The organism is Halogranum rubrum, from assembly GCF_900114455.1.
Classification (GTDB): Archaea; Halobacteriota; Halobacteria; order Halobacteriales; family Haloferacaceae; genus Halogranum; species Halogranum rubrum.
In genome coordinates, this window is sequence record NZ_FOTC01000001.1 from 111,508 (window position 1) to 167,923 (window position 56,416).

The following is a 56,416-nucleotide window of genomic DNA, read 5'->3' on the forward strand; positions in this document are numbered from 1 at the left end:
GCCGTTCACTCCTACTACGACGCGCTCGACGAGGGTGATTACGACGCTCTTCTGGTCGTTCTCGCGCCGTCGTTCGAACAGACGCGTCCGGACCGGTCGTTCACCACTCGGCAGTCGTTCATCGACTTCATGCAGGAAGACCGCCCCCACGAAGACACGTCTCACGAGATAGACGTCGTCTACCGTAACGAAACAGGCGAACACGACGAACTCGCCGTCCGCGGACGAGTCTGCACTAACGGCGGTGCGGAACTGGTCGGGTTCCTCGACGTCTTCCAGTTCGAAGACGGCCGCATCTCGCAGGTACAGACGTACACTGACTGACCGCGCTCACACCTCACTCATCGGTCGTCGGATCCGGCCGCTACCGACTCTCCTCGCGCATCTCGCACATCTCGCTCACGGTAGAGGAAGTACGCTCCTCCGAGAACGAGCGCACCCAGTGTCGTCCACCCGACGACGCTCACGACGGGAACACCGAAGCCGAGTTCGAACCCGGGAGCGTCGAACACGTGATACTCCGTCGCACCCGTCCCGTGCATCGTCCCCCAGAACGTCACGCGCAACACTGCGCCGAGTACAGCCGTCAGAACGGTGACGAGGAGCACGCTCGCAGCGACGACGGCCGCCGTCTCACTCAGTGTGTCGACTCTCGTGCTCATCGTCTCTTGTATGGGCTGTGGTAACATATCTCTTCGCACAGGTTCACCGTCGAAGATATTCGACGGCTCTCATAGAGTAGCGACGAAACAGAAGTAGAGACGGAAGCTGTCGACGAAGCGAAGAGACAGTCGAACGACCTGTTACTCTTTCTTGCCTGCGCCGACTGCCGCTTCGCCGACGGGTTCGTGACCCTCGATGACCTCGCGGCCGCCCATGTAGGGTTGGAGTACGTCGGGCACGTCGACGGTGCCGTCCTCGTTCTGGTAGTATTCGAGGAGCGCGACCATCACGCGGCCGACGGCCGTTCCCGACGCGTTGAGCGTGTGGAGATACTCCGTCGACTCGTGGCGCTCTGGCCGGTAGCGGAGACCAGCGCGACGCGCTTGGAAGTCCTCGAAGTTCGACGCCGACGAGACTTCGAGCCAGCGGCCGCCCTGTTCCGGCCCCTCGTCCGACTCGGTGCCGGGTGCCCACACTTCGATGTCGTAGGTCTTCGCCGACGAGAACGTCAGGTCACCGGTACAGAGGTTGAGCACGCGGTACGGTAGCCCGAGTTGTTCGAGTACCTCGATGGCCTCGCCGAGCAGTCCTTCGAGGCGGTCGTAGCTCTCCTCCGGTTCGACGAAGTTGACGAGTTCGACCTTGTTGAACTGGTGGACGCGGACGATTCCTCTGGTCTCGGTTCCGTGTTCTCCCGCCTCGCGTCGGAAGTTCGGCGTGTACGCCTGATGCTTCAGGGGTAGGTCGTCCTTCAGCAGGATGTCGTCGGCGTACATGTTCGTCACCGGAACTTCGGCCGTCGGGCAGAGCCACAGGTCGTCGTCCTCGTACCCCTCGGTCTCGCTGCCGCCGATTCGGTAGGCGTCCTCGGCGAACTTCGGTAACTGGCCGGTGCCGGTCATCGACGTCGTGTTCACCGGAATCGGTGGGAAGAGGTCGACGTACTCCTGTTCGCGGTGGACGTTCAACATGAACTGGATGAGCGCGTGCTCCAGCATCGCGCCCTCTCCTTTCAGGAAGTAGAATCCCGACCCTGTCGTCTTCGCACCGCGGGCCTCGTCGATGATGTCGAGGTCCTCGCCGATGTCGTAGTGCGGCGTGACCTCGTCGGGGAGTTCACGCAAGTCGTCGAAGCCGACGCGACGAATCTCCTCGTTGTCGCTCTCGTCGGCACCGACGGGGACACTCTCGTGCGGGACGTTCGGAATCTCCAAGAGCGCCTCTTCCAACTCGGCTTCGAGTTCGTCGGCGCGTTCTTCGAGCGCTTGCAGGTCCTCTTTCAACTCCTGCGAGCGAGCGATGGCCTCGTCGGCCTCGTCGTCCTTGCCTTCGGCCTTCAGTTGGCCGATCTGACTGCTCACCTGGTTGCGCTCGTGGCGCAGGTCGTCGCCCGTCGCTTTCAGTTCGCGCCACTCCTCGTCGACAGCGATGACGTGGTCGATGTCGACGTCGTCGTAGCCGCGGTTCGCGAGGCTCTCGCGGACCTCCTCGGGATGTTCGCGGAGGTATCGTCGGTGAAGCATTTGCTCGAAATTCAGTCGGGATTGGGAAAACCGTATCGCATCTGTGTGTCTCTCTCTCAGGCGATGGGTGGGGTTTGGTGGGTCGGGGTGGGGGGTAAACTGCTGGCAGAGTCGCTGTTACGACTTTTCTAGACGAGCGGAACGATTTATCTCTCTCGTGACCTACGGTGCACCATGAGTACCACGACGAGTGAACGGCGTGTGAGTGGCGAAGCGAACTACGAGTACAAAGTCGTCAACGCACCGACCAGCCTCCTGTGGTTCCGAATCAAACGCGACGAGACCGAACAGCTGTTGAACGACCTCGCGGCAGACGGCTGGGAACTCGACGACGTCGTCGTCAACTGGTGGGGCGGTGCCGAACTGTTCCTCCGACGTGCCCGATGAGCACAGATACCGTAGGCACGGCCTCTTCTCGTCAACTCTCCGCCAGGATTATGCTCACCGCTACCGAACGGCGACTATGTCCTCCAAGAACGCCGTCGGTATCGCACCGCTAGTCACTGGATTTCTTCTCGCGAGTCAGTCGTTCGAGCAGTCCGTTCTGAGTGACCCGTCTCTGTCGTCGGTTGCTGGATTGATTGGAGGGTGCGCCGCAGTCCTCGTCGGCGTCGGCATTTTGACTGGGTGGCGGGAGTTCGACACGGAGACGGAGTCGTCGGGACAGACGGCCGCCGTCGCGCTGGCCGTGATTGCACTGGTCGCGTTTACCGCTGGTGTCGCCTTCACTACGCTCTGAACCCGCTGCATCGAGTATCGAGACGATTCGGGTGAACCAGTGACGACTCTCCAGAAGTATTTAGCCACCAGCTACTCGACATGTATCTGACTCACCTATCCGTGCTCCAACCATGACCGGTCCTCCACTCCCTTTCAGCCGACAGACGCTCGTCGGACTCCTCCTCATCGGCGTCGTACTCCCCGCAGTCATCTGGGCGTCGGTGGGTGCGATAGACGATGGGAGTCCGTCAGTCGACGCGAACGTGACCGAGCGGTACGACTCTCTCGACGCCATCAGTGGCACGCAGACCGTCGAGATACGGACCAACGGGACCGTCACGTCTCGGAGTGTCGCCACTGTCACACTCGTCCCCGACACCGACCGGAAGCGTGTCCGGTTCCACGACGGCGCGAACCGTCAACATCAACTCCAGGTCTCGAACGGGTCGACGCTGTGGCTCCACGACACCGACCAGAACACCGTGACGGTCTACCAGTTGACCGGACCACCGACAGAGTCGTCTACAGCCCCCCGCATCCAAGGACTCGTCACTGCCGCGGGGCTGACCGACGACGCAGGTCGACCGCAGTCCATCGGCGTCTCACCGTTGCCCGTCTTACCGCGACACACCGGCGTCGCTCCGCAGGTGGACGCCAACTGGAGCTACGGCGTCGAGTTCGTCGAGACTGACACCGTCGGCGGGCAAGACGCGTACGTACTCGAGATTGCCCCCACGAGCAACCAGAGCGAGGCGCAGTACCGACAGCGACTGTGGTTCGACACCGAGCGGTTCTACCCGCTCCGTAAGCAGACGTCGTGGACCGACGACGGGACCCAGCGGTCGGTGACGACGACGTACACGAACGTGACGTTCGATGCGGAGGTGTCCGAAGACACGTTCCGTCCCGACATCGGAGACGATACGACGGTCCGGCGGCCCGAGTTCCCCGACAGAGAGTGGTACCAAAGTCGCGCCGACCTGCGAGCGCAGAGTTCGATGTCGGTGCCGAACCCGACGGTACCACCCGCGTTCGAACTGGTCTACGCCACGCAAACGACGGGACGCATCGACGGCGTCGGACTCAGCTACGTCGCCGACGGCCGCGAACTGACGGTGGCGAAGTTCAACTACACCCTCGGCATCGACCCCGACGAGCGTGACCTGACACTCGACGGTCGACCGGCGTCGCTCGACCCCGGACCGACCATCTCGCTCTCGTGGGACTGCAACGGGTACGGGTACACCGTTCGCGGAACCGGTGTCGAGACCGACCAACTGGTCGAAGTCGGCCGGTCGGTGGGCTGTCCCGTCTGATTTCTGCCGAATTTCTGGCCCAGAAACTCGTCCTCTGTTTATATGCTCCGACGGTCCGTCGGTCGAAGTACGATGGGACAGGACGTCTCGACACGTCTACGCTCACCGGTCGTCCGGTGATGTGCCTGATGTGCCTCTGACAGCACGACACGTCCCATCGTCGTCACCGCTGACGCATCAGCCCCTCCACAGTATCGCCGTACTGTTCCGACGGCCCCGCTGTACACTCGGAACCGGTCGACGTGACCGTCCGTGTCCGAAACCCGTGGGCCTATTAATACGACAGGCAGTTATCCGATAGAAAAGTGAGTGAGGATCCGGCGTTGGGCGAACTTCTCGACGTCCTTAGCGACGAGTACGCCCGGGACATCCTCGCAGCGACGAGTATCAAACCAATGTCCGCACAAGAGCTCGCAGACGAGTGTGAGATGTCCAAGCCGACGGTCTACCGGCGGGTAGAGCGGTTACAAGCCCACGGACTCCTCGACGAACAGACGAAGGTGCAGACCAGCAGTAACCACTACAGCGTCTACACGGCGACGCTCTCGAAAGTCTCGCTCGAACTGGACGCCGGGTCCTTCGAAGCAGCCGTGACGCGCACCGACGACGAATCGTTCCCCGGCGAGCGAGAGAGCGACACCGCCGACCGCTTCACGAAGATGTGGGAGGACCTTTGAGATGGTGTCCGTGACCGCCGTCGTCGACGTGCTCATCGTCGTTCTCGCGCTCGGGTCGACGCTCGTCGGCGGCTACGTGGGCTATCAGGCCTACCGTGGGTATCGTCGCCACGACAGCCGAACGATGCAAGCGCTCTCGCTGGGACTCTTCTTCCTCACGGCCGTCGCGTTCAGCATCGCCTTCGTCGGGTCGTTGCTCCTCCGCGAAGGTATCCTCGGGTTGCAGTACCAGCAGGCGCTCACGCTCGTCACGCGACTGTTCCAGTTCCTCGGCGTCCTGCTCATCGCCTACTCGCTTCACTCGCGAGGGTAGTTCGTCCGAGCCTCACGAGTCCCTGTACCGAGGTGTACTCACCAGATCCCGTAGAAGACGACGAGGAGCACGTTTCCAACGACAACCCCCACTACGAGGGCGAGAAGCAATCCGACGTCCGCCAGCGTGCTCCGTGCACGATGGTCGCTCATTACTCGTGTCTCGGTGTTCACACGAGAGAAGGTTCGTGTCGACGTCCAGTCGGCCGGGGGAAATCGTATCGCCTCTGTGTGTCTGTCTCTCGAACCACGGGTGGCTATTTGTCCCGTCCGGGTGAACTCCGGACTCGACCATGCCAACGCTGTCCCTCTCCGACGGTCGACGACTCGGGTACGAGACGTTCGGCGCGCCCGACGGCGACCCGGTGTTCTTCTTCCACGGCCTCCCCGGTTCACGACTGGACGGTGAACTCCTCGCAGACGCCGCGACGTCACGGGACGTCACCCTCGTCGCGCCCGACCGCCCCGGATTCGGTCTCTCGACGTTTCAACCGACTCGTCGACTCCTCGACTGGCCGACGGACGTGACTGCCGTGGCCGACGAACTCGGATTCGAGCGGTTCGGTGTCGTCGGCTTGTCTGGCGGCGGTCCGCACGCGGCGGCCTGCGCGCACGCCGTCACCGGCGACCGTCTGACCGGTGTCGCGCTCGTCGACTCTGCGCTCCCGACGTCGTTCGCCGACAGAAACGTTCTCGGCCGCACCGTGTTCGGTGTCCTCGCCCGATTCCCGACGCTCGTGCGCCCGGGGTTCGCGCTCGTCGCGTTGCAAGCGAAGCACCGTCCGGAGTCCTTGCGGAACGGGATGCGACGGCAGATGGCCACGGGCGACGAGTCCGTCCTCGCTGACGACGCAGTGTGGGCCTCTCTCCTCGCCTCGACGCGAGAGGCGTTCCGACAGGGGACGCGCGGTCCCGCACACGATGGGGCGGTGTTGAGTCGTCCGTGGGGGTTCGGCCCGGCGACGCTCGACGGGTCGGTGTCGCTGTGGCACGGGGCCGAAGACGGGTCGGTCCCCGTTGCAGACGTCGAACGATTCGCCGCTGCGATTCCGGACGCCGACCTCACCGTCTTCGACGGCGAATGCCACCTCTCACCGCTCGTGAGACACGGAGAGACGATTCTCGACGCCGTCGTCTGAGAGAACGAACGGAGAAGTCGCTCGTCGGCCGACTACCACAGGAACATCGGCCAGACGAACTGGAACAGCACCCAGATGAGACCGGTTAGGATGACCGTCATGATGAGGTTCAGCGCGACGCCGACTTTCATCATGTGTTCTTGCTTCAGGTGGCCGCTCCCGAAGACGATGGCGTTCGGCGGCGTCGCCACCGGCAGCGCGAAGGCGAAACTCGCCGCGATAGCACCGCTGACCGAGAGAAACACCGCAGACCCGACTTCCGAGATGCCGAGCGTTGCCGCGAAGACGCTCCCGATACCGATGAGCACCGGGACGACGATGGTCGCCGTCGCGGTGTTGGAGGTCATCTCGGTCAGGAAGATGACGAGCAACACGACGGCGGCGACGACCAGCACGATAGGTGCGCCCGTGAGCGACCCGAAGATACCCTTCGCAATCCACTCGGTCGCACCGGTCGTCGCGAACGCGTCGGCCAGCGAGATACCGCCGCCGAAGAGGAGGATAGTCCCCCAGTCGATGTCGACGAGGTCCTCCCACTCCATCGTGTCGGCGAGGACGAGTGCCGGAATGGCGTAGAGGCCGACCATCACGTAGTAGAGCAGTCCTTGATGGCCTTCGACGCCGGTGACGGTCTGTCCCTCGCCGCCGAAGATGGTGACGAAGACGTCCGAGGGAAGGTACGGCTGGATGAACGTCCCGAGACCGCCGAGCACCCACAGACTCGCCGTCGCGGCGAAGATGTACGCGGCTCGCTTGCCCCGCGGACTGAGGTCACCCTCTTCGCGGAGGTAGCGACGCGCTTCTTCGCGTGCACCCTGCACGTTGTCGACTTCGGGCGGGAAGAAGACGAACGTGAGGACGTACCAGACGATGGGTAGCGTGATGAAGACGATTGGAAGCCCCACGAGAAGCCACTCGGCGAAGCCGATTTCGTAGTCGAGCATCGCCGAGAGTTGCGTGGCGACGACGGCGTTCGGAGGCGTTCCGATGAGTGTCCCCACGCCGCCGACGCTGGCTGCGTACGCCGTCCCGAGGAGCGTCGCAATCTGCATGTTGGAGAAGGCCTCCTTCTCTGCGCCCTGTTCTTTCACCTCCTCGCGGCCGAGCACCTGTGCGAGCACACCGAGGGCGATGGGTGTCATCATCGCCGTCGTCGCGGTGTTCGACACCCACATCGAGAGGAACGCCGTCGCGAGCATAATAGAGAGGATGAGCAGTCGCGGCGACGCCCCCATCGTGCTCATTATCCAGAGTGCGATGCGACGGTCGATGTCGTACTTCTGCAGCGCGTTCGCGAGCATGAACCCCGCGACGAACAGGAAGATGAGGTGGTCTGCGAACCCCGCCAGCGCCGGGTCGATGTCGTTGTAGACGCCGAACGCCGTCAGGAGTACCGGTATCGAGAGTGCCGTCACGGCGAGGGGGACGACACCCGTCACCCACAGCACCGCCGCGAAGAACATCGTCGCGAGCGCGTACTGTCCTTTCAACGAGAGGCTGCCGCCCAGCGACGGTCCGAATCCGATGGCCATCGCACCGACGAGTGCGATTGCGAACACGAGCAGTCGACCCTGAGCCGTCTGTTTCAGCCGCTGTATCATTGATACACGAGTGGTGTGGACGATTGTCTTACTTAATCATTTTCACATCGGTTGGATTTATCATTACAATGAATACGTCGGGTCGAAGTCACCTCTGTGGTGAGTCCGAAGTCAGAACACGTCGACGAGTGCTCGAACCTGCTCGTCGGTGAGCTCGGACGCGTAGAGGTCGAAGAGTGCGTCTCTACGTGACTGTGACAGACCGCGGCGGTCGTTCTCCAGCATCGAGACGTGCGCTTGGATGACATCGTCGAGTTCGCGTTCGACACCCCGCTGTTCGTATCCGGCGGCCGTCCGAAGCAGTCGCCACGCCATCGGAGAGATTTCGCTGACGTCGATGGAGGGCGACCGGGCCATACTGTCGGATTGACGGACCCGAATACAAATAACGTCTGGTCTGACGGGTGCTCGAGACGGCGTCAGCCCCCACGACCGAAAACGACCAGTACGAGTGGAACCCTCAGTCTGCGAGCGTCTTAGTCTCTGCTCGGCTGGACTGGACGAGGACGTCGCGAGGGAGAACCGGCCCGGCCTCGCCTGTCAATCGCCCCTTCGTGACGAACAGGAGAACGGTAGCGACGCTGACGGCGGCGGCGATGCCCGCTCCGAAGTTGAGCGCGACAGAGGTGTCTGCGGCGAACGGATACAACAGCCCTGTGGTGTTGTACAACCCGTGCAGCAGGATGGCCGGAAGGACGCGCCCGCCGGCCACGTTGTAGAGCCAGGTGAACACGAAACTCAACACGACAGCGGCGGCGGTGAACAGCCAGAACGGCTGGTCAGCGTTCTGTGCGCCCGGGAGGACGAACAGCGGCAGGTGCCAGAGCGCCCAGCCGAAGCCGACGACCAGTGTCGCGACGACCGGAGACCACCGTTGCTGGAGACGGGGAAGCGCGTACCCGCGCCATCCGAGTTCTTCGAGTCCACCGCCCAGGGTCAGGGTGAGGACGAAGGCGACTACCAAGGCCGACACCGTCACTGTCGGCGCGGTGAACACCCCACCGGCGAGGAGATACGCACCGGTCGTGACGGCGAGCAGTGCAGCGGCGAGAACGACGGCAGCGAGAGACCACCGCACGCTTCCAGCGACCGGTCCGAGTGAGCGAACCCACGCCCTGAGCGACCGGCCACTCAGCTTCAGTGTGAGCAGTGCCCCGACGGCCGGCCCGAAGACGGGAACCATGCTCGCGGCCATCGCCACTGGCGAGTCGCCGGCGTACACCATGAGACTCCACGCGGCCCACGAGAACGCACAGGCGAGGACGTAGAAGACGACCAGTTCGTGCGCTCTGATGGCTCTCTGTACTTGAGGAATCGTATTCGAAATCATCAGCAGTACAACAGCTTTTGACGAGATAAAGCCGCTGTGACTGTCCGCCTCACGCGTCGCGACGTGGTAGCTCCCTCGCTCCGCGAGACCGGTGAGTAGCCGACCGCTGTTCGTCGCTCTGTGCGTGAGAGTTACGAGCGCCGAGCAGGCGCTCGGAAGTGACCACGTTGCCGCGCCTGCCGAAGAACAACCATCGTCGCGAGCAGAACGACACCGACGACGACCGCAGAGCCTTCGAGACCGTAGTCACCGCCGCTCAGCCAGGTGGGGCCCGAGGTAGTGCCGACGAACAGCCCTAACCCAGCCTCGTCGCCGGAGACGGCGATACCGAAGACTCCGCCTTGCACGAAGTTCCAAGCGGCGTGGAGCGCGATAGGGAACCAGAGTCGGCGGGTGTAGACGTACGCCCCGCCGAGCAAGAGACCGGCGAGGAACACCGACAGTCCCGTCCAGAGCGTGACGTTCGGTGTCGCGACGACGTGGAAAGCCGCGAAGGCGAGCGCCGAGACGGCGAGTCCGGCCCAGGTTCCGAAGGGAAGCTCAACGAGACGGAGGACGACACCGCGGTAGACGAGTTCTTCGAGCGTCGCGAAGAACAACGCGCCGGTAATCAGGGGGACGACGAGTTGCCACGAGTTCGTCTCCGTGATGGTGTAGCCACCGGCCGCCCAGACGATGGCAATCGCCGTGCTGAACAGCGCAGCGCCGAGGACAGTTCCGAGGGCGAACTCGCGGACTGCACCGCGGCGACCAAACTCGGACACTCCACGGGATTCGACCCAGTGGACGTACGCGACGTATCCAGCGACGGCGACGACCGTCGCGACGAGACCTGCGACGAACTGCAGCGCTACGGGTGGCGTCGGGCCGACACCGAGGAATCCGAAGACTGCGACGCCGACGGCTTGATAGACGACGACGGCAGTCAGTATCATCGCTATCGCAGCCACGATACGTCCGAGAGTAAGTACGAGTTCACCGATTCGAGTGCGTTCGAGTGCGTCGATTCGTGTTCGCGAGTTCCGAGCGAACGTCGTGAGAGGGGTTGTGTTCATACCTGTGGACACTCCTCGGCAGTGACACCACCGCTGAGTGAGTCGAATCGTCGGTCGCCGCGCTCTCCGAGAGGGACGCCGCGAGAAAACCGGTGTCGGTGTTGGCCGCCTATTCGCTCGCTCAGCTATTTGTCGTGTAGCGAGATAAACACGTACTGTGGCGTGTCATCACCTCGCCGGTCGCTCGACGAGACGTGTCCGGGTGTCAGTCGGCGAGGTGACCGTCGAGCGACGACGCCGTCGTCTCTCGCGTCTCCTCGTCGCTGTATCTGGTGATCGCGACCGTCACTCGCCCAGTGCCGATGTCGACGGCGAGTTCGATTGGTCTGTACATCGTCCACTCGACGGCTTCACGCCCGACTGGGTCGACTTCGAGGTGGAACTGCTTGTCGCCCCGGCCGCCACTCCCGAACTCCAACTCTCTCGACTCGCCGACATCGAGGGCCAGCGTCCACTGTTTGCCGTAGTTGTCGAACAGTTCGTCCTCGGCGAACGAGAGGGTCGTCGAGAGTTCGCTCTCGGTGCTGTTCGTTACGGTGATGGGGATGGCGTACGCGGGACCGGTACAGCCGGCGAGCGCGATGGCCGACGCGGTCACCCCTTTCAACACCGTTCGTCGCGAGTGGAGGGACATACTGGTCACTCACGTGTCGACTACGAGAACCTTTCCCCGAGTCCATCGCGACCGCTCGTCCGAACCCTTTTGAACGCTGCCGACGCTCTCCTGCGCATGGCTATCGGCGACCTCGAACGCGTCCCGAACTGTACCGACCTCTACTATCTCGACACCGGGATGTACGACACCGAGGCGTACGGGTCCGTCTACATCGTCGACGCCGACCGACCTGCCGTCGTCGACACCGGCATCGGCACGAACCGCGAGTTCCTCTTCGACGCTCTCGACGCGGTCGGCATCGGCGAGGAAGACCTCGAATACATCCTGCCGACGCACATCCACCTCGACCACGCGGGCGGCGCGGGCTTTTTGGCAGACAGGTACCCGAACGCGACGGTGATGACTCACGACATCGGCGTCCCGCATCTCGTCGACCCCTCGCGTCTCGTCGCCGGGACGAAGGCCGCCGTCGACGACCAGTGGCAGTTCTACGTCGACCCCAAACCGGTCCCCGAAGACCGTATCGAGGGACTCGAAGGCGGCGAGACCATCGACCTCGGCGACCGGGAGTTAGCGGTCGTCCACGCTCCCGGCCACGCCCCGCATCAGGTGATGTTCCACGACACCGGCGACGACGTGCTGTTCACCGGCGACGCCGCAGGTATCTGGATTCCGAGCGAGCGGACGGTTCGACAGACGACGCCGCCCTCGCAGTTCGACCTCGAACAGTGTCTCGACGACGCCTCGACCATCGTCGACCGAGACCCGGACGTACTCTGTTTCGGTCACTTCGGACCGCTCGACTTCGGCGAGGAACTGATGGACGGCTACAAGCGCACGCTCGTCGAGTGGGTCGAAGCGGTCCGACAGAAGCGCGACGAACTGGAAGACGACGACGCGGTCATCGAGTACTTCCAGAACCACACCGACATGGTGGAGACGTGGGGCGAGCAGAAGGCCCGCGACGAGGAGCGACTGAACGTGAAAGGTGTCCTCGGCTATCTGGACTACCGGGAAGAGGAGTGAGTGAAGTAGACAATCAACTCGTGGCAACGAGTCTCGAATTCTGACCGGTTTTTTATAATCAACTCCCGTAACGCCGGGATATGGACTGGCGGGATGCGGAAGCGGAGTACGAGAGCGAGGTGCTCGGGGAGACGACGCTCGCTCGACTGTTCGAGGCGAGTGCCGACCGAAACGCCGACCGAGTCGCCCAGCAGTACAAAGGTGGCATCTACGACCGGTCGCTCGTCGCGGACGACGTCGTCCCTGCCGCGCCGGCGGGTGACTACGCCGACCTGACCTACGCCGAGATGCGCACGCTCGTCCGCCACCTCGCGGCGGGCTTTCGCGAACTCGGCGTCGCCGGCGGCGAGCGAGTCGGCCTCTTCGCCCACACCCGGATGGAGTGGGCACAGTGTGACTTTGCGCTCCTCGCCGCCGGTGGTGTCGTCACCACCGTCTACACCTCCTCCTCGGAGCGACAGGTGAAGTACCTCCTCGGCGACCCCGAGGCCACGGGTGTCGTCGTCGAGAACGCCGACTGCCTTCGGCGTGTACTGGCCGTCGAAGACGACCTCGACCTGGAGTTCGTCGTCGTGCTAGACGAGATTCCCGACGGCAGCGGGATGTCCGGCGCGATACGCGACAGAGACGACATCTACTCGCTGGCCGACGTCCACGAGATGGGCGTCGACGCCTACGACGCCGACACCTACGAGACGTGGGTCGACGAACCGGCGATGGACGACTTGGCGAGTCTCATCTACACGTCGGGGACGACTGGCCAACCGAAGGGCGTGCAACTCACACACCGAAACTTCCGCGCCAACGTGAACCAGTGTTTCCGTCGGTTCGGACCGCGTCCGGACGACCCCGACCGACTCGCCATCACCCCGGACTCGACGACGCTCTCGTTTCTTCCGCTCGCGCACGTCTTCGAGCGTCTCGCCGGCCACTATCTGATGTTCGCAGCAGGGGCCACCGTCGCCTACGCGGAGAGTCCCGACACGCTCCGCGAGGACTTCCAACTCGTCCGCCCGACGACGGGGACGAGCGTCCCCCGCGTGTACGAGAAACTGTACGACGCGATTCGTACGCAGGCCAGCGAGTCGCCCGTCAAAGAACGCATCTTCGAGTGGGCGGTCGGCGTCGGACAGGCGTACCACGAGGTAGACAACCCGGGCACGGCACTCACGCTCAAACACCGCATCGCCGACCGTCTCGTCTTCTCGCAGGTGCGCGAGGCAATCGGCGGCCGCCTAGAGTTCTTTATCAGTGGCGGCGGAAGCCTCTCGGCGGACCTCTGTGCGCTCTACCACGGGATGGGTCTCCCGATTCTGGAGGGCTACGGGTTGACGGAGACGTCACCCGTTATCTCGGTGAACCCGCCGAACGGCCCGAAAATCGGGACCATCGGTACCCCCGTCGTCGACGTGGAGATAGAGATAGACGAGAGCGTCGTCGGCGAGGTACAGCGCCGTGAGACCGAGGGGCAGATCGGCGAACTCCTCGTGAGAGGGCCGAACGTCACCTCGGGGTACTGGAACCGTCCCGAGGAGACCGAACAGTCGTTCACCGACGGCTGGTTCCGTACCGGCGACATCGTCCACCTCCGCCCCGACGGCTACATCGAGTTCCGCGAACGTGCCAAACAACTGCTCGTCCTCTCGACGGGGAAGAACGTCGCGCCCGGTCCCATCGAAGACGCGTTCGCCTCGAACCAACTCGTCGAGCAGTGTCTGGTGCTCGGCGACGGCAAGAAGTTCGTCAGCGCGTTGCTCGTCCCCAACGTCGAGGCAGTCCACGAGTGGGCCGACCGCGAGGGTATCGACCTGCCCGAAGACCGCCGGAAACTGGCCCGAGACGAGCGTCTCCGCGCTCGACTGCAACGAGAGGTCGACCAGGTCAACGAACGCCTCGAATCGTACGAACAGATCAAGCAGTTCCGAATCGTCACCGAGGAGTTCACCGAGGAGAACGGGATGTTGACGCCGACGATGAAGAAGAAGCGGCGACACATCCTCGACCGGTACGCCGACGACGTCGAGATGCTCTATCGAGACTCGACGAGCCGGCCGTAGCCGCCACTTCCGGGCGAATTTGTCGAATTAGCTGGCGTCGTAAACGTTTATTTGCTTTCTCCTGCGGAGAACCCGACCGAGATGGGGGAACTTATCAAAGCTCACGTCAACCACCAAACCACATGGTGGATTGCTAATGGCCGCCGAAGCAGCGGGGAACTTGATTCCACTCGTCGCCGCAATCATCGCCATCGGCGTCATCTCACAGGTGCTCGCCGACCGGCTACAGGTGCCGAGTATCATCTTCCTCATCACTGCGGGTATCCTCCTCGGACCGGAGGTTCTCGGCATCGTCACTCGCGATTCGTTCGGGAACGCACTGCCCGCAATCGTCGGTCTCTCGGTGGCGATTATCGTCTTCGAGGGGGCGTTCCACGTCCGTATCGAGAAACTCAGAGAGGCGCCGGCGGCGACGCTCCGACTCGTCACCGTCGGTGCGCTCATCTCGCTCGTGGGAACGGCCATCGCGGTGCACTTCCTCCTCGGCGTCGACTGGCTGGTGTCGTTCCTCATCGGCGCGCTCCTCGTCGCGACCGGTCCGACGGTCATCGCACCGATCCTCGAAGTCGTCCCGGCGCGTGACCGCGTCGAGACGGCACTGGAGACGGAAGGTATCGTCAACGACGTCACCGCCGCCATCCTCGCTATCGTCATCTTCGAGGCCATCACCATCGGCATGGAGAACCCGATGGAGTTCCTCGTGCAGTTCACGCAGCGACTCGGCGTCGGCGTCGTCATCGGCGGCCTCGTGGCGGGTATCGTCTTCTTCGCCCTGCGCTACGTCGACCTCTCGCCGGGGAACGCTCCGCAGAACGCTCGGTTGCTCGTGCTGGCGGGGGCGCTCGTCTCGTACGGTGGTGCGGAGTTCATCGCCACCGAGTCGGGTATCGCCGCCGTCGCCACGGCGGGTATCCTGCTCGGAAACGTCCACGTCCCCTACGAGGAGGATATCTCGGCGTTCAAAGGTGACATCACCCTGTTGGTGCTCTCGTTCGTCTTCATCGCCCTCGCGGCGCTCTTGGACTTCGGGAACCTCCAACAACTCGGCCTCGGCGGCATCGGCGTCGTCCTCGTCGTCGCTCTCGTCCTCCGGCCACTCCTCGTCTTCGTCTCGACGATAGGCGACCGGTTCACTCGCGGCGAGAAACTGTTCATGAGCTTCGTCGGCCCGCGCGGTATCATCCCCGCGTCGGTCGCGACGCTGTTCGCCATCGAACTGCAGGCACAGGGGCTTCAGGCGGCGGCCGACGTTCTCGTCGGCACCGTCTTCCTCGTCATCCTGATGACCGTCGTGTTCGAGGCCGGACTCGCCCGTCGGATTGCAGAATTCTTAGATGTGATACCAATGCGTGTACTCGTTATCGGAGGCGGTAAGGTGGGCCGTGCGCTCGCCGAACGCCTCGAAGACCGTGGAGAGAACGTCGTCATCATCGAAGACGACATAGACATCGTCGAGACTGCCCGGGGCAGGGGATTCACTGTCCATCACGGTGACGGCACCGACACGGACGTGCTGCGGTCTGCTGGCGGTGAGAACGCCAAAATCGTGGTCGCCGCCACCGGCGACGACGACGTGAACCTGCTGGTCTCGCAACTCGCGGCGTCGAAGTTCGACCCCGAGACCATCATCGCTCGCGCCAACAACCCCGACAACGTCGAAGCGTTCGAAGAACTCGGTGTCCGCACCATCTCGACGACGTTGGCGACGGCACAGGCAATCGACAACATCATCGAACGGCCGGCGCTCGCCAACTGGATGGGCGAAATCGGCCGCTCCGGCGACGTCCAGGAGATAGAGGTGACCTCCGAGGAACTCGTCGGCCGAACGATTCGAGAGATCGGTCCCGAACTCCCCGGTGGCTGTCTCGTCGCCCTCGTCGCTCGGAACGGGACGATAGAAGTCCCGGACGCCGACTACACGCTGCAGATGGGTGACCGACTCACACTGCTCGGACGTCGCGACGCCGTCCGCGACGCGATGCAGTTCTGCCACCCCGAGAAACAGGGATAGCTGGACCGTCTCGGTCGTCGAAGGGTTTGGCGTTGCCGAGTACTGTCGAAACCAGTATTCTTTGCGCGTCTCGACGAACTCGGCACTATGTACGACCTCACCCACCCCCTCACGAACGAGACACCGGTCTACCCCGGCGACCCGCCCGTCTCTCTCGACCCGGCGGCGACGCACGAAGCCGACGGGTACCGCGTCACCGACCTCCAGTTGAACAGCCACGCCGGAACGCATATCGACGCTCCAGCCCACCTTCTCGCCGACGGCCGGACGCTCGACGACTACCCAGTCGACCGGTTCGTCTTCGACGCGCACGTCGTCGACTGCACCGGATTCGACGCCGATGCGGCGATTCGGGCGAGTGACCTCCCCGACCCGGACTGCGAACTGCTCCTCGTCCACACCGGGTGGGACGCCCACTGGGGGACTAGTCGGTACGACGACCATCCACATCTCGCACCCGACGCCGCCCAGTGGTGTGCTGACCGTGGTTACGACCTCGGATTCGACACCGCTGGGCCGGACCCGACTGGAGCCGAGACGTTTCCCGCACACCGTCGCCTCTTCCGCGCCGACTGCCTCCTCGTGGAGAACCTGACCGGCCTCGGCGCACTCCCCGAACGCGTCCGTCTCTTCGCGTTCCCACTCGCTCTCACTGACGCTGACGGCGCGCCGGTCCGGGCCGTCGCAGAACCGCGGGAGTGAGACGGGTCTCGACGGTTCTCGGTGTCATTCGCCCAGCGACTCGTCTGCGACACGTGACGAGCACATTACTCTCTCGGCGTCAGTTCGCAGGTGGAAACGAGAACGGGTTCCAGCGGGTACGGACATCGCGTCTACAGACGACCCATTCCCGCTAGTCGTCCTCTCTTCCCCGTTTCAGTGCCGCCAGTCCCGCTGCACCGACACCGAGGACACCCGTGAGCGCCGAAAACCCTGGACTCGATGCGTCGGTGGTCGACTCGGGTTCGTCCGTCACCGGGCCGCTCTCGGTCGTCTCCGTCGTGCCCGTCGTCTGGGTCGACTCGTTGGCCGCTTCCGTCTCGATGGAACTCTCTCCGACCTGTTCGAGTTGCACCGAGGTGTAGCCGCCGGAACATTCGGTTTGGCTGTTGACGGCGAACTGTTTCCCCGTCTCGACGGTCGAATCCTGTGCCGGGATGTAGATAACTGTCTGTTCGGCTTCCGAATCCGAACCTACGTCGACTTTCTCGGAGATAGTCGCGTTGTACGCGGCGATTCGGTCGTCGGACTCGATGACGTTACACGAACTCACGCCCGTCGTGTCGGGGTCGTTGTGCGGGTCCTCGATGAGGAGGTACAACCCCGTGAAGTCGCTCTTGCCGAACTTCGGCGTCGAGTTCGAGAGGACGCCAGTCGTGGTGATACCGTCCTGTTCTTCGTTCTCTCCTTCGGCCTGCGCGCTCGCGAGTCCGGATACTGCCGGGATACCGGCGACCGCTGCTACGGCGCCACCGCTCGTCCGGAGCAGTCGTCGTCGCGAGACGTTCGTGGCCGTCGCTCGCCGAGAATCACCAGTGTTGTCGGACATCTGTCTAGGCGTATGGCCGACTGACACTAATACGTCGCGGCCAACTCGCGGAAAAACTTTCCACAACCGGTGTTCTACCGGTAGAACTCGATGGCCGCCCCTTGACCGAAGCCGACACAGAGCGTCGCGAGGCCACGGTCGACGTCCTGCTTGAGCATCTCGTGGATGAGCGTCACGGGGAGACGCGCACCCGAGGCACCGAGGGGGTGGCCGATGGCGATTGCACCGCCGTTGACGTTGAGTTTCTCCTCGTCGATACCGAGTTCACGGCGCGAGTAGACGCACTGACTGGCGAACGCCTCGTTGATTTCGACGAGGTCGTAGTCGTCGATAGAGCGTCCCGCTCGTTCCAGCAGACCGCGCGTGGCAGGCACCGGTCCGATACCCATGACCGTCGGGTCGACGCCGGCGACGTTGTTCGTGCCGACTTTCGCCAGAATCTCTAATCCGTTTTCCTCGGCGAACTCCTGGCTCGTGACGAGGACGGCGGACGCGCCGTCGGAGATCTGCGAGGAGTTGCCTGCGGTGACCGACCCGTCGCCGGTGAACGCGGACGAGAGACCGGAGAGCGCTTCGAGCGTCGTCTCTCGGCGGATACCCTCGTCCTCGGTGACCGTCCCGTCTTCCGTGTCGATGGGGACGATTTCGTCTTCGAACCGTCCGGAGTCTGTCGCCTCGGCGGCGCGTTGCTGGCTACGGAGCGCGTACTCGTCTTGGTCCTCGCGGCTGACCTCGTACTCTTCGGCGACCTTCTCGGCGGTCATCCCCATCTGGAGTTGGAAGATGTTGTACTCCTCGGAGAGTTGGGGGTGCAGCGACTGGTAGGATTCGCCGTCCATCGGGACGCGCGACATGTTCTCGACGCCGCCCGCGATGATGCAGTCGCGGTTGCCCGCGGCGATGGCGTCCGAGGCGGAGATGATGGCCTGCATCGAAGAGGCACACCAGCGGTTGATGGTCGTCGCCGGGACGCCCTCGCCGAGGTCCGAGAGGAGTGCGATGACGCGGGCGACGTTGTTGTCCTGCTCGCCGCGCTGTTGGGCGACGCCCCACATGAGGTCGTCGACGTCGTCGCTGCCGAGGCCCGTCTCGGCGAGAATTTCGTTGATGAGGGCGCTCGAGAGGTCTTCACTGCGGACGTCTTCGAAGACGCCGCCGCCCTTCCCTTGCGGGGTCCGGTACGCTTTCGCGATGACTGGCGTTGGCATGTCTCTCCCTCGGAGGTCTAGCATGATAAACCCACAGAGAACCGGAAACCCAACGAAAACAGTTTATCGTTTCTTCACAGTTCGAGCCGTCGATGGAGACGACCAAGCCTACTTACGGCTCGAACAGTTCCGGGGCGACGTCGGCCGAGGTGTGTTGCGTCGACGACGACGGGCCGGCCGACGTCGACGTAGCCCCGTCGTGTGTCATCTCGCTCGCTTCAGTCGTCGGAGCGTCTTCGGTTCCGTGCATGGTCAGGTCAGTCGTCTGCAGTCGTCTCGACCGGGTTGGTCGACTCGTCCTCCTCCACGAAGGGGTACCACGACTGCTTCGCGTCGGTCATGTAGGGGTCTTCGTACGTCGTCTCGACTGGCTCGCAGAGTTCGACGAGCGGTTCGGTCCCCGTCTCGGCGACCCACTCGCGGAACGTCTGTCCCTCCTCCCGATGGGCGGCGAACGCCTCGACGAGGTTCTGAATCGCTCCCGGCACCTCGTCGGCGGGGACGCGCTGGCGAATCCACTCGACGAAACTCGGCTCTTCGCCGATACCGCCCCCGACGCCGATGTCCATGGCCTCGACCATCTCACCGTCCTTGCGGGCGCGCATCCCGAGTAGGCCGATGTCGGCGGTGTTGGCCTGTCCACAGTCGGCAGTACATCCCGAGTAGTGGAGGTGGAGGTTTTCCACGTCCTCGGGTAACTCGACGTTGTCACGAAGCCACCGGAGCATTCTGGCCGTCCGGGCCTTCGTCTCCGTCAGCGCGAGCGAGCAGAACTCCGTGCCCGTGCAGGCGATTGCGCCGCGCTGGAACGGGTTCGGTTCCGGCGTGTGCTTCGAGAGGAGTGGTTCGGCCAACAGGTCGTCCAAGCCGGATTCAGGAACGTCCATCACGAGCGGGTTCTGCCGGCGGGTCAGTCTGACCTCGCCGGACCCGTACTCGTCGGCCAAATCGGCGAGTTCGATGGCGTCGTCGGCCGTCAACCGACCGACGGCGACGGAGAGACCGACGTAGTAACTGCCGTCTTTCTGCTTGTGGACACCGACGTGGTCGGCTTTGCCCTCGGCGGGAGGCTTGCCCGCGTTGTAGGTGTACTCCTCGCGGATATCGGTTCCGGCGGTCTGCAGCTCGAAGTCGACGTACTCCTCCTGCAGTAAGGTACGAATCTTCTCGGTCCCCCAGTCGTCGACGAAGAACCGACTGCGGTTCTTCGCACGGACGTCTCTGTCCCCGTGGTCGTGGTAGAGTTCGACGAAGCCACGGACGACGTCGTAGGCCTGCTCGGGCGTGACGAAGACGTCGAGCGAACGCGCTTTTCTGGGTTTCTTCCCGCCGAGGCCGCCGCCGACGCGGACGTTGAATCCCAACACGTCCTCGCCGTCGACCTCCTTGAACGCCGGTTCGACGCCGATGTCGTTGATGGAGTCCTGCGCGCAGCCTTCGCGACATCCGGTCACGCTGATGTTGAACTTCCGGGGCATGTTCGCGAGTTCGTCGTCGCCGCGGAGGTCCTCGCGAAACCGTTCGAGCAGCGGTCGCGTGTCGACGAGTTCGTGCTCGTCGCGCCCAGCGACCGGACAGCCGGAGATGTTGCGCATCGTGTCGCCGCCCGCCGAACGCGTCGTCACGCCGACGCCCTCCAGTTCGCCCCAGATAGCCGGGATATCTTCGAGTTTGACCCAGTGGAGTTGCACCGACTGTCGCGTCGTCAGGTCGACGAAGCCGTTGCCGAACTCGGGGTTGTCGGCGGGGCCGGTGCAGTAGTCGCGGGCGACTTCGCCGATGGCGCGGAGTTGGTCGGGTTTCAGTCGACCGTTGGCGTTCGTCAACCGCATCATGAAGTAGCTCTCTTGACCGCTTCGCTGGTGGAACACGCCCCAGAACTTGAAGCGCATGAACCACTCGTCGTACTCGTCTTCGGGAATCGAGTCGAACCCCTCCTCGGCGAACTCCAGAATCTTCTCGCGGACGGCGTCGCCGTACAACTCGTCTTTGTACGTTTCTTTCTTATGCGCCATCGATTCCGAACACCTCTCTCCATTCGTCGACTACAACCGAAATATCTCGAACGTGCATAGGGTAATTCACAGTCGGACTATGTACGAAGGAGACACATAATGCTAACCGTTGACATACTCACAAAATCGGACACACAACCCACAGAACGACCAGTTTATTAGCAAATAAGAGGGATATAAGGCCGTATTCTGTTCACTATTTGGACGTCTTATTCGACGTGTGTTTTCGACAGGTACGGAAATACGGAATCGAGTTGTTCCTCCGCGGCTGTTGGACCGACGCACCACGCGTGGCTGCTGGGCGGGCAAGGTGACGGGCGAGAAGGTGAGGAGAGCGCGTTCAGGTCCTCACGCGGGCTTCGTAGAGGTCGGCGCGGGTGTTGATGTTTCGGAGCGCGGCCGAATCCGCGTAGGCCCTGACGGTCCGTTCGGGAACGACCACCGGGTCGAGTACGTCGACGACCTCACAGAGACGTCCCCGCTGGTGGACGAACGCGTCGGCGCAGGCCGTCAAGCCGGCGCGGACGTGGACGACGGCGGGAAACGGCTGTCTCTGACCACCGATTTCCGGGACGGCCCCGGTGTGTGTTCGAGCGGCGGCGAACAGGTGGTCGACGAGCGCCGTCGGCACGAACGGCATGTCGCAGGCGACGACGGCGGCGTACTCGGCGGTAGTCGCCTGCAACCCGGTTCGGAGTCCGGCGACCGGACCCCTATCGAGGATGGGGTCTTCGGCGAACCGGACCTCCAGTCCCGAGAGTGCCGCCTCGAAGGCGGGTCGCTGTCCCCGCCGACAGTTGACGACTATCTCGTCGACGGCGGGGGCGAGTCCGTCGACGACACGCCGAATCATCGGCACGCCGTCGACTCGGACGGTCGCCTTGTCGGTATCGCCGAACCGTGTCGAACGGCCGCCGGCGACGACGACGCCGGCGCGACCCGTGTCCGGTCTCATCGTGTCCGTCTCGCGGCCACCTCAGTCATCGCTGGTTCCGTAGCCCGCGTCGGAGCCTCCGAAGAACCCGTCGATGTGGGCACGTTCGGCTATCTTCGGGCGAGCGACGTAGGCGTTCAAGAGGACGATGGGGACCATGATGGCGGCGACGACGACGTAGCCGCTGTGAATCATCCCCGTCTCCGCGGCGTACGAGTAGACGAGCGGGAAGCCGATACCGCCGAACGTCCCGATACCGCCGACGACGCCCGCCGCCGCGCCGGAGCGCTCGGGGAACATCGCCGGCACCTGCGCGAAGATGGCTCCTTCGGTGAACGCACAGGCCGTCCCGACGAGGAAGCCGACGACGACGGTCAGGAGGACGCTCCCGGTCTGTCCGGCGAGCGTGAGTCCCGCCATCGCGGTGACGATGAAGCACATACAGAGGACGGTCCACTGCTCGCGGTAGCGCCCAGTGAACACGGGCAAGATGTTCGTCTCCGTCCTGACGACCCAGTCGCTCATGTAGCCGCCGATGGGACGCAAGAGACCCGCCGCGAGCGAGAACGTCGCGGCGAACGTCGAGGCGATGACGAGGGTCGAACCGAACCCTTCGCGGAAGTAGGTCGGCAGCCATCCGTTCATCGAGATTTCGAGGCCGAAGCTCATCACGTAACCGAGCGCGAGTGCGACGACGCCGTACCGCGTCGCGACGTGGACCCACGACGAGAGCGTCGCCGAGTCGCTGGTCGCCTCGGCTTTCGTCTCCGTCACGGCGTCCTGTCCGATGGAGTAGTAGACGACGGCCATCACCAGCGAGACGATACCCGTGTAGAAGAACGCCGCACGCCATCCGGTGTCGAACAGCGGACCGCTCCACTCGCCGAAGACGCGTGGGAGGACGAGTGCGCCGCCCGCCGCACCGGCGTTTCCGATACCCGCGTAGATGCCCTCCGCGGTCCCTAACTGCTCTTCGGGGAACCACTGGGCGACGTGCTGGATGCCGACGACGAAGGTGATACCCGCCGAGGCGACGACGAGACGCTCGACGAAGAACACCTCGTAACTCGTCGCGAACGCGCTCGCCATGCTGAACACGCCGACGTAGGCGAGGACGATGGCGAACACCGACGACGCACCGTAGCGGTCGGAGAGCCACCCCGTCAAGATACGGCCCGGCGGCGCACTCCAGATGGCCGCGCTCGCGAGGATGCCGAGGTCGGTGAGCGAGAGGCCGAACTCGTCGGCGATAGGGCCGGTGAAGGGAGCGAAGGAGAACCAGATGAGAAACGAGAGGTTGAACGCCATCGTCGCGAGGACGAGGGTCCGCCACTTGGTCATCTTCATTGGCGGACCTCCGCCGGGGTCGGTTCGTCGTTCGGAACGGACGCGTCCGCCTCTCCGTCCGTCTCGGGTGCGACGAGCGCGACGGCGCACTGTTTGTAGTTCGGTTCGTCTGATTCGGGGTCGACTGCGGCGATAGTGAGTTCGTTCGTCATGGGATGATGAATCGGCAGCCAGACCATCCCCGCAGGGACGGCGTCGTCGGCCTCGACGGTGGCCGAGACGCTCCCTCGCACTGAACTGAGGACGGTCCGGTCGTCGGTTATCTGGTCACTGTACGTGTCGACGGTCTCGGGGTCGAGTCGCGCCGGGACCGGTCCGGGGTCGTCGACGTCGCGGGAGCGGACACCGGTGTTGTAGCCGTCGGCCGCTCTGGCCGTCGTCAGGGTGAGCGGGTAGTCGTCGCTCGTCGGGTCGGGCAGGGGAAGCGTCTCCGCGTTCGTGTACTGGGAGAACTGCGCCCGACCCGAGGGTGTGGGGAAGCTCCATCTCTCCGTCTCGGGGTCGTAGTACCGGTAGTCGGTGCTCGACTCGGCGTCGGGGGCGGGCCAGCGGACGGCCAACTCGTCGTCGAGTCGGTCGTAGCTGATGCCCGAACAGTCGGCCGTCGTCCCCGCGGTGAGTCGAGCGAACTCGTCGAAGACGGACTCGGGGTCGAGCGTCGTCTCCGGAAAGAGGTCGGGAGCGACCCGCGCGCCGACGGCGGCGACGACGTCGAGGTCCGTGCGGACACCCGACGGGAGTCCCGTCGCCGGACGAACGCGCGAGACGGTCCGCTCCATGTTGATTGCAGTTCCCTCCGACTCGCCCCACGTCGCCGCCGGGAGGACGACGTCCGCGAGTTCGACCGTCTCGGTTCGGAAGGCGTCTTGGACGACGAGAAACGCGTCCTCGAACGTCTCGCGGGCGACCGCGGTGTCCGGCAACCCGGCGAGTGGGTTCGTGGCGACGGTCCAGACCACCGAGGGGTCGTTCTCGACGATACCGACCGGACCGGGACCGGGGTCGTCCGGCAGTCGGGAGACGGGGATGTCCCACGTCTGGGCGATTCGGCGTCGGTGGTCCGGGTCGGTGAACTCCCGCTGGCCGGGCCACGACCCTTTCGAGGAGCAGACGCGCGTCCCCATCGAGTTCGCCTGTCCGGTGAGCGAGAACGGCCCCGAACCCGGACCCATGTTGCCGGAGGCGAGACAGCAGTCGACGAGCGCACGACACGTCGCCGTGCCGCGGACGCTCTGGTTGACACCCATCCCCCAGTAGACGAGCGTCGAGTCGCCGAAGAGGGCGGTGAGCAGGTCGACCGTCTCGGTGTCGACACCGGCCTCCGCGGCGGCCGCTTCGACCGAGGGAAGCGACCGACGAAGCGCGCCGAACCCGTCGGTGTTGGCGTCGACGAACGCCTCGTCGACGTCTCCCTCCTCGACGAGGTTCGCGAGGACGGCCCGCGCGAGTGCGAAGTCGCCGCCGGGGGCGAGTTGGACGTGGTGGTCCGCCATCTCCGCCGTCTCGCTGTGAACCGGGTCGACAACGACGAGTCGACTGTCGTCGTCGCGGGCCGAATCCGCGATCCAGCGGAACATGACTGGATGGGCGACGGCCGGGTTCGCTCCCCAGACGACGTGGGTCTGCGCCTCGGGGATGTCGTCGTAGGTCGGCGGCGGTGCGTCGCTGCCGAAGGCGTCCGAGTAGGCCTTCACCGCGCTCGCCATGCACAGCGTCGTGTTGGCGTCGTAGTTGCGGGTGCCGATGCCGCCGCGGGCGAGTTTTCCCAGTGCGTACGCGGCTTCGTTCGTCTGCTGGCCGCTCCCGAGGACGGCCACCTCGTCGGGGTCGTTCACCCCTTCGATGGCGTCGGCGACGCGGTCGAGTGCGTCGTCCCACGTCGCGCGGACGAGTTCGCCGTCTTTGCGGACGAGCGGTCTTGTGAGCCACTCGCCGCCGGGGTCTGCGGTCTCGCGGATACCGCGCCCGCAGGCGAGTCCGTTGTTGACCGGGTGGGCGGCGTCGCCACGGACGGTGTCGAGTCCGTTGCCGATGTCTGCTCCTTTGTGGATGTGGCCACAACCGACCGCACACCGCATGCAGGTCGTCTGGACCGGGTCAGCCATCGGTCACCACCTCACCGACTGTCTGACTCCTTTTGCAACACACATCCGGAGAATTCTCCAGAACAGTTGCAAACGTATTGGTTCTCACGGTAATACTCGACCGAATCGAGGGCTAAAACGCTAACCGTTGAAAAAGAGAAAAAAGAACCTGCTTGCGCCGTTGTTCGTTCGATTTACAAGGATATTTAAGGAGTATACCCTCGTAACACAGACAGTTTTCTACATAATTTGTGTGCATTTGGGCACCTCAAGTCGTGTCATTCGGAGGTGAGTACACGGTGTATTGGAGGAGGGGTGCGCGCGCGGCGACGCGAGGCGGAGGTCGAGGTCTCTCCTCCTGTAACTGCTGCGACGGTACTGGCGCGACGTCGCTTCGGGCCACGTCGGCGCTCCGGCGCTTCGACGGTCTTAAGATTCTGTGGTCGGAACCTTGCACGGATGACTGACCCGGCATTCGAGGTAGTCGAGTTTCTTCTGACCGCTCATCTCTACACGGAAAACCGGGACCTAGACGAGAACGACTTGCCACCGCGGTACCGGCAGGTCTTCTGGAAGGACGGGGCCATCGAGCGGCCGCTGTCTGCGACCGAGGAGACGGCGCGGACGGCGACGAGTGTCGAGCACCCCTGGGAGGCGGTCTCTGACCTGCTGTTCACGCAGCGGACCGAGTTCTCCGGGAAACTCTCGCTCACGCAACCGGAGATGGCGCTCGACTGGTTCCTGGACCGTGTGGACGACGAGCGACTCGCTACGAATCCGACTATCGTCGCGACGGTCGAACACCGTGACGACGTCGACGTGACTCACGAAGAAGCGCGCGAACAGAACCGCCCGATTCAGGCCGACCGGGTCTGGATCGACTCGCTGCTCGAAGAGTACTTCGACACCGACGAGGAAGGCGACGCGGAGATGCTCGACTTGGTCCACGTCCGTGCACCCGAGGAGATCGAGATGACGCTCGAAGACCTCGTGTTGACCGAGGACCAAGAGGGCGAGATCCGCAAGATCGTCACCGCCATCGAACACCGCGACTACCTCGCACAGATCGGTCTGCGCGAGATCGGCAAACTGCTCTTCGTCGGCCCGCCGGGGACGGGGAAGACGACCATCTCGCGGGCGCTGGCACACGAACTCGGCATGCCGTTCGTCGAGGTCAAACTCTCGATGATCACGAGTCAGTATCTCGGTGAGACGGCCAAGAACGTCGAGAAGACGTTCGAAGTGGCCAAGCGACTCTCGCCGTGTATCCTCTTCATCGACGAGTTCGACTCCGTCGCCAAGACCCGCCGGAGCGACGAACACGCGGCGCTCAAACGCGCGGTCAACACCTTGCTCAAGAGCATCGACGACATCTCGCTCATCCGCGACGACGTGTTGCTCATCGGGGCGACGAACCACCCCGACCAACTCGACGCGGCGGCGTGGCGACGCTTCGACGAGATCGTCAACTTCCCGAAACCGGACTGGCAGATGCGCGCGGATATCCTCCGCGTCATCACTCGACAGATGAAGATTGCGGATTTCGACCCCGAAGGAGTCGCCGACCGGACACAGGGACTCACCGGGAGCGACCTCCGCATGGTGCTCCGGGAGGCCGTCCTCGAAGCACTCACCGAAGGTCGGATGGAGTTGACGCAGGAAGACATCCTCGACGCCGTCGAAGACTTCGAAGAGCGTGACAACCTCAAGAACATGGACATGATCGACGGCGAGGGGGCGAAAGTCGCCGGCGACGGTGGCGATGGAGACTCACACGACCACGATTCGGACGACCACTCGCACGACCACTGATCGATGCAGGTCACGCTCCTCGGAACCGGCGACACGACGGGGACGCCGACCGTCGGGTGTGACTGCGACACCTGTACGGAGGCCCGCCGCCGCGGTGTCGAACGCTCGCGGTTCTCGGTTCACGTCCGAAACGAGCGAACGGACGAGTCGCTTCTCATCGACGCGAGTCCCGACTTCCGCCACCAGTTTCTGACCCACGACGTGCCGCTGCCGGACGCGATGGTCATCTCGCACATCCACTTCGACCACCTCGACGGCCTCGGCAACGCCTACCGAGTGTTCGACGACCTGCCCGTCTACGCCGCCGACGAGACGGACCCCACGACGGGCGAGAGCGTCGCCGACACGGTTCGCTCGAAGTACGACTACCTCGACCGCATCACCGTCCACGACGTCTCGCCGTTCGAGACGCGCCGAATCTGTGGACTCGACGTGACGCTCGTCCCCGTCGACCACCCGCCGCTTCTCTGCTACGGACTCGTCGTCGAGGACCCCGAGACGGGCGCGAAACTCTCACTGTCGGGTGATACGAGCTACGACATTCCGAACGAGTCACGTGGCGCGCTGCGCGACCCGGACCTGTTTCTCGTCGACGGCATCGTCCCGGCGTCACTCTGTGAGTACCACCCTATCGGCGGCCGCCACGAGAACGACCAGGGAGTTCCGCGAACCTTTGGCTCGAAACATATGACCCGAGAGGGCGCACTGGAGTTGGCCGAGGAGTTGGACGCGAAGACGACGCGGTTGGTGCATACGGCGCACTTCTACCCCGTCGACGAGGCGTTCGAGGAACCGCTGGCCGTAGACGGCGAGCAGTACGAGTTGTAGTCGGTTCGCCTTTTCAGCCGACGGTTGGCCCACTGGCGTCTCTGACTCGTCGGAGTCCCAACTCCACGCCACCGACGAGAAGCGCGACGACGGTGACGACGGGCCACCCGAGGAGGAACCACCCGAACGGCGTCGGGTCGACGGGTGTGAGACCCGAACCGACGAGCGACCACGTGCCGTACGCCGAGAGGAGATAGAGGGTCGAGACGACGACTACCGGCGAGACGAGTCGCTTCGTCGTGAAGAGAGCAGTCGGAAGTACGCCGAGGCAGAGCGCACCGACGCCGACGTAGGCGAAGACGAGTTCGTTGCCAGCGCGGGTGGAGAAGTCGAACCACGTCCAGAGGAGGGCAGTGAGAGCGAGCGTAGCGACTCCGGCGAGGAGGCTCGTGGAACGGGTGTTGGTCGAGTGGAGGGGCACGATTGAGGGATTGTGGGCGTTCGTGGTGAGCGTTTTGGGGAATATCGTTGAATTCGACCTGTGTCTAGAAGTGCTGATTCACCCCGACTATTTAGGTTTGAGCGACGAGTGACTGCTTGACAGACGAGATGCCTCACCCTCCCCAGCCGATTCGTTCGCTCCGCTCACTCATCCCTTGGAAGACCTGCGGTCTTCCTGCCCTTCACTCGCTCTGCTCGTGAAGACCTCGCACGCCGACTGGCGATCAACGCAAGAGCCACAGGCTCTTGCTGGCTCTCGCTCGTCACCTCGCGAGAATCACGAGCGGAATCGCCAGCGCGCGCCATCCGCACAGATACCGGCGCTACTCTGCTCGCGGCTCCGGTTCTTCCACGACGTCGTACCGGTACTCCGGCAACTCCAACATCGTCACGCGCTCCCAGTTCGTCTCGTCGACGACGACGACTTCCGACTCACCGAACACGTACAGGTAGTCGTTCAGGTAGATGGCACGTTGTGCTCCCTGCACGTCGACCACCTTCTGCAACTCCAACCCGTCGTCGTAGCCGAAGACGTAGCCACCTTGCTGGCCCGGGAGGAAGAACACGCCGTGCTTCCGGTCGATGAGGAACGCGTGGTGGCTCTCACGAATCGCGGACCACCGCTCGTCGAGCACGTAGTCGTCTTCGACCGTCGGGTTCTCGGGGTCCGAGACGTCGAAGACGACGGCCTTTACTTGACCATTCTCCTCGCCGACGCCGAGCACGCGGTCCTCCGAGAGCGGGTGGAGGTACGAGGAGAAGCCCGGGAGCTTCAGTTCGCCTTTCACCTCGGGGTTCTCGGGGTCCGAGAGGTCGACGACGTGGAACGGGTCGATGCGCTTGAACGTCACCACGTAGGCCGTGTCGCCGACGTAGCGCACCGAGTAAATCTGCTCGTCGACGCCCATCCCCTGCACCTCACCGACAGTTTCTAACTGCTCATCGAGCACGTACAGGTCGTTCTCGCTCTCGGTGCCGGGCGCTTGAATCGTTGTGGCGATACGGAGATGGCCGTCGTACTCGCTCAGCGAGAACTGATTCAACGGAACCCCGGGGACGCTCCCGACGTCGGCGACGGCGAGCGACGGCGCGCTGTCTCCGTCACTCTCGCCCTCCGCGCTGTCGACGCTGACCTTCACGATGCCCGTGCTCGTCAACTCGCGTTTGTGCTCGTCGAGGTGATTCCGCCAGTCGTTGGCGAGTTCGGTCTGTACCTCGCGGCGTTCGTCGGCGTCGAGACTGCGGTACCACGCCGAGAGCGCACGGTTCGTCTCGATAGAGCGCGCCTGTGAACTCAGGTCGTACTCGCGGAGCGTTTCGAGTCGGTCCACGACCGAGTCGGGCAACCGGTCACGCTCCTCGGTCAGGAGGAAGTCGAGGTAGAGTCGACCGTACTCCGGTGGCTGAACGTAGGTGACGTACAGCGAGTCACCGGACATGTACACCGTCGACCTGTGGCCGCCGAGGAACGAGACCGAATCGGCAACATCGCCGCTCTCGGGGTCGAGTGCGGTGGTCGTGTAAGTCTGGTCGACCGGGACGGGTTCGGTCGGGTGGTAGACGTCGGTGCAGGCGACTTCCGCGCCGCCGTCGCCGAACGGTCGAATCGGACACGGCGCGTCGTACCGGAGGCCGTCGACGGTCACGAGATAGACGTGACCGTCCGAGAGGCGAGCGGTCTGGAGTCGTCCCGATACCTCCTTCGTCCATCGCTCCTCGGGGTTCTCGCGGTCCGAGACGTCGTAGGCGACGACGGCGTCGTGCGAGAGCACGAGGAGCGTGTCGTTCGCGAGGAGCAACTGTCCGGAGGCGTCGATTTCTCCCGCGAGTTCGGGCGAGACGGGGTCGGCGGTGTTCAAGAGGGTCACACCGGCGCGTTTGTTCGGGTAGAACCCGGAGCGACTCCCACGAGCGTAGTAGACCGACTCGCCGTCGCTCTTGACGACGTCCGGTTCGTCGACGTCAGTGACTTGGACGTTCGTTCCGGAGACTCGGTCGACGCTGTCGGACCCGCCTGACCCGTCTACGCCACCCGCGTTCCCGCCCGCACTGGTGTCAGACGCGACCGTCTGGGCCGCTTCGGCGGTCGCCTGCGGCGTCGACTCGGCGACGGCGGTTTCGGTCACCACGTCGTCGGCCGTTCCTCCCTCGGCACTCGACGCGACTCGCGGGCCATCGAGGAACGTCGCGCCGTAGTAGCCACCACTGCGTCGGTCGGCCGAGGCGTCGAGATACGAGCGGAACGCTGCGGCCGACGAGAAGGCGGCGACGTCGGCGCTGGAACTGTTAGTCGCCGTCGACTGGCCGTCTCGAAGTTGCTGCGAGTTCGAGCCATCGTCGGACCCGACGGCCGCGTAGACGCCAGCACCGACGGCGGTGCCGACGAGCAACGCGACCACCGCGATGGCCGCGACTGCCGTGGTCGAGAGTGGGTTGCGGGGCATACCGTCCTCGACGGTATCGACCGAATAAGCCGTTCTGTAATGTCAAAAGAGTGTTTGACCTTTCTCGAACCTGGTTCAGTCTCGGCTTCGACGCGCGAGGAGACCGAGGCCGAGGAGGAGTGCCGCGGCGGCGACGACGAAGCTGTCGAGGTCGCTGGCGACACCCGTCGGACCGTCGTCGGTGACGATGTCCGTCGAGACGTCGTCGGGGCTCTCGCCACCGTCTGCGGTGCCCGTCGACGTGCTCTGGTTCTCACGGTTCTCCTGCCAGTAGGTGTTCTCGACGTTCGAGAGTGCCTCGTCACAGTCCGCGAGTTCGGCGCTGGTGCGCGGCGTGCCGTTCTTCAGCGTGACTCGTTCGCTGGCGTTCAGGTCGGCCATCGTCGGCCCGCCCGATTCGGGAACCTGCACGCGGGTCGCGTCGTAGACCAGCCACGGCGAGTAGAACTCCCAGACGACTTCGCCGTCGGGCGTCACTTCGACGACGCGGTGGTTCGCGGAGTCGGTGATGAGGGTGTTCCCGTCTTCGAGGCGGTCGGCGTCGCGCGGCCAGTCGAACACCGAGGAGTTTCCGACGCGCCACGTGCGAGTCCAGTCGTCGCCCGTCCGCTCGTACTCGACGATACGGTCGTTCTCGCTGTCGGCGACGAGGAACGTCGGCGTGCCGTTCTCGGATTCGAGGTAGTCGGGGTTGTGCTGCTTGTGGAGGATGTCGTGGTTACCGTACTCGCCGAGCGTCATGTCGACTTCGCCCGTCGTTCGGTTCACCAGGAGCGCCTGGTCGAAGTTTCGCGGCGAGATGAGGAACTGGTCGTCGCCGACGGGGTCGATGTCGTTGACGTGCGTCCAGTCTTCGGTGTAGTTGCCGCCGACGGAGTCGTCGTAGTGGTCGGCGAACTGCCACTCCCAGACGATTTCGTCGGTCGTCCGGTTGTAGACGAAGATGCGGTCTTCGTTCTCCTCGGACGTTTCGTTGTAGTTCCGCATGTCGGCGACGGCGAGATTGCCGTTATCGAGGAGGTCGACGTCGTGGGTGTCGTGGGTGTCGAGTTGCTCGGACCACAGCGTCTCGCCCGTCTCGGGGTCGAGTTCGTAGACGACCGTCCCCTTGTTCATCGTTCCGGTGACGAACAGGTTGCCGTTGTCGAGGGGGTCGACGTCGTAGCCCCACGTGATGCCTTGGTTCTTCCCCGTCTTCTGGACCCACTTCACCTCACCGTCGGGGGCGACGCCGACGAGTCGTGCGGGCTTCTTCCCGGAGTCGTTTCCGTCGAACTTTGCACCTTGGACGCTCAGCACGGTCATCGTCTCGGGCGTCTCCGTTATCACGCCCCGACAGATGCCGGGACCGTCAGATTGAGATTGCGCCGTCGCCGCGGGCAGTGCGGCGGTACCGACGAGGAGGACCACGAGACAGAGGACCGAGAGGCGGGTTCGCATATCTCTCCGGTTCGGGGGCCACAGTATGAGTTTTGTGACTTCTGCTATCGAAAGCGGTCCAACCCGACCTGTCGGCGGGCGACGCCTGCGGGGTTCGCGACCCACGGTGAGCGCTCGTCGCGGAGTGCCGCGAGGTCGACCGCTGGCGGGTCGCTCGGTTCGGCGGCCGTACACGACGCGCCGCAGTCTGCCCCCGGGTCGACGACACAGCCGAAGTGTTCGCAGTAGGGACGCCCATCGGCCGTCGCCGTCGCGTGTGCACAGGCCGGCAGGTCGTAGCTCCGCCACCCCTTGCCGTAAGCCTTCTCGGCCACACGACGGCGCACACGAGCTTTCTCGGCCGCGTCGACGAACGCCACGTCGGTGCGGAGTGGCTGTCGGTCGAGCAGTTCGACGCCGGTCGACTCGGGAGTGAGCGTGGTCGGTTCTCGCACCACCTCACGCTCACCCGTCTCGGGGTCGAACCGCCAGACGCCGACCTGCTCGGGAATTCGGTTGAGGTGGGCGCGGGTGACGTAGCTCTCGGTCGCCAGAATCACCTCGTCGAACAGCGCGAGGCTCACGTCGGTTCGGAGTTGGCGTTCGAGGTCACCCGGCGTGCCGAGGTCGGGTTTGTTCTCGATGGCGGTCAGAGACGAAAACCAGTCGGGGTAGCGCGTGGTTCGGCGGACGTACTCGCGGCCGCCGTGTCGCCCTCGGCCCCCGCGCTCGCGTTCGAAGAAGCCGACCGAGAGTGCCCAGTCGGTGACCTCCCGCGCTCGCTCCGGGTGACAGTCGAAGGCGTCCTTCCAGTAGACGGCGCTGCCGACGCCGACGTCGCTCTCGACGGCGAGTGTCGGAATTCGCTGGTCGGTGATGCGGGTTCGAGCGTCGAACTCGGGGCCCTGCTCGACGAGGACGACGTCGACGATGCGATTGCCCGGGGCGACGACGGTGCCGCCGAGTTGGCGGGCGACGACCGAGTCGGTGGTCGCTTCGAGATGCGAGCAGAGCGCCAGTTCGAACCCGAACTCGTGCACAAGAGTCGGTTAGTGAAGCCGAAAGAAAAGCGTCGCGCCCGTCAACCATCTACCTCAGCACTCATCGAGTTCAGCGTTCGCCGACTGCGACGAGGAGGCCGGCGAACTGGACGGCCGCGTAGGTGAGCACGAACGGGAGTCCTGCGAGTGCCACGAACGCGGCGACGACCCAGAGCGGCGTCGTCACGAACAGCCACCCCACGACGACGACGGCCGTGAGCACGAGGAGGCTCGTCAGGAGTGTCGCGAGTGCCGAGAGGACGCGTCGCCAGTCGAACCGAGGCCGGTCGGGTGCAGGTAACTTCCCTATTCGCTGATGATTCTTCTGACTGCGGTTCGTCGTCACTGGAACTCGGGTCGTGGGTGCTGAAGCGCGTGGTTTCATCGTGTCTCCCTCGATTACTGAGACGGGTTCTCGTGGGATATATGTTCGCTGAAAAACATTTCTGTCGAGCCACCTACCGGAATTTAGTTCAGTCTGTACTCAGACAGGTTCCTGGCCGAGACGGTCGGTCGAGACGATGTCGAAATCGCGGTCGAGTGTGACTCGTAGGACTTCGTCGTCGAGTGGAATCGTCACGCAGACGCGCCACGGGTCTGTGGTGCCGCCATCGTCGTTCAGCACGGTCGTGTGTCGGTCGCTGACGGCCCACGGGAGTTCCCAGTACGGGATGGTAGCGAGGTCGAGACCGTGGTCACGGTAGAACTCGGCGACGGCGCTGGCCGAGAGCAGGCGCATCCCGACGGTCGCCCCGACACGGCGGATACACCGGTCACACGTCGCGAGGACGACGGTATCGTACTCTGGGAACCGACAGGCCGACGCTGTGCCGTCTTCGGAGAACCGGTCGGTGTCGGTGACGAGTTCCGTGCGGAGTTCGCTCCCGCACACGGGACAGATGCCAGCGGCGACGAGCGCGTATTGGCCGCGGACCCACCGTTCGTAGGCGTCGAGGAGCGCGTCGTCGTCGCGGCCGAAGAGACCCCCCGGTGGGAAGGGGTGGCGACTGTGAACTCGCTCACAGGCGGTGCAGTCGACGGTCAGCGACTCGTCGGCGTAGTGCGCGTGGAGCGGTTCACCGCAGTGGACGCAGTCGCTTCCGACCGGAAACGGGTCGCGGCGCGGGTCCTCGGTAAACGTCCCGACGACGAGTGCGCGGACGACACCTTTTCCCGCCGCCCGGAGACTGTAGCCTTCGTCGGTCTTGCGGACGAAGTGGTCGGTGAGTTGTCGGAGGTGGTAGTTGAACTGCGCGCTGTCGCGCATCCCGACGCTGGCGCGGAGTTCCGAGAAACTGACCGGACGTTCGGGGGCCTCCCAGAGCGCCCGGAGGATGGCGAGTCGGGTCTCGTTGGCGATGGCACCGAAGGCGTCCGCCGGAGCGACGCGGCGGTCCACCTCGGTTCGTGTGGAGTCGGAGTCGGCCATACCGTTCTCTGTTCACCGGGAAGCTAAAGGGTTGTCAGTGTGTAACACACTATCGTTCTCGTACCCGACGAGAACGCGGACTGTCACCGCGTACCGCGCCAGGACAGACTCGTAGCCGATACGAGAACAGCAACTTTATCAGTCGTTCGGGGCGAAACTTCCCCAAGATTACTCTCAGGAGGTAAATGGTGACGGAAAATCCGCAGCAACCGGAGGTGAACATCGGACTCGTCGGTCACGTCGACCACGGGAAGACGACCTTGGTCCAGGCGCTTAGTGGGTCGTGGACCGACCAGCACTCGGAGGAGATGAAACGAGGTATCTCCATCCGACTGGGGTACGCGGACGCGACGTTCCGCAGGTGTCCCGAGGAAGACGAGCCCGAATGCTTCACAGTAGAGGAAACGTGCGACGAACACGGTGTCGAGACGGACGTACTTCGAACAGTATCGTTCGTCGACGCACCCGGCCACGAGACGCTGATGGCGACGATGCTCTCGGGTGCGGCCCTGATGGACGGGGCCGTACTCGTCGTGTCTGCGACGGAGGACGTTCCGCAGGCACAGACCGAAGAGCATCTGATGGCGCTCGACATCATCGGTATCGAGAACATCGTCATCGCGCAGAACAAAGTCGACCTGGTCGACCGTGACCGCGCGGTCGACAACTACGAACAGATCAAGGAGTTCGTGAAGGGGACCGTCGCAGAAGACGCCCCCATCGTGCCCATCAGCGCGCAGCAGGACGTGAACATGGACCTCCTCATCGAGGCCGTCGAAGAGGAGATTCCGACGCCCGACCGCGACGAGGCGGAGGATCCACGGATGTACGTCGCGCGCAGTTTCGACATCAACCGCCCCGGAACGACCTGGGACGGTCTCACGGGCGGCGTCGTCGGTGGCTCGCTCATCGAAGGAAAACTCACGAAGGGCGACGAAATCGAACTTCGCCCCGGCCGAGAGGTCGAAGAGGGCGGCCAGTCCGAGTGGCGACCCATCACGACCAGCGTCCGTTCGCTACAGGCGGGCGGCAAGCAGGTCAACGAGGTCAGCCCCGGTGGACTGCTCGGCGTCGGGACGGGACTCGACCCCAGCCTGACGAAGGGTGACGCCCTCGCGGGACAGGTCGCCGGCAAGCCCGGCACCCTCCCGCCGACGTGGCACACCTTCGAGATGGACGTCGACCTACTCGAACGCGTCGTCGGCGGCGACGAGGAGATCGAGGAGATCTCCACGGGCGAACCGCTCATGCTCACCGTCGGGACGGCAACGACCGTCGGTGCAGTCACGAGCGCCCGCGAAGGGGAGTGCGAGGTCAAACTCAAGCGCCCCGTCTGTGCACCTATCGGTGCGAAGATCGCGATCAACCGCCGCGTCGGCGCTCGCTGGCGTCTCATCGGTATCGGGACGCTCAAAGAGTAGATGGTGGTCGTCGCCGTGGATACGAACGCGCTGATGATGCCGGTCGAACTCGACGTCCGTGTGTTCGACGAACTCGACCGGTTGTTCGGGACGGCCGACCTCGTCACCCCTCGTGCGGTTCTCGACGAACTCGAGAAACTCGCTGCGGGGTCCAACGGTGAGGAAGGCGTCGCCGCCAGCGTCGGTTCGGACTTGGCGACTCGCCACTGTCGCGTGGTCGACACCGAAGCATCGTACGCCGACGACGCCATCGTCGAACTCGCCACGCAGGGTGAGTGCGACTGCGTCGTCACGAACGACCGACCGCTACAGGACCGACTGCTCGAACGCGGTGTTCGCGTCGTCGGTGTCCGGGGTCGGAACACACTCGCGGTAACAGAGCCATAACACGAGGATATGTATAAGAAGGTACGACTCAAGGACACGGTCGAAGTGCCGCCGAAGCATCTGGCGGACGTGACTCCCCAGCGAGTCAAGCGACTGCTCCAAGACAAGCTCGAAGGACGAATGGACGAAGACGTGGGCAGCGTCGTCAGCGTCGTCAACGTACACGACATCGGCGAGGGTTCGGTCCTGCCGAACCGTCCCGGCGTGTACTACCAAGCGGAGTTCGACGCCATCACCTACGACCCACAGATGCAGGAGGTCGTCGACGGGACGGTCGTCGAAGTCGTGGAGTTCGGTGCGTTCGTCGGCATCGGCCCGGTGGACGGACTGCTCCACGTCTCGCAGATCTCCGACGAATATCTCGCCTACGACGGCGAGAACCAGCAGCTCGCGTCGACGGACTCGAACGACACGCTCGGTGTCGACGACGCCGTCCGCGTGCGCGTCGTGACGAAGAGCATCGACGAGCGCAACCCGCGCGACTCGAAGATCGGACTCACGGCCAAACAGCCCGGCCTCGGCAAACACGGCTGGCTGGAGCAGAAGCGCGAAGAGCGACAGGCCAGCACGGAGGGGTAACCGATGGCAAAGAAGCGAAAGGCCTGCCGTGAGTGCCATTACATCAACGAACCGGACAACCAGACCTGCAACAACTGCGGGTCGTCGAGTCTGACGGAGGACTGGGCCGGTTACGTGGTCATCACGCACCCCGAACAGAGCGAAGTCGCCACCGAGATGAACGTCAGCGAGGCCGGCGGCTACGCGCTCAAGGTCCGGTGATGCTTCGGCTCCCCGCGGACCTGCGTGGCGCGTTCAAAGACCCGCTGGGTCGCGTCTACACCGACCCCGTGGACCTCCTCCGCGACGCCGACCAGACAGAAGGCCCGATAATCGCCGTCGGCGACGTCGTCACGTTCCACCTCAGACAGGCCGAACGGGACCCGGACGTCGCTGTCATCGACGGCAAGACGAAACGGGAGGCCGTCGACGAGGCTGTGAAGGAAGTGCTCGACGGCGACGCCGACCGCATCGAAGTCGAGAACCCGCCGGCGACGATTTCGGAAGCGCTGCTCGACGCACTCGTGAGTGCCCTCGCTGCCGACGACCCGACCGTCATCTTCGTCGACGGCGAAGAGGATTTGGCGACGCTCCCGGCTATCGTCGCCGCACCGGTCGGTGCGAGCATCGTCTACGGTCAACCCAACGAGGGAATGGTCCACGTGCCCGTCGACGAGGAGACGAAAGCCGAGGCCCGCGAGTTGCTCTCGAAGTTCGAGGGCGACGTCGACGCGGCGCTCGCTCGGTTGGACTAACCGGTCAATTTTCACACAAGAGCTATTACGAACCCGTCGGCAGCACGGGTATGTCTCCCCGCACTCGCAGGCGCTTCCTCCGCAGCAGTGGCCTCGCTCTCGGTGCGTTCGTCACCGGGTGTACCAGCTCTCCACCAGTGTCGACGTCGCCCACGTCGTCACCGGCTGAGACGCCGACAGCGACGGCAACGGCGACAGACACCACACAGTTCCCACCGCCGGAACCGACGTCGGCCGCGCCGCAAGACCCGACGCCGATGCCGACGGAGACGGACTGGCCGCGATTCCAGTTCGACGGCGGAAACACCGGGCATCGACCCGGACTGACCGCCGTCCCCGACGACCCCGACACCTACTGGCAGTTTTTCGTCCAGTCGTCGCCACCCGTCGTCGCCGATGGGTCGCTCTACACGGCCGAACGCGACCGCAACCACCGTACGCTCGTCGCCCGTGACGCGGCGACCGGTCGGGTCCAGTGGCTCCGGACGGCCGACCGCGGTGGGGCAGTCACTCACCCTACCGTCGTCGGGGACACGCTTCTCGCACAGAGCTACACGATTCTCTTCGCCTTCGACAGGACGACCGGCGACCAGCGATGGGAACTCGACATCGGACAGGGTTCGCCGGGGTCGCCAGTGGTCGTCGACGGCACGGCATATCTCGCCAACGGGTCGTACGCTTCGGGACCGAGCGAAGCCTTCGCAGTCGACGTGACGACCGGTGAGGAGCAGTGGCGCGTCGAACTCGGGAGTGGTATGCCACATCTCCGTGGTTCCGTCGCCGTCGCCGACGGGTCGGTGTTCGTCGTGGACGGTGACCTCGTCGCACTCGACGTGACCGACGGGAGCGAACGCTGGCGAGTCACGTTCGACGCACCGGCGGAGACGACGCCGACAACAGCGGACGGGATGGTATACGTCACCGACACTACGGGGACTCTTCACGCCGTCAGCGCGGCCGACGGCACGGAGCAGTGGGCGGCCGACGTGGGTGAACCGGTCAGAGGGACTGCAGCGGCCGTCGCCGACGACGAGGTGTACGTCGGGACAGAGTCAGGCCTCGTCGCGCTGACCACCGGTGGGTCCGACCGGTGGCAGTTCTCACTGTCGAGAGCGACGTCGCCTACTGTCGGTACGGACGCCGTGTACGTGGGCGGGCAGGGGTTCGAATCACCGTCGGCCTTCGCGCTCGACAGAGAGACCGGTAAACGGCGCTGGCGGTACGCCACGGCGGAGAAAGCCATCTCGGACTACGTACAGGCCGGCGTCCGTGGACCGCCGACGCTCGTCGAGGGTGGGGTGTATGTCGTCGCCGCCGACGGGATGCACGCGCTCGGCCGGTAGTGCGTCAATCCGCTACTCGGCGTTACCGGCCACGTATCAGTCACGCTTCCGAAAGACGGCGTCACGAGGTCGAAATCCTTTTACTTGTTTCGAGAAGAGGTTGTAGCAACTGAACCATGGACATCGACATCATCTCCGAAGACGAGAACCCCATGTTGCACCGTACCGACGTCCGATTCGAAATCGTCCACGACGACGCATCCCCCTCCCGTCTGCAGGTCCGCGACAGTCTCGCGGCCAAACTCGACAAGGGTTCGGACGAAGTCGTCGTCCACAAACTCGACACGAAGTTCGGCATGCGAAAGACCATCGGCTACGCGAAGGTCTACGAGACGGCCGACTTCGCTCGCGACGTCGAACAAGAGCACATGCTCGAACGCAACAAGATCACCGCCGGCGACGAGGAAGGCGACGCCGAAGCCGAAGAAGCGTAATCTGACCTGAATGCGCGTTCTCGGCATCGAAGGGACGGCGTGGGCCGCAAGCGCCGCACTGTTCGACACTGAAGCCGAGGACGACTCCATCTTCATCGATTCCGACCCCTACCAACCGGAGAGCGGCGGCATTCACCCGCGTGAGGCGGCCGAACACATGGCCGACGCGGTTCCTGCCGTCGTCGACTCCGTACTCTCTCACGCCGTCGAGACGAGCGACGCTGGCTCCCCCGAAATCGACGCCGTCGCCTTCTCTCGCGGTCCCGGACTTGGGCCGTGTCTCCGTATCGTCGGCACCGCGGCCCGCTCTCTCGCACAGACGCTCGACGTCCCACTCGTCGGCGTCAACCATATGGTCGCACACCTCGAGATAGGTCGCTACCAGTCGGGGTTCGACTCGCCGGTCTGTCTGAACGCGTCGGGTGCGAACGCCCACCTCCTCGGCTACCACAACGGTCGGTATCGGGTACTCGGCGAGACGATGGACACCGGCGTCGGCAACTCCATCGACAAGTTCACGCGCCACGTCGGGTGGTCTCACCCGGGCGGCCCGAAAGTCGAGCAAGCCGCCAAAGACGGCGAGTACGTCGACCTGCCGTACGTCGTCAAGGGGATGGACTTCTCTTTCTCGGGTATCATGAGCGCCGCGAAGCAGGCGTACGACGACGGCGAGGACGTGGCGGACATCTGCTGTGGACTGCAAGAGACAATCTTCGGGATGCTCACCGAAGTCGCCGAGCGAGCGCTGTCGCTGACGGGGACGGACGAACTCGTCCTCGGTGGCGGCGTCGGGCAGAACGAACGACTGCGAGAGATGCTCGCGGCGATGTGCGAAGAGCGCGGTGCGGAGTTCTACGCGCCCGACCCGCGGTTCCTGCGGGACAACGCCGGCATGATTGCCGTCCTCGGCGCGAAGATGTACGAGGCGGGCGACACCCTGCCCATCAGCGAGTCGAGCATCGACCCGAACTATCGACCCGACCAAGTGCCCGTCACGTGGCGCGGCGACGACGAGTCCGTCGCTCGCGCGGTGACGGACAGCGGCGACATCCGCGGCGCGGAGGCGACCGTCTCCTTCGAGGGCGACACCGTCGTCAAGCGCCGTCTCCCGAAGACGTACCGCCACCCCGAACTCGACGCACGGCTCCGAAAGGAGCGAACCGTCGCAGAGGCCCGCCTCACCAGCGAGGCGCGTCGAGCGGGTGTGTCGACGCCGCTGGTCCGCGACGTCGACGTACAGGAGTCGACCATCTCGTTCCAGCACGTCGGCGCGTGTGACCTCGCAGAGGACCTCACAGCCGACGCTGTTCGCGACGTAGGCACGCATCTCGGACGGTTGCACCGAGCAGGTATCGTCCACGGCGACCCGACGACGCGGAACGTCCGCGTGGGAGGGGAGTTTGTTCAGTTAATAGACTTCGGCCTCGGCTTCCACACCGGCCACGTCGAAGACCACGCGATGGACCTCCACGTCTTCGAGCAGAGCATCGAGGGGACTGCAGACGACCCCGAACCGCTGCGCGAGGCGTTCGAATCGGGGTACGAAGCGGTCGGCGACGACGACGTGCTCGCTCGTCTCCGGACCGTCGAAGGCCGGGGCCGATACCAGTAGTCGCCGTCTTCCTCACCGCGACGACAGCCAAAACGCTTTATCCCGGTCGTGTGTACGGGTTACGTATGGCAGACAAACCACAGTCTGGTGAGATTCTCGGCATTCCGTACAACTTCGAGCGACCGAGCATCGGCCGTCTCCTCTCGTCGTACTGGCAACCGGGCAAAGGCATGCTCGTGAAGAAGCCGTTCGGCGTCGGCTACACGCTCAACCTCGCTAACTGGCACTCGTGGGTCGTGCTCCTGGCGGCCGGCGCGATGCTCTTCCTCGAACGTCGCGGTCAGACCGGTGCCGTCGCCGAAGACGACGACGGCCCCGTCGAAGTCATCGTCGACGACGACTGAGCACCTCGCCACTCTCCTTTCACGACTCTCTTTCGACACCGCTGCTTCCAGAGTGACAGCTACGTTCGTCGTGAGGGCGGCCACGGCGGTTCCAGTGCCGTGGTAGCTGGCAGACGACCACGGCTGTCTCAATGCCGTGGTAGACGCCAGACGGACACCGGTGGCTCTTTGCGACCACACACCCCACCGTCGCACATGCTCAACTACGTCACGACGAACCCCGGAAAGGTTCGGGAGGCAGTCGACTACCTCGCTGACGACGTCCAGCAGTTCGACTTCGACTACACCGAGATTCAAGCGCCCGAACTCGGTCCCATCGCGGCCCACGGTGCCCGCGAGGCCTACCGACACGTCGGCGAACCCGTCCTCGTCGACGACGCGGGGCTGTTCGTCGACGCACTCGGCGGCTTTCCCGGTCCGTACTCCTCCTACGTCGAAGACACCGTCGGCGTCGAGCGTGTCTGGAATTTGGGAAAGGACGAGGAGAACCGCCGCGCCGAGTTCCGGTGCGTCCTCGCCTACTGCGACGGCGAAGAGTTCCGCGCCAGTCCGGACCCGATCGACCGCGACGACCGAGTCGCCGCCGCGGCCGCCGGTGCCGACGAGAACGAAGAAGAAGGGGAGACCCTGCCGGTCAAACTGTTCGAGGGCGTCGTTCGCGGCCGTCTCGTCGCGCCGCGCGGCGAGGGTGGGTTCGGCTACGACCCCATCTTCGAACACGACGGGAAGACGATGGCCGAGATGAGCACGGACGAGAAGAACGCCATCTCGCACCGCGGACGGGCGTTGGCGAAGTTTGGGGAGTGGTTTGCCGAACGGTAGTGAGGCAAACTACGAGAGGCGAGCGAAGCGAGTCTCTCGGTAGTTCAGCGAACGGAGTGAGCTGAAATTTTCCATCCACACTCACACAGTCTGTCGATAGGCTCGGTACGCGACGCCGACGAAGAGTGCCGAGAGGAGGGCTCCGGCAACGAGGAGCGGCGACCCGGCGTAGTTTCCGAGTGCGATGGCAACTGCGATGACGACGGCGATGAGCGCCGTCCACGGCCCTGCGTTCACACCGATTCCAGACATAGTACGGCTGACAAATATTGTGCAAATATTGGTTTTGGCTGTCGTCAACGAGAAATCTAAGGGGGGCAGACACAGGACGACACACGCTTATCTCTCCATCTCACGTCTTCTCGAAGTAACATGTCACGAACCGGAGACAGCGACGTCGGCGTCGCACTCGTCACAGGTGCATCGAGCGGTATCGGTCTCGAACTGAGCAGACTCCTCGCCGCCGACGGCTACGACCTCGTGCTCGTCGCTCGGAGCGAGGACACGTTGCGTAAACTCGGTGAGGAACTCCAAGGCGACCACGGCGTCAACGTCACTGTCGTCGTCAAAGACCTCGCTCGTCCGGAGTCGCCAGCCGAGATTCAGTCGGCGCTGGAGGAACGTGACATCCCGGTCGACGTGCTCGTCAACAACGCCGGATTCGGGACGAGCGGGCCGTTCGCCGAGGCCGACCTCGACCGCGAACTCGACGAGATACAGGTCAACGTGACGGCGCTGACCGAGTTGACGAGGCGGTTTCTGCCACAGATGGTCGAACGCGGCGAGGGTCGAATCCTCAACGTCGCCTCGACGGCGGCGTTCCAACCCGGTCCGTACATGGCCGTCTACTACGCGACGAAGGCGTACGTGCTCTCCTTCTCAGAGGCGATTTCCGAGGAACTCAGGGGAACGGGCGTCACCGTTACCGCGCTCTGTCCCGGGGCGACAGAGACGAACTTCGACGAACGGGCGGGCGTCTCGGATACGCCGCTCTTCCGGGGCAACGTCGCCAGCGCCGCCGACGTCGCCGAGATGGGGTACCGGGCAACGATGGATGGCAAAGCGGTCGCCGTCTACGGGAAGAAAGCCAAACTGCTCACGCTCCTCGTCCGGGTCACGCCGCGCAGCATCGTTCGCAAGGTGACCAGACGGATGAACACCGCTTGATTCGACTCGTTCTCACTGCGTCGGAGGTCCACCACGCCAGCGGTCCCAGTCGCTCGCGATGGTGTCTGCGACCGCTCGCCCGACCCGATACGCGTTCCGGTGTGCGGGGCCACCCATCCACCAGTCGTCGTCGCGTTCTCCACCTTCGGGTGGGCGGTCGAAGTTCGAGGCGGCCCGGACGCTGAGATAGCGGTCGAGTTTCCCGAATCGGTCGCAGGCGACGGCCGTGCCGAACCCTTCGCACTCTGTCGTGGCGTACGTTCCAGCGTCGTACGTCTCGACCAGTGACTCGACCTGCGTTGCCAACGTTTCGCCGTGCCAGAAGTCGGCCCCGGCCGCAGTCGTCCCGACTTCCAGTTTCGGCGAGTCCGTCGCTGGCGGCGAGTCATACCGCCGGCGGTGGTCTCGTGCGGCCGCCGAGTCCTCCAACTCGACGGCAGCGGCGACTTCGACTGCGGCAGCGACGAGGTCCGCGTTCAGTTCGTACGCCTGCTGCGGGCCGAACCCCCACGGTTCGACACCGCCGTGGTCGCTGTAGCGCTTCTTCGCGTCCCAGTTCACGACGTGGTCCGCGACGACGACGGACCCGACCGTCCCCACGTGCGGCGAGATGCCCGCCACGCCCGCCGTCATCACGTACGCGTCGGTCGTGTCGACGACGTCCGACGAGAGGAGGGCAGTCGTCGTCGCACTCGCCCGTGTCGGTCCAATCTCGGTCGCCGTGGCGCCGACGCCGTGGTCGGTGATGCGGAGTGGCATCGGCACTCCGGGAACCCGAACCTCGTGGGCGAACTCGCCGTAGCCGTCCAACCAGCGGCCCAGTTCTCCCTTCCCGGAGGCGGTCTCGGAACCGTACGCCGTCAGAACGAGGACGCGAAGCGGTGGCGGAGACATGCCGAACGTAGACCAGTCAAATCGTCAATATCTCTTCGGTCGGGACCCTCCCTACGCCCGCGGGTCGCGGTCCGGGCCGGGGTAGTCGCCGCCGACGACTTCCTTGTAGAGGCTCTCCGCGTCGAACAGTGTCGCGAATGCCTTCGGATGACGGACGCTCAGCGGCACTCTCCCCTGGAGGTTCGCGCCGGCCTGCACGCTCCCGAGGCGTTCGTCGAACGAGAGGAGATGCATCGCGCCGCCGCGATACGCCGAGGCGAGGCCGGGATGGTCGCCGTCGGGGTGGTCGACCGGTTCGCGCAGGGCTTCGATTCGGTCGCGCCACGCCGCGGCGAGGTCGGCGTCGCCGACCGTCGAAACCACGGCCTCGGCGTCGTCGAGCAGGCGGTCGCTGGCGACGAGCGTCAGCCACGAGTGCTCGCGGACGATGTCGAGTGCGCGCCGGGCGTCGCCGTCGACGAAGAGGTCTGCGGCGAGCACGTCGGCGTCGGCGACGATGCGTGCCGGACTCGGGTCCGTCTCAGGCATCGCGGTGCTCCCGCAGTGCGTCGGCGACTGTCTCCTCGTCTACGTCGTAGTCGGCGGCGCGTGCGAACAGGTCGGCCCAGGTCATACTCAATGGTGGTCCGGCCATCACAAGACAGTTGCCGGTCTGGTGTGCTCATCGACCGTCCTCTGTCATCGACGCGCGAGCAACTGGTGGGCGACGACGCCGAGGACGAACGCCACACCGACGTTCACGAGTAACCCGGTCACCCCTACTGCAACCGTCAGCGGGAGCGACGTCGTCGCTTTCGCACTCTTTCCTAACTGCACCGCGACGACGACGAGGAGGACACCGAGCACCGCCAGCGGGAACGCGGCAACGAGACCGGTGACGAGTGCGGCGAGCACGTAGAGGCCGCCGAGAATCAGGTTCGCGCCGCCCGTCCGGGCACCGAAGGCGTACTTCCCGGCGAGACCACCGCTACCGTGACACATCGGGAGACCGCCCAGCGGGACGGAGAGGAGACTCATCGCACCCATACTGCTCGCCAGTTCGTCGGCCTCCACGTCGGCGTCGAACAGGTCCGCACAGAGCAACGAGGTGGCGACGGCGGCGTTGCCGACGGTCATCGCCAGTTGGCCGAGCGACGCCTCGACTGCGCCTACGGACAACTGCGGCGCGCCGGCGGGGAACAGCGTGAGCGAGGGGAGAGAAGGTGAGGGGACGCCGACGGCGGCGACGGAGAGCGCGACGCCGACGGCGAGGATGACGAGCGCCGCCGTCCGGCGGTAGCCGAGCGCGACGACGGCGAGCGTGAGGAGGAGGGCGACGCCAGCGAGGACCGGGTCGGCGACGCCGAGTTCCAGCCCGGATTTGGCGAGGAGGAGCGCCACGGCCAACTGCACCCCGCGGACGACGGGCGTCCCGACGTAGCGTTCGAGGCGGCCGAGGACGCCTGTCGACCCTGCGGCGAGAAGGACGCCACCGGCCAGCAAGCCAGCGGCGGCGAGTTCCGGGTAGGTCAGCGTTCCGGCGATAGTCAGGCCGACGAGTGCCTTCATCGGTTCGACGGAGAGCGGGAGGCCGTAGACGACCCCCCACACGATTTGGAAGACGCCAAAGAGAAGCAGGACGTGGGGGAGCGACACCGGCGTCAACGCACCGAGTGCGACGACGAGCGGGAGCACCGTAACCGAATCTCCGAGTGCGCCGGTCAGTTCACCGACGGAGAACTGCAGGTCTCGTTGTCCTTCTCGTCGGACCGAAATCCCCATACGAAACCCAGTTCGGCCGGGATGGCTATCAGTCTTGTCAGCAATCGAAACCGTGTTCGTCGGTAGTTCGAGGAAACCAGATTCAGTTACGTCGTGGTGAAGCGCGTCACGCGTCGTGACGGGAGGCGAACGCCGACAGTATCGCCGACGGCGGGCGGGTCGTCGCTGAACGCGTCGAGCGTCGTCTCACCGACACCGTTACCGACCGAGAGCGACACGCGGAACGTCGCGTCCTCCCGGACGACGCGTTCGACGGCCGCTTCGAAGTCGGCCGTCGCCGGGTCGAGGACGACGTGTTCCGGTCGGATGGCGACCATCTCCGCTTCGCCGTCACCGACCGCAGAGAGCGCACTCTCAGAGAGCACGTTCGCGCCGGTGAACCGGGCGACGAACGGCGAGACTGGGGACTCGAAAACCTCCTCGGGCGTGCCGACTTGGACCAACTGGCCGTCGTGCATCACGGCGATACGGTCGGCGAGTGCTCGCGCGGTGGTCCGGTTGTGCGTGACGTAGAGCGACGTCACGCCGTCGAGCAGGTCGACGAGGTCGGCACGGAGCGTCTGCCGCGTCGGTACGTCGAGCGCCGAGAGCGGTTCGTCGAGCAGGAGTGCCTCGGGGTGGATTGCCAGCGAGCGAGCGAGAGCGACGCGCTGCTGTTCGCCGCCCGAGAGCGTCTTCGGCGTCCGGTCGGCGAGGTCCGAGACGCCGAGTTCCGCGAGCAACTCGTCGGGGTCGGTCGTGTCGTCGTGGTAGCGACTGCCGAAGGCGACGTTCTCGCGGACGGTCAGATGCGGAAAGAGCGCGTAGTCCTGAAAGACGAAGCCGAACCCGCGTTTCTCGGGCGGTGTGCCGGTCAGGTCGCGGCCGCGGTGACTGATGTGTCCCTCGTGGGCGTGGAACCCGGCGACCGTCTCCAAGAGGAGCGTCTTGCCGCTCCCACTGGGACCGAGGACGACGAGTGTCTCGCCCTCTCGGACCGACAGTTCGGCGTCGACAGTGAACGGTTCGGTCCCCTCGGCGGTGAATCGTGCGCGGACGTCGACGTCGAGGCTGTCGGAGGTCACAAGATACCCCCGTCGTCGTAGGCCGCCCACCGCACGAGGAGGAAGATGCCCGCCGAGAGGAGCAAGAGCAGTGTCGCTACCGCCCCGCTCTCGGGGAGACCCTGACTCGTGTAGGTGTTGAAGATGTAGACCGGCGCGTGTTGGGCGCTCGTCTCTTCGAGCGTGAGCGGTGAGACGTAGTTCTGGACCGTGTAGGCGACGACGGCGACGGCCCCGAACTCCGAGACGGCGCGTGCCCACGCCATCACGCCGCCGGTCAGGATGCCGCGTGCGGCGAGAGGGAGCGTGACCCGCACGAACGACGAGAACCGACTCGCGCCGTGGGCGCGGGCGGCGAACTCCAGTCGGGAGTCGACCGTCTCGAACGCCTCGCGGGCGGCGTTGACGGCGAACGGCGCGCTCACGAACGTGAGTGCGATGACCATCCCGACGAGCGTGCCAAGTACACGGATGTCGGAGAACGCCGCACCGCGTCCGAACCCGAACAGGACGATGAGTCCCGCTACGGAGTGCGGAACGACGAGCGGCAGGTCGACGAGGCTCTCGACGAGCGCTTGACCGGGAAAGCCCTCACGGAGGAGGTAGGCGAGGGGGACCCCGCAGACGAGCGCCGCCAGCGCGGCCAACAGCGGGGCGTAGACGGAGAGCACGAGCATCTGGTGGACCTCGGGGTTCGTCGCCTTCTCGGCGACGAGTGCGGGGTCCTGTCGGACGAAGAAGAGCGCCAGCGGGACACCGAGTGCGACGAGGAGGACCGTGCTGAGTGTCGCCGCGGCGACACCGGTCCACTCGCTGCCTTCGCTACCGAGACCGACGGCGAGTGTGAGGAGTACGGGTGCGAGCACCAACATCCAGAGACTGCCGACCGTAGACAGGACGCCCCAGAGGACGAGCGTCCCGACGGTGGCAGCGGCGACACCCCGCCATCCACCGCCGGACGCGGCGACCAACGCGGCGGCGCTACCGAGCGCGAACACCGCATAGAGCGTCGGTTGGTCGACGGCGACGGCGGTGGCGAAAGCGACGGCTTGGACGGTTACGACGGCGAGGACGACGGCACCGCGGCCGAACGTCTCGCCGACGAAGCGTGAGGTGCCGTCGGTTATCGTACTCATTCGAGTGGGTGGGTAGTGACCACGAGTCAAACCGGTTTCGTTACAGTTCCAGTGGACCGAGCGACGACTTCGCCTCGGCGACGTCCATCACGCGGTCCGGCACGGCGTCTTCGCCACTCTTCGGGACGACGATGGGCGAAACTGGCTGGAGACCTTTGTCTTTCAGAGTCTGTTGGCCGGCGTCGGAAGCCATGTACTCGACCCACTTCGCGCCGAGTTCGGGCGTCTCGGTGACGCTCGGGACGGTCATCCCGTAGGCGATCGGTGCGCCCGTGAACGACCCGCTGTCCGTCTCGACTTTCGCCTTCGCGTAGTGCTTCGCGTACTTTGCCGTCGCCTTCGAGAGGTCGACTTCGGGTTGGAGTTTCACCCACGGCAGTTCCGAGGTGCTGCTGATAGACTGGTAGTAGAAGACGTAGTCGAGTTTGCCCGACTTCAGTTGGCCTTCGAGGTTCGTCTCTGTCCCTGTCGGCACCGTCGAGTTGTCGCGGAGTTTCTGGTAGGTCGCGTCGTCGTACAGTTTCTCGCCGTCGAACGCCGTCTTGCCGAGTTGCATCGTCATCACCGAGCGGTAGCCGCCAGGGTCGACGGCCGGGTCGCTGTGGCCGATGACGACGTCGTCACGCGAGAGCACCTCCCACCAGTTGTCGGTGCTGATCTCGTCGGCACCGGGCGAGTCCTCGCGGTACTGGATGGACATCGCGTTCGTCGTGAAGATGGTGTACCAGTCGCCGTAGTCGGGGAGGACGCGGTCACGGATGAGACGGAAGTCCGAGACGCCGAGGACGCCTGCGGTACGCCCCTGTTCGGTAATCTTCTGCGTCGAGGCGACTGAACCCTTCGCCTCTCGGTTGACCGTCGTGTCGTACTTCTTCTCGAACTTCGGTTCGGCCGCCGAGAACGGGGGCGCGAGACTCCCGGCGTGGAAGATGGTCAGAGACCCCTCGTCGTTCGTGGTTCCCGTCTCGGTGTTCTCGCTCGTCGCCGACGAGTCACCCTCCGTCACCGAAGCGGTGTCGTCCGGTGACGACCCGCCGTCGCCCGAACCACCGTCGGTCGAACCACCCGTACAGCCTGCGAGTCCGGTCACTGCCGCAGCACCGCCGAGGTGAAGGAGTCGACGACGTGACAGCGCTCCGGTTCGTTGTTCCGACATAGATACAACGACTTGTTAGGCCGATGTGATAACCGTTTTGATGGTCTCGCTCTCCTCTCTCCTATGGACGCTGGCGTGGAGGCTCGACTGCGTGCTGGAGACGTGACGTTCGGCGTCGACGACGCCGCCCTCCTGCGGGCTATCGCCGAGAGTGGGTCGGTCAGCGCCGCGGCGAGCGAACTCGGTCGGTCACGCTCACGTGCGCTGACGCGCCTCGAAACACTGGAGTCGGCGTTCGGGTCCCTCGTCGAGCGCCGACGCGGTGGCTCGGACGGTGGTGGGAGTCGGTTGACCGACACGGCTCACGACCTGCTCGCACGGTTCGACCGACTGTGTGCGGCCGTCTCGGGCACCGCACAGGCCTCAGAGACAGTCGTCGAAGGGACGGTGACGGAGCGGACGGGCGAACTCGCACTCGTCGAGACGGCGGCCGGGACGGTCCGTGCACTCGTCGACGAGAACGCCGCCGTCGACTCGGCGGTGCAGGTGAGCATCCGCGCCGACGCGGTGACGCTGCACGCCCCCGACGACGCGCCCGCTGGCGGGGCGACGAGCGCTCGCAACCGGTTTCGGGGGACCGTCACCGGACTCGACGTGGGGACGGCCGTCGCGAGCGTCACACTCGACGTGGGCACGGCGTCACCACTCGTCGCGTTGGTCACCGTCGAGAGCGTCGAACGCCTCGCACTCGCCGTCGGCGACGAGGTAGTCGCCTCGTTCAAGGCGACGGCGACGCGGGCGACGACGGTCTGAAACTACACCACTACCGCTCTTCTAGTTCGGCGACGAGCGACTCGAGTTCGTCGCGTGCTTCCTCGCTCACTGGCTGATGCGGACGCCGAGCGTAGCCTGCCGGTGCACCGCGAGCGCGCATCGCCGCCTTCAACCCCGGGATGCCGAACCGACTCGTGACGGCGCGGTTCAGTTCGAGGAGGGCCGCGTTCTGGTCCCGTGCACCCTGCTCGTCGCCGTCGCGGTGTCGCCGATACATCTCTTTCGACGCCTCGGGAGCGACGTTCGCGAGCGCCAGAACCCCGCCGGACCCTCCCGCGTCGAGCGTGGGTGCGAGGACGCCGGCGGTACCCACGAGTAAGTCGAACGCTTCGTCACTGGCGAGAGTTCGGGTGCGGACGAACGCCTCGACGTTTCCACTCGAATCTTTCATGCCGTGGACGTTCTCGTGCGCCGACAGTCGTCCGGCGACGGCCGGGTCCAGTGTGACGTGGGTGAACGGCGGGACACTGTAGAGATAGACGGGAATCGGCGACTCGTCGGCCACCGTCTCGTAGTACGCTTCGAGCGTGGCGTCGTCGTGCGGGAAGTAGAACGGCGTGACGACGAGTGCGGCGTCGGCACCGGACTCGGCGGCCCGTTCGGTCTGCTGGAGCGTCTCTCGGAGACCGGGATGGCCCGTCCCTGCGAGTACCGGGACAGAGGCCTCCTCGACGACGACGTCGACGACGTGGGCGCGTTCGTCGACGGTCATCAGTTCGGCCTCGCTTGTCGACCCGCAGGGGACGAGAAAGTCCACACCGCGGTCTTCGACCCAGTGGACGAGTTCGCGTAGGGCGTCGTCGTCGACGTCGCCGGTCTCCGTGAACGGGGTAACGAGTGGCACACCGATTCCGTGCATGGGCGTACCACTCACGCCGATGAAAAGTAGCTTCCGTCTGTCGGTCGGGTGTCTGACGCGGATTTAAGGTGAATCCAGAAGACGGCTCAGGTGGGCGCGCATTGACGACCGCAAGTTCCCATCCTCTCACCCGCGCGCCCGGCACACCCCCACACCGTTCGACACTGACCGACGCAGCGCCGACCGTTCCCCCGGAGGTTGGAGACTGCGTCGGCTCCTCTCTCAGACTGACTACTCGCCGAGAAGCGTCGCTCGGACGTCCTCGATGGAGTCACGCTCGACGATAATCGCGACTTGGTCGCCCGCTTCGACTTTCGTCCCAGGGAGTGGAATCGTCATCGGCTCTCGGCCTCGGCCGTGTGCGTAGATACGAGCGGTCTGCGGGAGGTCGATGTCGTTGACGCGTTGGCCGACGACGGGCGAGTCGTCGGGAATCGTCACCGTCGACAGTTGGAGGCGCTCAGTGAGTTCACCGATGGCGTTGAAGTTGCCGCCGAGGAGTGCCGTCTTCGCACCCGCCGCGCCGAGTCGTTCGGGGTAGATAATCTCGTCGACGTCTTCGGCGTACTGCTCGTAAATCTCCTTCCGGTAGTCCTCGTCGATACGGAGCACCGACCGACAGCCGTGCTCTTTGCCGATCATGCAGGCCGCGAAGTTGATGTTCGGGTCGCCGGTGAGTCCACCGACGGCGTCGGCGCTGTCGAGGTCTGCCTTCTGGAGCACCGACTCGTTACTGCCGTCGCCTTCGACGACGTCGAAGCCGGCCTTCCTCGCCCGTTCGACCTTGTCGCGGTTGTTCTCGACGAGAACGACCTCGTGGCCCTCTTCGGAGAGAATACGAGCAGTGCGTGCACCCACGCGTCCGTAGCCAACGATAACGAATCGCATGGCCCTTCATACGTCACCCGACACAAAAAGATAGGTCCCGCTTCGTCTCCGGACCGTCACCCGAAGTCGACGGTCGGAAGACTCGCCGAACTGTACCCACTCCGTCGCTTTCGTGGCCTCACCGAACCTCGTCGGACGTCTGTCCGGCGAGACGCGTCGTGAGCGTCTCGACGGCCGACCGGAGCGTCGTCGTCCCGAACAGAGCGACGAGCACTGCACCGACCGTATCGAAGATGAGGTCGACGACGGTGTCTTCGAGGCTGTACTGGATGAGGACGGCGTCGACGCCGAGCGAGTCACTCAGGCCGTGGACGCCGAACTCCAGCACCTCCCAGAAGACACCGAACGCGAGCGTAAAGAGGAGGACGTAGACGAACATGAACCGGGGCGGAAAGTAGACCGCGTCGCTGTGTTCGTCGAACGCTCGGGCCGTCGCGTAACCGACGCCGGCGACGATGGTCGCCGAGAGCGTGTGAGTGAGATGGTCCCACCACGGAATCGACCCGTACAGGCCGAGCATCCCGGCGGTGTGCAAGAGAACGGCCGTCGTGAGCCAGAGCGTGAGTCCCGTGTCGAGTCGGAGGCCCCAGTCGCGTTCGAGGACGGCAGGGAGGAACGTCACCGCCAGCGACAACACGGCGTTGATCACGACGGCGACGTTCCGGGTCCACACACCGACGAGCAGGAAGCCGACGATGGCGACCTGCATCCCCCGGGTCGCTCGTTGCTGTGTCCGCGCAGAGAGGCGAAGGAGGGCCATACCGGCCAATGGTACCGAGACGGCTAAACAGTGTCCGTCAGCGGCCCACGGCTGCCACGCTGTCGACAACTGTCGGTGATGTGTGCCTCTCTGTGTGTGTCAATTCCTCACACGACAGTGCTATGTGGCCCGCTGGCCTAGCCGGCGTCGATGATGGCCACTACGCACGCCCTCGCAGGGGTCGTGCTCGGCACACTCGTGTTTCTCGTCGCACCCGACGTGGGAACGGTCCCCGTCCTCGCGGCGGCACTCGGGGGCTTGTTCCCGGACTTCGACCTCTATGCAGGCCACCGAAAGACGCTTCACTTTCCCGTGTACTTCTCGCTGGCGGCGGTTCCGGCGGCGCTCGTCGCACTCGCCGCACCGGGCGTCGCGACGCTGTCGGTGGCGCTGTTCCTCCTCGCGGCGGCGACACACTCCGTGATGGACGCTTTCGGCGGCGGCCTCGAACTGAAACCGTGGGAGGCCACCTCCGAGCGTGCCGTCTACGACCACTTCCGCGGGCAGTGGATACCACCACGGCGGTGGATTCGCTACGACGGCGCACCCGAAGACCTGCTGCTCGCCGTCGCGTTCGCGGTTCCGCCGCTCCTCGTGTTCGAGGGAACGGTCGAACTCGCCGTCGGCGTCGCCCTCGCAATCTCGGCGGCGTACGCGCTCCTCCGAAAGCCGATGGTCGCCGCCGCCGAGCAACTCGTCGCCGCACTCCCGACGACGGTGCTCAGCTACGTTCCCGAACGGTTCGTCGAGGACTTCCAGTAACGTCCGGTTCTACTGACTCGGCTTCTCAGTCGTCGTCCGTCGACGACCTGCTCCCGAACGCTTCCTGTCCACTTCCACCGAGTGCGCTCTCCCGGAGGGCGGATTCGATATCCTCCAGCGAGCGACCTTTCGTCTCGGGGACGAGCGAGTAGGTAAACGCCAGCGCCGCGATGCTCAATCCAGCGTAGAGCCAGAACGTCCCCGGTTTTCCCGCGACGTCGACGAGTTGGAGGAACGTCAGCGCGACGAGCAGATTCGCCGCCCAGTTGACGACGGTGACGACGCCCATCGCCGTCCCTCGAACCTTCAGCGGGTAGATTTCGGAGATGAGCAGCCAGAACACCGGCCCGAGACCGATAGCGAAGAACGCTACGTAGAGCATCAGGCAGACCAGCGCGACCCATCCGACCACGCCCGAGAGTCCCGGCAGTAGGAACGCCGCACCGAGACCCACGAGCGTGAGCGTCATCCCGGTCAGCCCCGTCAGGAGGAGCGGTCGGCGACCCGCGCGGTCCATCAAGAGCACCGCGACGACAGTCATGACGACGTTGACGACGCCGATACCGACCGTCGCGAGGATGGACGCCGAGTTGCCGAACCCGGTCGACTCCAAGATAGTCGGTGCGTAGTAGATGACGGTGTTGATACCGGTGACCTGCTGGAAGGCGGCGAGTCCGATACCGACGACGAGCGCCGGTCGGAGCCACGACTGCGTGAGGTCCGAGAGGTCCGTGTCGGCCTGTTTGCGTGCCGTCTCTTCGATATCCGATATCTCCTCGCTGATCTGGTCTTCGCTCCGCGTCCGGGCGAGAACGTCCCGCGCCTTCGACTCGCGGCCCTTCTCGACGAGCCACCGCGGGCTCTCGGGCATCCACAGCATCGCGACGCCGAGTATCAGCGCGGGTACCATCCCGGCACCGAGCATCCAGCGCCATCCGGCCGCGCCGACGACGTCCTGTGCGAGCGCCAGAATGGGACCGTCGGCGAACGCGAAGTTGACGAAGTACGAGACGAGAATCCCGACGGTCACGGCGAGTTGATTGAGCGAGACGAGCGACCCGCGAATCTCCGGCGGCGATATCTCGGAGATGTACAGCGGGCCGACCATCGACGCGAAGCCGATGGCGATGCCGTCGACGATTCGCCCGACGATGAGTATCTCGACGGTCGGTGCGACTGCCATGGTGAACGACCCGACGAAGAAGACGGCCGCACCGACGAGGATGAGTCGCCGTCGCCCGATACGGTCGGCCAGGCGGCCACCGACTGCCGCACCGACGACTGCTCCCACCAGTGCTCCGCTGACGACCACGCTCTCGACGAACGAGGACATCACGAACGCGTCTTGGATGTACAGAAACGCCCCGGAGATGACCCCTGTGTCGAATCCGAACAGGAGTCCGTTCAGCGCCGCGAGCGCGGCGGCCACGTAGATGAACGTGTTACTCGCTCCGGTCGCTGACTGTCGGCTGTGTTCGCTTGACATGAAATATCGTACGTACGTCTGTTTTAGACGAATGTGTACAAATCCGTCGGCCAAAGTGGAATAAATATCCATTATCATCTCTTGACATCTTCACGCACAACGCGTACACCTCCCGCGCTACGCTCCGTCGTCTCGTGGTACTGGCGCGTCGACGACTGTCTCGTCCAGATTTCCGTACGTCCACTCGAACCGGACGCGGTAGGGCTGACCGCTCGTCACGACCGTGTAGTCGACGGCGAGATCCGTGACGAACCCCGTCTCGTCGACGAGTGCGACGACGGTGTACTCCATCATCTGTGCCGAGAACGTGCCGTTCGGCGGTCCTCGTCCCACGACACGATAGTGCGTCTCTCCGTCGATATCTAGACGGCCGACGACTGCCGTCTCCGGCGTCGAGAGGAACTGCTCGACACCAGTCTCTGCGAGGACGAACGGGTTCGGCCCGAAGACGCTCGCCTCCGACTCGGTGACCTGCCGCCACGAGGCGTTCGCCTCGTCGTCACCCTCGACGAACCAGTCGGCTCCTTCGTGGTAGACCGACCCGACGCGAGTACGGTTGTCGCCGACTTCGGTCTCCGTGACGAGGAGATATCGTCCGCCGTCGACGGCGACGTCGATGTCGCGTTGGAGTCGCGGCCCATCCGGGTCTCCCTCTTGCGGTTCGTACACGTCGAGCCACAGCGTGTACGACCGGTTCTCGACCGCTTGCTCGTGTGCCCTCGCCAGTGCAGAGAGGTCGTCGATACCGTCGGCCGAGAGGCCCGGAACATCCGAGACACCGGAGACGTTCGCAGTCGTGGCGTTCGGTGCGGTTCGACTGTCGACTATCGTCCCTGCGACGGAATCCGATGGGTCCGCTGTGTCGGTCGCTATCGGTGTTTCGTCTCCTCCACTTGCTGCTCCGAACCCCCTCTCGTCGCCGACACCGATTCCCTCGACGTCGTTCTCCGTGAGCCATCCTGACGGAATTCCCAGTCCCGCCGCCACGAGGAGGCCGAGTGCGACGAGGCTGACGACGAACGTTCTCGATTCCGGGGGGTCGACGGCGGCCAGACAGCGACGGGCGCGAACCGAGACAGGAGGATGGAGTGCTTCGGGGGTCGCACCCAGATACCGCTCACAGAGGGCGACAGCAATCGGCCTGTCGATACCGTACCAGAGCAACTCCCGGAGTGCCGTCGCATCGAGGAGGCGTGCATCCTGTCTCTGTGCGACTGCTCGTGTCGTCTCACCTGCGGCAGGAGAGACGACAACGTCGACGGCGCGGTCCGGCGGCGTCGCTCGCCGAAAGCAACGCTTGCCGACGACCCAACAGACGGTGGTCGAGCCATCGCGGGAGGCGACGACGAAGTGGCCTTCCACGTCGGTCTCGAACCCTCTGGCGGCCCACACGTCGGCGACGAACGAGACGAGCGACTCCGTGTCGAGTCGAGCGAGGTGGTGTTCGAACGTCGTGGT

58 protein-coding genes (2 of these 58 running past the window's edge) are annotated in these 56,416 nt (G+C 64.7%); 26 read left to right on the forward strand and 32 right to left on the reverse strand.

The features are described 5' to 3' along the window. Positions 1 to 324, forward strand: the 3' portion of a protein-coding gene (locus BM083_RS00585) for a nuclear transport factor 2 family protein (protein ID WP_089864400.1). 15 nt of this gene lie to the left of the window's left edge; only the last 324 of its 339 coding nucleotides appear in the window; its start codon lies beyond the left edge, outside the window; the stop codon is at positions 322 to 324. 17 nt (positions 325 to 341) lie between these two features. Here the strand turns inward: BM083_RS00585 and BM083_RS00590 are convergent, their stop codons facing one another. Continuing rightward, a complete protein-coding gene (locus BM083_RS00590; protein WP_089864403.1) occupies positions 342 to 662 on the reverse strand; it encodes a hypothetical protein in 321 nt (106 codons plus the stop codon). 141 nt (positions 663 to 803) lie between these two features. Next, on the reverse strand, positions 804 to 2,186 hold the full coding sequence (gene serS / locus BM083_RS00595) for a serine--tRNA ligase (protein ID WP_089864406.1): 1,383 nt from the start codon (positions 2,184 to 2,186) through the stop codon (positions 804 to 806). Between the two features lie 174 nt (positions 2,187 to 2,360). Between serS and BM083_RS00600 the strand changes: the two genes are divergently transcribed. The 6 genes from BM083_RS00600 to BM083_RS00625 all read left to right on the forward strand — a co-directional run bounded on the left by BM083_RS00600 (position 2,361) and on the right by BM083_RS00625 (position 6,350). Next, positions 2,361 to 2,573 carry a DUF4177 domain-containing protein gene (locus BM083_RS00600; protein ID WP_245756807.1) on the forward strand — a complete coding sequence of 71 codons (213 nt, stop codon included), beginning with the start codon at positions 2,361 to 2,363 and terminating at the stop codon, positions 2,571 to 2,573. A gap of 76 nt (positions 2,574 to 2,649) precedes the next feature. Continuing rightward, positions 2,650 to 2,925: a hypothetical protein gene (locus tag BM083_RS00605; protein WP_089864409.1), complete on the forward strand. Its 276-nt coding sequence runs from the start codon at positions 2,650 to 2,652 to the stop codon at positions 2,923 to 2,925. Between the two features lie 112 nt (positions 2,926 to 3,037). Then, positions 3,038 to 4,222 carry a LolA family protein gene (locus tag BM083_RS00610; RefSeq protein ID WP_089864412.1) on the forward strand — a complete coding sequence of 395 codons (1,185 nt, stop codon included), beginning with the start codon at positions 3,038 to 3,040 and terminating at the stop codon, positions 4,220 to 4,222. A 305-nt stretch (positions 4,223 to 4,527) separates the two neighbouring features. Continuing rightward, entirely contained in the window at positions 4,528 to 4,899 is a 372-nt protein-coding gene (locus BM083_RS00615) for an ArsR/SmtB family transcription factor (protein ID WP_009733097.1), read from the forward strand. Position 4,900: 1 nt separating this feature from the next. Next, on the forward strand, positions 4,901 to 5,212 hold the full coding sequence (locus tag BM083_RS00620) for a DUF7521 family protein (RefSeq protein ID WP_089864415.1): 312 nt from the start codon (positions 4,901 to 4,903) through the stop codon (positions 5,210 to 5,212). A 292-nt stretch (positions 5,213 to 5,504) separates the two neighbouring features. Further along, a complete protein-coding gene (locus tag BM083_RS00625) occupies positions 5,505 to 6,350 on the forward strand; it encodes an alpha/beta fold hydrolase (protein WP_089864417.1) in 846 nt (281 codons plus the stop codon). A 32-nt stretch (positions 6,351 to 6,382) separates the two neighbouring features. Here the strand turns inward: BM083_RS00625 and BM083_RS00630 are convergent, their stop codons facing one another. From BM083_RS00630 to BM083_RS00650, 5 genes are all read right to left on the reverse strand, one after another. Beyond that, positions 6,383 to 7,951 carry an SLC13 family permease gene (locus BM083_RS00630; protein WP_089864420.1) on the reverse strand — a complete coding sequence of 523 codons (1,569 nt, stop codon included), beginning with the start codon at positions 7,949 to 7,951 and terminating at the stop codon, positions 6,383 to 6,385. Between the two features lie 111 nt (positions 7,952 to 8,062). Further along, positions 8,063 to 8,308, reverse strand: a complete 246-nt coding sequence (locus BM083_RS00635; protein ID WP_089864423.1) for a hypothetical protein — start codon at positions 8,306 to 8,308, stop codon at positions 8,063 to 8,065. Positions 8,309 to 8,411: 103 nt separating this feature from the next. Further along, positions 8,412 to 9,281, reverse strand: coding sequence for a CPBP family intramembrane glutamic endopeptidase (locus BM083_RS00640; protein WP_089864427.1), 870 nt, complete (start codon positions 9,279 to 9,281; stop codon positions 8,412 to 8,414). A 131-nt stretch (positions 9,282 to 9,412) separates the two neighbouring features. Then, the gene (locus tag BM083_RS00645) at positions 9,413 to 10,336 is read right to left on the reverse strand and encodes a CPBP family intramembrane glutamic endopeptidase (protein WP_218148913.1); all 924 of its coding nucleotides are present in this window, start codon (positions 10,334 to 10,336) and stop codon (positions 9,413 to 9,415) included. Between the two features lie 205 nt (positions 10,337 to 10,541). After that, positions 10,542 to 10,970 (reverse strand): twin-arginine translocation signal domain-containing protein, encoded by a 429-nt coding sequence (locus BM083_RS00650; RefSeq protein WP_089864430.1) that lies wholly within the window; start codon positions 10,968 to 10,970, stop codon positions 10,542 to 10,544. Positions 10,971 to 11,066: 96 nt separating this feature from the next. Here BM083_RS00650 and BM083_RS00655 point away from each other — a divergent pair, with 96 nt between their 5' ends. The 4 genes from BM083_RS00655 (at position 11,067) to BM083_RS00670 (ending at position 16,748) form a co-directional block, all read left to right on the forward strand. Then, a complete protein-coding gene (locus BM083_RS00655; RefSeq protein WP_089864433.1) occupies positions 11,067 to 11,978 on the forward strand; it encodes an MBL fold metallo-hydrolase in 912 nt (303 codons plus the stop codon). A gap of 80 nt (positions 11,979 to 12,058) precedes the next feature. Further along, the gene (locus tag BM083_RS00660; protein ID WP_089864436.1) at positions 12,059 to 14,035 is read left to right on the forward strand and encodes an AMP-dependent synthetase/ligase; all 1,977 of its coding nucleotides are present in this window, start codon (positions 12,059 to 12,061) and stop codon (positions 14,033 to 14,035) included. A gap of 136 nt (positions 14,036 to 14,171) precedes the next feature. Then, entirely contained in the window at positions 14,172 to 16,046 is a 1,875-nt protein-coding gene (locus tag BM083_RS00665) for a cation:proton antiporter domain-containing protein (protein ID WP_089864440.1), read from the forward strand. Positions 16,047 to 16,133: 87 nt separating this feature from the next. Further along, positions 16,134 to 16,748: a cyclase family protein gene (locus BM083_RS00670; protein WP_089864443.1), complete on the forward strand. Its 615-nt coding sequence runs from the start codon at positions 16,134 to 16,136 to the stop codon at positions 16,746 to 16,748. A 151-nt stretch (positions 16,749 to 16,899) separates the two neighbouring features. Here BM083_RS00670 and BM083_RS00675 read toward each other — a convergent pair whose 3' ends face one another. From BM083_RS00675 to nasA, 7 genes are all read right to left on the reverse strand, one after another. Beyond that, positions 16,900 to 17,595 (reverse strand): hypothetical protein, encoded by a 696-nt coding sequence (locus BM083_RS00675; protein WP_089864446.1) that lies wholly within the window; start codon positions 17,593 to 17,595, stop codon positions 16,900 to 16,902. A gap of 74 nt (positions 17,596 to 17,669) precedes the next feature. Continuing rightward, positions 17,670 to 18,803 (reverse strand): thiolase family protein, encoded by a 1,134-nt coding sequence (locus BM083_RS00680; RefSeq protein WP_089864449.1) that lies wholly within the window; start codon positions 18,801 to 18,803, stop codon positions 17,670 to 17,672. Positions 18,804 to 18,915: 112 nt separating this feature from the next. Beyond that, entirely contained in the window at positions 18,916 to 19,053 is a 138-nt protein-coding gene (locus tag BM083_RS23035; RefSeq protein WP_177197500.1) for a hypothetical protein, read from the reverse strand. A 7-nt stretch (positions 19,054 to 19,060) separates the two neighbouring features. Next, a complete protein-coding gene (locus BM083_RS00685) occupies positions 19,061 to 20,818 on the reverse strand; it encodes a nitrite/sulfite reductase (protein ID WP_089864451.1) in 1,758 nt (585 codons plus the stop codon). A gap of 340 nt (positions 20,819 to 21,158) precedes the next feature. Further along, complete coding sequence (mobA, locus tag BM083_RS00690) at positions 21,159 to 21,773, reverse strand: molybdenum cofactor guanylyltransferase (RefSeq protein WP_089864454.1); 615 nt, start codon at positions 21,771 to 21,773, stop codon at positions 21,159 to 21,161. Positions 21,774 to 21,794: 21 nt separating this feature from the next. Further along, complete coding sequence (locus tag BM083_RS00695; RefSeq protein WP_089868252.1) at positions 21,795 to 23,093, reverse strand: MFS transporter; 1,299 nt, start codon at positions 23,091 to 23,093, stop codon at positions 21,795 to 21,797. Positions 23,094 to 23,095: 2 nt separating this feature from the next. Then, complete coding sequence (nasA, locus tag BM083_RS00700) at positions 23,096 to 25,177, reverse strand: assimilatory nitrate reductase NasA (RefSeq protein WP_177197571.1); 2,082 nt, start codon at positions 25,175 to 25,177, stop codon at positions 23,096 to 23,098. 465 nt (positions 25,178 to 25,642) lie between these two features. Between nasA and BM083_RS00705 the strand changes: the two genes are divergently transcribed. Together BM083_RS00705 and BM083_RS00710 are read left to right on the forward strand one after the other, a co-directional pair. Further along, positions 25,643 to 26,995, forward strand: a complete 1,353-nt coding sequence (locus BM083_RS00705; RefSeq protein WP_089864460.1) for an ATP-binding protein — start codon at positions 25,643 to 25,645, stop codon at positions 26,993 to 26,995. A 3-nt stretch (positions 26,996 to 26,998) separates the two neighbouring features. Beyond that, positions 26,999 to 27,823 (forward strand): MBL fold metallo-hydrolase, encoded by an 825-nt coding sequence (locus tag BM083_RS00710; protein ID WP_089864463.1) that lies wholly within the window; start codon positions 26,999 to 27,001, stop codon positions 27,821 to 27,823. Positions 27,824 to 27,836: 13 nt separating this feature from the next. Here BM083_RS00710 and BM083_RS00715 read toward each other — a convergent pair whose 3' ends face one another. From BM083_RS00715 to BM083_RS00740, 6 genes are all read right to left on the reverse strand, one after another. Then, complete coding sequence (locus tag BM083_RS00715) at positions 27,837 to 28,244, reverse strand: hypothetical protein (protein WP_089864466.1); 408 nt, start codon at positions 28,242 to 28,244, stop codon at positions 27,837 to 27,839. Between the two features lie 343 nt (positions 28,245 to 28,587). After that, positions 28,588 to 30,708 carry a beta-propeller domain-containing protein gene (locus BM083_RS00720; protein ID WP_089864468.1) on the reverse strand — a complete coding sequence of 707 codons (2,121 nt, stop codon included), beginning with the start codon at positions 30,706 to 30,708 and terminating at the stop codon, positions 28,588 to 28,590. Positions 30,709 to 30,783: 75 nt separating this feature from the next. After that, positions 30,784 to 32,148 (reverse strand): aryl-sulfate sulfotransferase, encoded by a 1,365-nt coding sequence (locus BM083_RS00725; protein ID WP_245756808.1) that lies wholly within the window; start codon positions 32,146 to 32,148, stop codon positions 30,784 to 30,786. A 44-nt stretch (positions 32,149 to 32,192) separates the two neighbouring features. Next, the gene (locus BM083_RS00730; protein WP_089864472.1) at positions 32,193 to 33,167 is read right to left on the reverse strand and encodes a DUF5787 family protein; all 975 of its coding nucleotides are present in this window, start codon (positions 33,165 to 33,167) and stop codon (positions 32,193 to 32,195) included. 70 nt (positions 33,168 to 33,237) lie between these two features. Further along, positions 33,238 to 33,513 carry a hypothetical protein gene (locus BM083_RS00735; protein WP_089864475.1) on the reverse strand — a complete coding sequence of 92 codons (276 nt, stop codon included), beginning with the start codon at positions 33,511 to 33,513 and terminating at the stop codon, positions 33,238 to 33,240. Between the two features lie 138 nt (positions 33,514 to 33,651). Then, complete coding sequence (locus BM083_RS00740) at positions 33,652 to 34,596, reverse strand: ArsR/SmtB family transcription factor (protein WP_089864478.1); 945 nt, start codon at positions 34,594 to 34,596, stop codon at positions 33,652 to 33,654. 185 nt (positions 34,597 to 34,781) lie between these two features. On the opposite strand from BM083_RS00740, the gene BM083_RS00745 reads away from it, so the two are divergent. From BM083_RS00745 to BM083_RS00790, 10 genes are all read left to right on the forward strand, one after another. Next, positions 34,782 to 36,017 carry a translation initiation factor IF-2 subunit gamma gene (locus BM083_RS00745; protein ID WP_089864481.1) on the forward strand — a complete coding sequence of 412 codons (1,236 nt, stop codon included), beginning with the start codon at positions 34,782 to 34,784 and terminating at the stop codon, positions 36,015 to 36,017. A gap of 15 nt (positions 36,018 to 36,032) precedes the next feature. Then, positions 36,033 to 36,404, forward strand: a complete 372-nt coding sequence (locus BM083_RS00750) for a DUF188 domain-containing protein (protein WP_177197572.1) — start codon at positions 36,033 to 36,035, stop codon at positions 36,402 to 36,404. Between the two features lie 9 nt (positions 36,405 to 36,413). Beyond that, the gene (locus BM083_RS00755; RefSeq protein WP_009733067.1) at positions 36,414 to 36,983 is read left to right on the forward strand and encodes a DNA-directed RNA polymerase; all 570 of its coding nucleotides are present in this window, start codon (positions 36,414 to 36,416) and stop codon (positions 36,981 to 36,983) included. Between the two features lie 3 nt (positions 36,984 to 36,986). Further along, positions 36,987 to 37,184, forward strand: a complete 198-nt coding sequence (spt4, locus tag BM083_RS00760) for a transcription elongation factor subunit Spt4 (protein WP_089864484.1) — start codon at positions 36,987 to 36,989, stop codon at positions 37,182 to 37,184. Then, positions 37,184 to 37,717 (forward strand): GTP-dependent dephospho-CoA kinase family protein, encoded by a 534-nt coding sequence (locus tag BM083_RS00765; protein WP_089864487.1) that lies wholly within the window; start codon positions 37,184 to 37,186, stop codon positions 37,715 to 37,717. The genes spt4 and BM083_RS00765 overlap by 1 nt, the downstream gene beginning before the upstream one ends. Before the next feature lie 50 nt (positions 37,718 to 37,767). After that, positions 37,768 to 39,060, forward strand: a complete 1,293-nt coding sequence (locus BM083_RS00770; RefSeq protein WP_089864489.1) for a PQQ-binding-like beta-propeller repeat protein — start codon at positions 37,768 to 37,770, stop codon at positions 39,058 to 39,060. Positions 39,061 to 39,176: 116 nt separating this feature from the next. Then, entirely contained in the window at positions 39,177 to 39,494 is a 318-nt protein-coding gene (locus BM083_RS00775) for a 30S ribosomal protein S24e (RefSeq protein ID WP_089864492.1), read from the forward strand. Between the two features lie 10 nt (positions 39,495 to 39,504). Beyond that, positions 39,505 to 41,106, forward strand: coding sequence for a bifunctional N(6)-L-threonylcarbamoyladenine synthase/serine/threonine protein kinase (locus BM083_RS00780; protein ID WP_089864495.1), 1,602 nt, complete (start codon positions 39,505 to 39,507; stop codon positions 41,104 to 41,106). 65 nt (positions 41,107 to 41,171) lie between these two features. Next, the gene (locus BM083_RS00785) at positions 41,172 to 41,450 is read left to right on the forward strand and encodes a DUF5808 domain-containing protein (RefSeq protein ID WP_009733061.1); all 279 of its coding nucleotides are present in this window, start codon (positions 41,172 to 41,174) and stop codon (positions 41,448 to 41,450) included. A gap of 195 nt (positions 41,451 to 41,645) precedes the next feature. After that, positions 41,646 to 42,272, forward strand: coding sequence for a non-canonical purine NTP pyrophosphatase (locus tag BM083_RS00790; protein ID WP_089864498.1), 627 nt, complete (start codon positions 41,646 to 41,648; stop codon positions 42,270 to 42,272). 81 nt (positions 42,273 to 42,353) lie between these two features. Here the strand turns inward: BM083_RS00790 and BM083_RS23040 are convergent, their stop codons facing one another. Next, positions 42,354 to 42,524: a hypothetical protein gene (locus BM083_RS23040; RefSeq protein ID WP_177197501.1), complete on the reverse strand. Its 171-nt coding sequence runs from the start codon at positions 42,522 to 42,524 to the stop codon at positions 42,354 to 42,356. A gap of 120 nt (positions 42,525 to 42,644) precedes the next feature. Here BM083_RS23040 and BM083_RS00795 point away from each other — a divergent pair, with 120 nt between their 5' ends. After that, the gene (locus BM083_RS00795; protein ID WP_089864501.1) at positions 42,645 to 43,439 is read left to right on the forward strand and encodes an SDR family NAD(P)-dependent oxidoreductase; all 795 of its coding nucleotides are present in this window, start codon (positions 42,645 to 42,647) and stop codon (positions 43,437 to 43,439) included. Positions 43,440 to 43,451: 12 nt separating this feature from the next. On the opposite strand, the gene BM083_RS00800 is transcribed toward BM083_RS00795, so the two are convergent. The 6 genes from BM083_RS00800 to BM083_RS00825 form a co-directional block, all read right to left on the reverse strand. Then, a complete protein-coding gene (locus tag BM083_RS00800) occupies positions 43,452 to 44,333 on the reverse strand; it encodes a phosphorylase family protein (protein WP_089864505.1) in 882 nt (293 codons plus the stop codon). Between the two features lie 51 nt (positions 44,334 to 44,384). Beyond that, complete coding sequence (locus BM083_RS00805) at positions 44,385 to 44,861, reverse strand: DUF7384 family protein (RefSeq protein ID WP_089864507.1); 477 nt, start codon at positions 44,859 to 44,861, stop codon at positions 44,385 to 44,387. Positions 44,862 to 45,011: 150 nt separating this feature from the next. Next, positions 45,012 to 46,094 carry a putative sulfate/molybdate transporter gene (locus BM083_RS00810; protein ID WP_089864510.1) on the reverse strand — a complete coding sequence of 361 codons (1,083 nt, stop codon included), beginning with the start codon at positions 46,092 to 46,094 and terminating at the stop codon, positions 45,012 to 45,014. A gap of 86 nt (positions 46,095 to 46,180) precedes the next feature. Then, positions 46,181 to 47,158, reverse strand: coding sequence for an ABC transporter ATP-binding protein (locus tag BM083_RS00815; protein WP_089864513.1), 978 nt, complete (start codon positions 47,156 to 47,158; stop codon positions 46,181 to 46,183). Beyond that, entirely contained in the window at positions 47,155 to 48,273 is a 1,119-nt protein-coding gene (locus BM083_RS00820) for an ABC transporter permease (protein ID WP_089864516.1), read from the reverse strand. The genes BM083_RS00815 and BM083_RS00820 overlap by 4 nt, the downstream gene beginning before the upstream one ends. 40 nt (positions 48,274 to 48,313) lie before the next feature. Further along, the gene (locus tag BM083_RS00825) at positions 48,314 to 49,429 is read right to left on the reverse strand and encodes an extracellular solute-binding protein (RefSeq protein ID WP_089864519.1); all 1,116 of its coding nucleotides are present in this window, start codon (positions 49,427 to 49,429) and stop codon (positions 48,314 to 48,316) included. Positions 49,430 to 49,492: 63 nt separating this feature from the next. Between BM083_RS00825 and BM083_RS00830 the strand changes: the two genes are divergently transcribed. Next, the gene (locus tag BM083_RS00830) at positions 49,493 to 50,182 is read left to right on the forward strand and encodes a TOBE domain-containing protein (protein WP_089864522.1); all 690 of its coding nucleotides are present in this window, start codon (positions 49,493 to 49,495) and stop codon (positions 50,180 to 50,182) included. 10 nt (positions 50,183 to 50,192) lie between these two features. On the opposite strand, the gene BM083_RS00835 is transcribed toward BM083_RS00830, so the two are convergent. From BM083_RS00835 to BM083_RS00845, 3 genes are all read right to left on the reverse strand, one after another. Continuing rightward, entirely contained in the window at positions 50,193 to 51,062 is an 870-nt protein-coding gene (locus BM083_RS00835) for a dihydrodipicolinate synthase family protein (RefSeq protein WP_089864524.1), read from the reverse strand. Positions 51,063 to 51,293: 231 nt separating this feature from the next. After that, on the reverse strand, positions 51,294 to 51,950 hold the full coding sequence (locus tag BM083_RS00840) for a potassium channel family protein (RefSeq protein ID WP_089864526.1): 657 nt from the start codon (positions 51,948 to 51,950) through the stop codon (positions 51,294 to 51,296). A 118-nt stretch (positions 51,951 to 52,068) separates the two neighbouring features. Next, complete coding sequence (locus BM083_RS00845; RefSeq protein ID WP_245756809.1) at positions 52,069 to 52,710, reverse strand: DUF2238 domain-containing protein; 642 nt, start codon at positions 52,708 to 52,710, stop codon at positions 52,069 to 52,071. A 150-nt stretch (positions 52,711 to 52,860) separates the two neighbouring features. Between BM083_RS00845 and BM083_RS00850 the strand changes: the two genes are divergently transcribed. Beyond that, a complete protein-coding gene (locus BM083_RS00850) occupies positions 52,861 to 53,472 on the forward strand; it encodes a metal-dependent hydrolase (RefSeq protein ID WP_177197502.1) in 612 nt (203 codons plus the stop codon). A gap of 25 nt (positions 53,473 to 53,497) precedes the next feature. On the opposite strand, the gene BM083_RS00855 is transcribed toward BM083_RS00850, so the two are convergent. Beyond that, entirely contained in the window at positions 53,498 to 54,958 is a 1,461-nt protein-coding gene (locus BM083_RS00855; RefSeq protein ID WP_089864529.1) for a sugar porter family MFS transporter, read from the reverse strand. A 117-nt stretch (positions 54,959 to 55,075) separates the two neighbouring features. Continuing rightward, on the reverse strand, positions 55,076 to 56,416 hold the 3' portion of the coding sequence (locus tag BM083_RS00860) for a hypothetical protein (protein WP_089864531.1). Its footprint extends 12 nt past the window's final position; only the last 1,341 of its 1,353 coding nucleotides appear in the window; its start codon lies beyond the right edge, outside the window; the stop codon is at positions 55,076 to 55,078.

Coding starts and splice junctions, on each gene's coding strand:
- BM083_RS00680 (WP_089864449.1), bottom strand. CDS start 18,803: ATGCCAACGCCAGTCATCGCGAAAGCGTACCGGACCCCGCAAGGGAAG.
- BM083_RS00635 (WP_089864423.1), bottom strand. CDS start 8,308: ATGGCCCGGTCGCCCTCCATCGACGTCAGCGAAATCTCTCCGATGGCG.
- BM083_RS00620 (WP_089864415.1), top strand. CDS start 4,901: ATGGTGTCCGTGACCGCCGTCGTCGACGTGCTCATCGTCGTTCTCGCG.
- nasA (WP_177197571.1), bottom strand. CDS start 25,177: ATGCGGTGTGCGGTCGGTTGTGGCCACATCCACAAAGGAGCAGACATC.
- BM083_RS00835 (WP_089864524.1), bottom strand. CDS start 51,062: ATGCACGGAATCGGTGTGCCACTCGTTACCCCGTTCACGGAGACCGGC.
- BM083_RS00590 (WP_089864403.1), bottom strand. CDS start 662: ATGAGCACGAGAGTCGACACACTGAGTGAGACGGCGGCCGTCGTCGCT.
- BM083_RS00645 (WP_218148913.1), bottom strand. CDS start 10,336: ATGAACACAACCCCTCTCACGACGTTCGCTCGGAACTCGCGAACACGA.
- BM083_RS00720 (WP_089864468.1), bottom strand. CDS start 30,708: ATGCCCCGCAACCCACTCTCGACCACGGCAGTCGCGGCCATCGCGGTG.
- BM083_RS00780 (WP_089864495.1), top strand. CDS start 39,505: ATGCGCGTTCTCGGCATCGAAGGGACGGCGTGGGCCGCAAGCGCCGCA.
- BM083_RS00800 (WP_089864505.1), bottom strand. CDS start 44,333: ATGTCTCCGCCACCGCTTCGCGTCCTCGTTCTGACGGCGTACGGTTCC.
- BM083_RS00825 (WP_089864519.1), bottom strand. CDS start 49,429: ATGTCGGAACAACGAACCGGAGCGCTGTCACGTCGTCGACTCCTTCAC.
- BM083_RS00710 (WP_089864463.1), top strand. CDS start 26,999: ATGCAGGTCACGCTCCTCGGAACCGGCGACACGACGGGGACGCCGACC.
- BM083_RS00675 (WP_089864446.1), bottom strand. CDS start 17,595: ATGTCCGACAACACTGGTGATTCTCGGCGAGCGACGGCCACGAACGTC.
- BM083_RS00765 (WP_089864487.1), top strand. CDS start 37,184: ATGCTTCGGCTCCCCGCGGACCTGCGTGGCGCGTTCAAAGACCCGCTG.
- BM083_RS00660 (WP_089864436.1), top strand. CDS start 12,059: ATGGACTGGCGGGATGCGGAAGCGGAGTACGAGAGCGAGGTGCTCGGG.
- BM083_RS00810 (WP_089864510.1), bottom strand. CDS start 46,094: ATGGGGATTTCGGTCCGACGAGAAGGACAACGAGACCTGCAGTTCTCC.
- BM083_RS00650 (WP_089864430.1), bottom strand. CDS start 10,970: ATGTCCCTCCACTCGCGACGAACGGTGTTGAAAGGGGTGACCGCGTCG.
- BM083_RS00695 (WP_089868252.1), bottom strand. CDS start 23,093: ATGACCAAGTGGCGGACCCTCGTCCTCGCGACGATGGCGTTCAACCTC.
- BM083_RS00795 (WP_089864501.1), top strand. CDS start 42,645: ATGTCACGAACCGGAGACAGCGACGTCGGCGTCGCACTCGTCACAGGT.
- BM083_RS00745 (WP_089864481.1), top strand. CDS start 34,782: ATGGTGACGGAAAATCCGCAGCAACCGGAGGTGAACATCGGACTCGTC.
- serS (WP_089864406.1), bottom strand. CDS start 2,186: ATGCTTCACCGACGATACCTCCGCGAACATCCCGAGGAGGTCCGCGAG.
- BM083_RS00685 (WP_089864451.1), bottom strand. CDS start 20,818: ATGGCGCATAAGAAAGAAACGTACAAAGACGAGTTGTACGGCGACGCC.
- BM083_RS23035 (WP_177197500.1), bottom strand. CDS start 19,053: ATGCACGGAACCGAAGACGCTCCGACGACTGAAGCGAGCGAGATGACA.
- BM083_RS00670 (WP_089864443.1), top strand. CDS start 16,134: ATGTACGACCTCACCCACCCCCTCACGAACGAGACACCGGTCTACCCC.
- BM083_RS00600 (WP_245756807.1), top strand. CDS start 2,361: ATGAGTACCACGACGAGTGAACGGCGTGTGAGTGGCGAAGCGAACTAC.
- BM083_RS00845 (WP_245756809.1), bottom strand. CDS start 52,710: ATGGCCCTCCTTCGCCTCTCTGCGCGGACACAGCAACGAGCGACCCGG.
- BM083_RS00850 (WP_177197502.1), top strand. CDS start 52,861: ATGATGGCCACTACGCACGCCCTCGCAGGGGTCGTGCTCGGCACACTC.
- BM083_RS00755 (WP_009733067.1), top strand. CDS start 36,414: ATGTATAAGAAGGTACGACTCAAGGACACGGTCGAAGTGCCGCCGAAG.
- BM083_RS00855 (WP_089864529.1), bottom strand. CDS start 54,958: ATGTCAAGCGAACACAGCCGACAGTCAGCGACCGGAGCGAGTAACACG.
- BM083_RS00625 (WP_089864417.1), top strand. CDS start 5,505: ATGCCAACGCTGTCCCTCTCCGACGGTCGACGACTCGGGTACGAGACG.
- mobA (WP_089864454.1), bottom strand. CDS start 21,773: ATGAGACCGGACACGGGTCGCGCCGGCGTCGTCGTCGCCGGCGGCCGT.
- BM083_RS00820 (WP_089864516.1), bottom strand. CDS start 48,273: ATGAGTACGATAACCGACGGCACCTCACGCTTCGTCGGCGAGACGTTC.
- BM083_RS00610 (WP_089864412.1), top strand. CDS start 3,038: ATGACCGGTCCTCCACTCCCTTTCAGCCGACAGACGCTCGTCGGACTC.
- BM083_RS00790 (WP_089864498.1), top strand. CDS start 41,646: ATGCTCAACTACGTCACGACGAACCCCGGAAAGGTTCGGGAGGCAGTC.
- BM083_RS00805 (WP_089864507.1), bottom strand. CDS start 44,861: ATGCCTGAGACGGACCCGAGTCCGGCACGCATCGTCGCCGACGCCGAC.
- spt4 (WP_089864484.1), top strand. CDS start 36,987: ATGGCAAAGAAGCGAAAGGCCTGCCGTGAGTGCCATTACATCAACGAA.
- BM083_RS00785 (WP_009733061.1), top strand. CDS start 41,172: ATGGCAGACAAACCACAGTCTGGTGAGATTCTCGGCATTCCGTACAAC.
- BM083_RS00630 (WP_089864420.1), bottom strand. CDS start 7,951: ATGATACAGCGGCTGAAACAGACGGCTCAGGGTCGACTGCTCGTGTTC.
- BM083_RS00655 (WP_089864433.1), top strand. CDS start 11,067: ATGGCTATCGGCGACCTCGAACGCGTCCCGAACTGTACCGACCTCTAC.
- BM083_RS00725 (WP_245756808.1), bottom strand. CDS start 32,148: ATGCGAACCCGCCTCTCGGTCCTCTGTCTCGTGGTCCTCCTCGTCGGT.
- BM083_RS00640 (WP_089864427.1), bottom strand. CDS start 9,281: ATGATTTCGAATACGATTCCTCAAGTACAGAGAGCCATCAGAGCGCAC.
- BM083_RS00605 (WP_089864409.1), top strand. CDS start 2,650: ATGTCCTCCAAGAACGCCGTCGGTATCGCACCGCTAGTCACTGGATTT.
- BM083_RS00740 (WP_089864478.1), bottom strand. CDS start 34,596: ATGGCCGACTCCGACTCCACACGAACCGAGGTGGACCGCCGCGTCGCT.
- BM083_RS00705 (WP_089864460.1), top strand. CDS start 25,643: ATGACTGACCCGGCATTCGAGGTAGTCGAGTTTCTTCTGACCGCTCAT.
- BM083_RS00830 (WP_089864522.1), top strand. CDS start 49,493: ATGGACGCTGGCGTGGAGGCTCGACTGCGTGCTGGAGACGTGACGTTC.
- BM083_RS00840 (WP_089864526.1), bottom strand. CDS start 51,950: ATGCGATTCGTTATCGTTGGCTACGGACGCGTGGGTGCACGCACTGCT.
- BM083_RS00665 (WP_089864440.1), top strand. CDS start 14,172: ATGGCCGCCGAAGCAGCGGGGAACTTGATTCCACTCGTCGCCGCAATC.
- BM083_RS00770 (WP_089864489.1), top strand. CDS start 37,768: ATGTCTCCCCGCACTCGCAGGCGCTTCCTCCGCAGCAGTGGCCTCGCT.
- BM083_RS00775 (WP_089864492.1), top strand. CDS start 39,177: ATGGACATCGACATCATCTCCGAAGACGAGAACCCCATGTTGCACCGT.
- BM083_RS23040 (WP_177197501.1), bottom strand. CDS start 42,524: ATGTCTGGAATCGGTGTGAACGCAGGGCCGTGGACGGCGCTCATCGCC.